This is a genomic window from Peribacillus sp. P4_D6 (assembly GCF_056401795.1).
Map to the genome: position 1 here is coordinate 1 of NZ_JBFUIQ010000035.1, position 41,760 is coordinate 41,760.

The window sequence follows — 41,760 nt, forward strand, 5'->3', positions numbered from 1 at the left end:
GGATGATATTTTCATGCAATTAGGAAACTCGCCCGAGACAGCACAATATGGCGAAGTCGCATCACCTACAGAAGCGATTTTCGGCATCCTGGTAAAGGATAAAGCAAATGTAGATGCAATCCTGAAAAAAATGGAAAAGGAACAAGAAAACTATCCTGATGCGAAGCTTACTGCCCAAGCCTCTTCCTTTATGATGGGAGCATCAAAGACGAACATTACGATAGATGTGATCGGCAGTAATGTTGAAGATTTGGAACGGACGGCCAATAATGTCAAAGAAAGAATTCAGGACATTAAAGGAATCGAAGAGGTTACAACGAACCAGGATGAAAAGAAAACCATTTATTCATTCACGGTAGATCCAGCTAAAGGCAATACAGAACAAATCGGCCAACAATTAGGTATCATGCTTAATAAAACGCCTATCGGCCATATAACTTTACAGGATAAGCAAACTCCTGTCGTCCTTGAACCAATCTTGGATCCTAAAAAACCAGAGGATTTAAAAAGCATTCCGATCATGACAGACGGGGGTCTAGCCCCAGTGTCAAAAGTTGCTTCTTTAAAGAGCGAAGAGAGCGCAACAATGCAGTTCCATAAAGATGGAGAAACATATCTCCAATTAACGGCAACGGTCGATCCGGCTAAGCTGTCCGATATTGCAAGTAAAATAAATCTCGAGATCTTTGGAGATAAAGAGAACAAAGGCCTTAGTATTCCGGATGATGTAGAGATTTTAGTCGGCGGAGCCAGTGCTCAGCAGACAGATGATTTTTCCGATTTATTCCTTACGATGTTAATATCGATCGGCATTGTCTTTTTAATCATGGTTATAACCTTTAAATCGATCAAAGCACCGATTGCCATTCTATTCTCCTTGCCATTCGCTGCCATTGGAGCGGTATTAGGATTGGTCATCAGTCGAATTCCAGTTGATGTTACAGCACTGCTGGGTGCTCTCATGTTAATTGGAATTGTTGTGACAAACGCGATTGTGCTTCTGGATCGAGTCAAACAAAACGAAGAAAAAATGATCATCCGTGAAGCGATCGTCGAAGCGACAGCCACAAGATTCCGTCCAATCATAATGACGGCTGTAGCAACGATTTGTGCCATGCTGCCGCTTTTATATAAAAAGGCGGAAACAGGAAGCTTGGTTTCACAAAGCTTGGCGATCGTTGTCATTGGCGGGCTAGCTGTTTCCACACTGCTCACACTGATCGTCATTCCATGTATATACGAATTGCTGTACTATAAAAAATCGAAAAAACAGAGAAGGAAAAAGAGAGAACCCGTTAACGAACAAATCGAGATGTAAGGATATGATATAAAAAAGTTTGTAGAGAAAGCGACATTTTCTTTACAAACTTTTTTTCTTTAAAAAATAATGGTTGACTTTCCTCCAACCTGTAACTAAAATGATTACAGCAGGTGGTAAACAATCGCAGGAAGCAATCGATTGTACAGTTACTGAATGCCATGTAATTATATTGATTTTTTTTGCTCTGTGTTGTAACTGGTTTGGTTACAAGTTTAACTGATATTGAAAAGTGAGGGAATATATGATGACAGTGAAAATTAAAGCATATTCTGATTTTATTTGTCCTTTTTGTTTTTTAGGTAAAGGGCCTTTGGACGAAATCGTGAAGGAAAAGGATGTAGAAGTGGAATGGATGCCATTTGAATTGCGTCCGAGTCCATATACGAAAATTGATCCATGGAAGGAACCCGATAAGTTGAATTCATGGGACTCTTACATTCTTCCTGTTGCGAAAAAGCTAGGGGTTGATATGCGTTTACCCCGTGTCTCCCCGCATCCATATACACATTTGGCATTCGAAGGCTGCCATTTTGCAAAGGAGCACGGAAAAGGGAACGAATTCCACAACAGAGTATTTACCGCGTTTTTTCAAGAGGAACAAAATATTGAAGATATTGAAGTATTGACAAAATTAGCGGGTGAAGTTGAGCTTCCTATAGATGCCTTTAGAGAAGCGTTAGTGTCCCGAAAGTATCGGGAAGTGCACCAGCAAGCACTCAAACATGCTTATGAAGAAGCAGATATCAGGGCTGTCCCGACTTTTATTATTGGTGATGAAGTCATTCAAGGACTAGCCAGCAAAGAAAGGCTAGCGCAAGTCATTGAGAAGGAAGAAGCAAAAAATAAACGGAATGAATTTGATGGCTTGCAATGTGATGGTAAGGTGAATTGCTAATAAAGTTTTTACTGTCAGGGAAATGAGAATTTACAACAGTAAGGTCATTTCAAGCTACGTAATATAGGGCTTGATTAGAATACTTACAGAAGAACCCCTTTTATAAAACCTTTTCTTTTACTGTTTTATAAAAGGGGTATTTTAATGTACTTCTAGTTGAATTGTAGAAACAATATTAGAATCATCAACCCATATATAAGCATTTTTACACTTATGCGTGAAATATCTAATGGCAAAAGTATCTTTTAAGCAAGCTTTTAAAGTCCAATTGTATAAGGAGAGCGAGATTATTGGCCCCTTTGATGTGTTTTTTAAATAAGCTAACACCTTATCGAACTCCATATCTTCGTATTTCTCTATAAATTCTGGTATTATCTTGTATGATTTTTGTGGTTTCCATTCATATTGTGATTTGCTAATTGTCCCATATAGATTTTTTATTATTGGATTTATGTGACTCGACCTGATCAAGGAGAGAGATTCTTGATTCGGCTTATTTAACATTATTTCTGATGGTACTTCGTTTTCTAATAAAATCTTGGTGTTGTCAAAATGCATAATAATTTCTTCGATGACTTGATTATCAATTCTATCGACAAATAACGAAGTAACACTACTTTCATCTTGGCAACCCAACAGTAAAAAGAATTGAGTTAATAGTGAATATTTTTTTTCGGAATTTGAATTAGGGGTAAATTCCCTGATCTTGAAATCTGAAAAACCGTCTGTATTGTTTTCGAACTGATTATTAGCTTCACAAGGTTTCAACCATTCCATTAGTAGCCCACCTAGTATGTTTTTTATTGGCTCTTTTCGTAAAGATTGTTGTTTTTAAAACGACTCTATTTAAGGTTGATTGGAGCGGAAGTGCGAGACTCCTGCGGGAGCAGCGGGACAGGTGAGACCCMACAGGCGTTTACGCCGAGGAGGCTCACCGCCCGCCCCGCGGAAAGCGAGCATCTGGAGGGGAAATCAACCACACCGCACTACTTGGTAAATAGCAACAAAGTATGYGAAAACAGCCTTTTTATTTAACCTCAAAATAACTAAAACCTTGTTAAATTATTACATAGTGTATCATGATTTTTTGTGAAAATATAGGTTTTTTCACCTAGACATTTTTGTTTTTTTACTTAATTTTTAGGACATTTATATTATTTTTAAGATGAAGAAGGACTGCTTAATATAATTAACGGAGGTAAATAATTGACAATGAGAATCATTTTCATTTATAGTGAAGTGTGTAATGAAATTGATTCTCAATTAGGAAGGTGATATAGGTGAAGGTATTCATTGGTTATGTCAGTTTATCCGATAATACCGAGAAAATGGCTATAAACATAAAGAATAGAATGAAGGCTGTCGGCTGTGAAGTATATATGGAAAGATTGGATACTGTTGAAGTTGATGCTTTAAAGGATTTTGATTTGGCCTTTATTGGTTTATATACATGGAATCTTGAAGATGTACCGTATGAAGCAAACGAGTTTTATGAAGAAATTGACCAAGTGGACTTTGCTGGAGTGAAAGTTGCATACTTTGGTGCTGGCGACCTTACCCATTCGAAGCCCTGCGCCGCGATAGATATCCTTTCCGATAAAATGAAGCGATTTGGATTTGACGTATATGATCGAGTATTGAAAATACACCAAGAAAGCAGTACATACGAACAATGTAGGAAATGCGAAGACTTTGCAGAGCATGCCCTTATATGGGGAAGCAATAGGAAAAAGTGGAGATTCTTCATGTGGGATCGGATGCTAGGCAGCCCCAAATACCAAAAGTCTGTATTTTTGTTAAGGAGGGTCCTTGATGATTACCCAATCAAGTACAAAGGGAGAAGCAAAAAAAGAAGAACTTATACAAGAACTTCTGAAATTCGGGATTTTTAAAAAATATAATAAACAACTATACGAGCTTCCAATCGTAGTTTTACAGAAGGAATTCAATCACTTGAGAGGTGAATAAAAAAATGTCTAGGAGAAGGAAATCTTATACTCAACTGCTAAAAGAAAACCGCGAGCTTCTGTTGCATGACAAAATCGAAGTGGAACGCATCTATACAAAAATCGATCAAAAAGCCATCAATGAAAAAAAGGGCAGTAAGCAAGTACAATCATGATTGGTCAAAATTTGAACKTTGCCTCCAGTCACTAGCTTTCCAAGGGTGATCTGCCCTCGGAGCTCTTTGCGCCTGTGGGTCACAGCTTGGATACGCATTCCCCGCTGGAGTCTCGAACATCGTTCCAATTAACTTTGTTTAAAAAGATAGAAATCAATTTGCCCACAGTTTTTTTTTGCGGTGTAAAATTTAGATTTCCACTTCAGTCACTAGCTTTCCGCGGGCGGTCAGGGAGCCTCCTCGGCGCGCCTCCGGGGTCTCCCTTGCCACGCTTTTCCCGCAGGAGTCTCGTACCTTTCGTTCCAATCAACTTTGTGTTTTAAAAGAAAAAACTGCTGGCTCGTCTTATTCCAAACCCTATTTAAGACAAGGATATCCTTCATATTTTTTTCCTGTCATCCTTAATAGATGGAAGAAATATGCGACACTCCTGCCGAAAAACTGGCTAGCCGAGACCCCGGAGACGCTTGCGTCGAGGAGGCTTGGCAGGCAGTCGGCGGAAAGGGAGCGGATTTCTGRAATCAACTGGAACGTTTGTTAAGAAGAAACTGTAGGCTGGACACMTTCCAAMCCMTRTTTAAGACAAGGTTATCCTTCATGTTTTTTTCCTGTCATCCTTAATGGATGGAAGAAATATGCGACACTCCTGCCGAAAAACTGGCTAGCCGAGACCCCGGAGACGCTTGCGTCGAGGAGGCTTGGCAGGCAGTCGGCGGAAAGGGAGCGGATTTCTGAAATCAACTGGCATGTCTGTTAGAAAAAAACTGCATGTAAAACTCTATAGTCTGAACCGAAATCCTTTTGTTGATTTCGGTTTTTTCTTTTGGTTCTGTTATTGAACGATGTTGATTATATTCAACAAAAGAAGGAGGTATTATCCGGTTGGTTGCCGAATAAAAATCCTTTAGGTAAAACTTAGGGGGAGTGCAAATTGAAAAATGTAATAGATGGAATCAATCATTGGATTGGTTTTATACCAGAAGAGTTCAACCGGATGACAGAAAAAGAATTAAATCATCGGCCAATGCCACACAAATGGTCCAAAAAAGAGATTTTAGGACATCTATGCGATGCTGCATTGAACAATATGAATAGGTTCATCAAGATTCAGTACGAAGAACACCCATATGTTATACAATCATATAATCAAGACCAATGGGTATTAGTCCAGAATTACCAAGAGCGACCATTGGATGAGATCGTTAACCTTTTTTGTACTTTAAATAAGCAAATCATTCATATAATAACGAATACACCAAATGATAGATTATCTAATCTTTGTGATATAGGAAATAATCAACTAAAATCAATGGAGTGGCTAATAAAAGACTATCTCGAACATATGGAACATCATATTAACAATCAAATCCTGATTAAAAAAGAGTGATCTATATAGGTAACTCTTTTTTAATTCAATTTTTCAATTTTCGCAACAGCTTGTCATGAAGTTTGGACAAGGTGAACAATACGATAATAGAGCCGATCAAGGTTAACGCCATATCCCATTGGGCGTCCCAAATATCACCTTGTGTTCCTAAAAAGTCCTTTGAAGCTTTTCTTCCTTTTGAAATGATGGCAGCTATCCATTCGATGATTTCATAGAGTGCTCCAATGGCAAGCGCAAAACTTACTGTGACAGCAAATAACCACGGTCCTTTTGTTAGGGGAGTTTTACGTATTACTATTTCTCTAATCACAATTGCAAGTAAACCTTTTAGAAAATGACCAAACCGATCATAATGGTTCCGGTTTAGATCGTAATGATCTTTTATCCAATTAAATAGGGGAACTTTTGTGTACGTATAATGGGCACCGATGAACATGGTAATTGAAAGAACGGCAATAACGAAATAGGATAATGTAGTGAGGCGGAATTTATTATATGTAGCGATTACATAAATCAGAAACACAACTGCAGGAAGGACTTCCATTGTCCATATCAAGTATCCTTCAGGCTTAATCACTGACCAAATAAACACTGCAGTGACTAGCAATAGAAATAATAAATGAATCAGTCTACTTTTATCTCTTCCCAATTTTTTCACTCCATAAATTTATGATATGTACATAGCAAAAGATTGAAATTCACAATCGGAAAAATCAATCGGATTGTGAATGGATAAAGTGCTTAATACTTTCATTTAAATGATTAGCCGCTTTTGTAGGGATTTGATGCTTTACATGATCAATGAATCTTAATTCCGTATAGGGCAATTTTTCATGCAATAAATGGGCATAGCGATACATTGGTTTATCTTGTTTGCCATAGATCAGCAAAGTGGGAAGATTGATTTTCTCAAGCTGATGGGTACAGTTATAATGCAAACTATAATGGTAATACTGCTCGATATTTCGGGCATCTCCTTTTAGGGCTTCATTAAACATTTTGTTGAACAGCTTAATGGTATTTGAATTGCTCCATGAGATGGAAAGCGCAAGAATGGGAACTGCGTCTTTCTGGGCAAGTGATATGCCTAAAGAAATCTTTTGCTTTAAAGATGTATCCCTCACTTCAGACATTCCGCCTATTACAATGCCACCCAGAGCCCTATCGGCACAGCTCAGCAAGAATTCCAAAACGATGGAGCCGCCTGTCGAGTATCCGCATATCATTGCTTTTTTGATTTTCAAATGATCCAACAGATGTTTGATATCTTCTATAATCAGGGGATAAGTTACTGGCTGTCTTGAATACTGACTTCTTCCATGACCCCTAATATCAAAAGTGATAACTTTGAATTCTTCGGATAATTTCTCCAATTGGTATTCGAAATTCACACTGGTCAGTACAGGAGGATGGATAAAAACAATAGGAACCCCTTTACCCCTAACAGAATAATGCAAGCTGATACCGTCCGCATCTAACATTGGCATGAATATTCACCTCATTCGAAGAATACTTTCATATTGGCCCTCCTGAGTGAATTTTCCCTACATAACATGTTTTTATTACTAATTGTTTTGGTAACAAACATCTTGAATTTTTTGGTTTTTTTTGAACAAGATATAATAGTTCAGGCAATGAACAAAAATATATAAAATAAGGTGATGTAAATGAGAGCAAACATGGATAAAATTTTACCAGTTGTCGCTTCGGTCGGAGTAGGTATAGCCACTTATCAAATGTTGAGTGGAAATGGCGGGAAAATGAAAAATATGGTGCCGCTTGCCACGAACTTGATGGGGATGGGGACTGGGATGCCAGGGCAGAATCAACAACAGCCAGAAAATCAATAAAAACAAAATCATCTCCTATAGGGGATGATTTTGTTTTTATTCAAGTGTCACTTCCTGCCTGTGAACAACATATGTAATTCTATTTGGGGTACGCCAACATTTCGAAATCATGACATTATCCAATCTGATTGAACTTTAACTCTGATTCAAATGTACACTTATGAATTTCTGCTAGCCTATTTTTCATCTAGTTTAGGCAGGGAGAATGATTCGAACGGTTGTGCCTCTTTGCGGAGAACTTTTTACATTAATCGATCCTCCATGAAGGTGAACCAATTGTTTCGTTATGGCCATCCCAAGACCAGTTCCACGCCCGGAATCACTTGTATTGGTACCTCGGTAATAGCGCTGGAAGAGCCTATCTAGAGTTTCATTGTCCATACCTATGCCGTCATCTTCAATCGTAATAATGAGAAGGTGCTGCTCAATAGGCGAAATAGATACTGTGATCGTAGTACTAGCAGGATTATAATGGATTGCATTCGCAATTAGGTTATCAATAATCCGTTGAAACCATTTGGTATCGATGGATGCTATAGCTGTTTCGTTTTTCGGCTGGAAGACGAATTTCATATCGTTGTTAGCCGGATCATTTATGAAATGGATCATGGTTCTGCGTATGAATTCAATGATATCCACTTCTTCTTTCACAATGGGCAGAGCTTGATTTCTTAAACGGTATGTTAATGTTAGGTCTTCAAGTAATTCCATCATATATCCTGACTTTTCGGCAATGATTAAGGCGAATTCTCTTGTCTCTCTTTCTGTCCACGAGTAATCTTCAGATTCTAGCATTTGAGCATAACCTGATATGGAAGCAAGAGGCGTTTTTAAATCATGAGAAAGACCGCTTATCCATTCATCCCTGGTTTGAGTCATTTTTCTTCGTTGTTTTTCATTTTGATGCAGGGTCTCGGTTAACTGTAAAAGTGTTGTAATCAGATCCTTATATAACCGATATTTCCTTTTTAACTTTCCTTTTTTATTTAACAAGATAGGGCGTTGATGAAGATCGAGCGGCTGTTCATATAAACCACTTCCAAGATTTTGAATCCATTTCATCATCGTAATCAAAGGAACCCCAAATTTACGTGCATACCAGAAAGTACCCGTTAACAATAGAAGAAATAACGCTATAAAAATGATTAAAATACTTTTACTGATCCTTTTGAACAAGTTTTCTTCTAGAGAGGTCGAACCTGAATGGTTTATACCCACAATTATTGTCTGTTCTGTCTCTGCATCAAAGAAAGCATCAACTGAATCTTGTTCACTCCCTGATAAGGCTTGAAGGTCCTGATTCGTGTATGAGGTCCCTTCCTTTTCGCTGCCATAACCATCTAATACCTTACCGGTCGAATTGATTAATTGAACCCAGCCCCCCTCCTCATCCATTTGCTTAAGAGTGGCAGCGGAAAGATTAAGCTGATGATTTTTCCAATCGACACTTGTCTTAACCTCGTTTAACAGACTAGTCTCAGAACTTTTTCTACCGAATATAAGTAACTGGGGCTTCGGATACGCTTCATCTAATTTCCAATGGAAGTATTCCACAGGGTCAGAGCTATTTTGTAGCATTAAACCAGCAAGTTCGCCCTTATTAAAATGTGAAGGTACATTTTCTGAAGTATTGTAAGCTCCAATGACATCGCCTTTTGTTGTCAGGACTAGGAGCCAGCCATTCTGATTCTTTGCCAGCTGTTTTAATTCGTCATCGAATGTCACTTTTTTACCTTGTATCGTAATCCTATCAGAAAAGAAAGTGCTATCTGCCTTTGATAAGTCTTGTGTAACCTCGTCATTCATGATGGAAAAGCCAATGATCGCCCAAATGGACAATAGAATAAAGAAAAATATGATGAAAACAAGTATTAATTGGATAAAAAACTGTACAATAAAGCGTTTATGAATGTTCATGTTTACTACCATCAGAAATAAATTTATAGCCAAGTCCTCTTACAGTAATAAGATGACGTGGTTTACTTGGATTGTCCTCAATCTTTTCCCGAAGTTTACTAATATGGACCATAACGGTATTATCCTCACCTAAAAATTCTTCGCCCCACACTTTTTCATAAATCTGGCTTTTACTAAAAAGCTGATTGGGATATTTACAGAAGAATAGCAGTAGCAGGTAAACCTGTGCAGGCAATTCTACTGTCCTGCCATTCACGGTCACTTCTCCAGATAGAGTGTTTACTTGGATTTGTCCGTATTGGTAAAACGTTTGGGGAGTGTGTGAAACCTTTCCTGAATGACGCCGTAAATGTGCTTTTACCCTTGCGACAACCTCAAGTGGATTAAAGGGTTTTGTAATATAATCGTCTGCGCCTAATGCAAATCCAGAAAGTTTATCCAAATCTGTTGAACGTGCCGTAAGAAAGAAAATGGGGGCATCGGTGGTTTCTCTAATGAGCGGACAAATTTCAAAACCACTGCGATCTGGGAGCATAACATCCAAAAGGATTAAGTCATATCGTTTTGTTTGACATAAGGACAAAGCATCCGCAGCAGTATATGCTGAATCTATATATTTGAATTCTTCTCTTCTTAGAATCGTTGTTAACATATGTAATATTGCTTTTTCATCATCTACAATTAATATTTGTGTCTCTTGCATATGGATACTCCCATTCTATTATGATATATAAATTATCATATCATTCGTTTACCAATTATTTAATAATTAAGGAAAAATTAAGGTGGAGTTTCTGATAGCTTAAGAAAGAACGCCTATAATAGTCCTTAAGTGATGAACAGGAAGGAAGAGACTTAGTATGTATATTATTGGAAAAAGAGAATTTATCAGCTTATTTAAAGGAATTAAATCAGTTATTATTGTAATGATGTTATTAGCTACCTCCTATTATTCGGCCAAGTTTTCCGATTTATTAACGTCTGGGATTGAACTTACAGCGAGGGAAGCTGAAAATATACACACAGTTGGTCTTTTGATCCTTATATTATTTTTTGGTCAATTATTTGTTATGGGCCTTTCACACGATAGCCTAAACAGAGAAACACACGAACGCACTATACGATTTTTAGTGACAAGAACTTCAAGAACCTCCATTATACTGGGGAAGTTTTTAGGTATTTGGCTATTTTGGCTTATTTGCCTAACGACCTCCTTCTTGCTTACCAGCATCTTTTCCCAGAAGATTGATGTTTTTATCTTTACTCAGACAATGAGTTTATTAACCTACCAAATAGGCTTAACAATCTTACTTTCCGTTCTCATTCCTAAGCCTGGATTTACCATGTTCCTTGGAATCATGGTTGGGGTAGCTTTTCCTATCATTGGATTATGGGTTTCCTTTACGTCGAATGTTTGGGTGAGTTGGATAAAATTCATAACCCCCTATTATTATCTGATTAGGGAAGACTATACCTTTTTGGTGATTATTATATTAGCAGGTATCATGCTCGTTATCGCCAATCTGATTTTCAAAAGGAGGGAATGCTGATGAACGCCATAGAAACAACTCAGTTAAAGAAATCGTATGGAGCGGTACCAATCGTAAAAGGAATTGATCTTATCGTGGAAAAAGGAGAAATCTTTGGATTTCTAGGCCGTAACGGAGCTGGTAAATCAACCTTCATCAATATGTTAACCGGCATTATTCAACCCAACTCTGGAACATACTCACTCTTAGGTGTAAAAGGTTCAAATGATCAAGTAAAGAAGAGGATTGGGGTAATGCCTGATTACTCCACATTATATGGCTCGTTAACGGCAGTGGAGCATTTGAAATTTTTATCAGCTCTTTCAGGAAATCCAGCAGGAAAAGATAGGTGTATGGAAGTCCTGCAGTTAGTTGGTCTTGAATCTCATGCTCATAAAAAAGCCGCTAAATTTTCATTCGGTATGAAAAAGAAGCTTGGAATTGCACAGGCCATCATCCATGAACCTGAGCTGATCTTTCTTGATGAACCAACTTCAGGTTTGGATGCGGAATCCGCAATCCATATTCAAAAGCTGATCAAGGATCTGCAAAAAAAAGGTGCGACTATTTTCATGACTTCCCACAATCTTTATGAAGTAGAGAAAATATGCACCCGAATAGCGATTATGAAAGAAGGTCAGATTGTTAATATTGGCACAATGGAAGAACTCAGGAAAATATATAGGTCGACGATAACGGTCAAGCTTAAGCATTCTTCGGTGCCGAAATCAGAACAAGTGAAATTACATCAGTGGCTGGAGTCAGTAGGTACAGACCTGGAAATGAAAGATCCTTACATGACTATCAATATTGATGATGAGAAAAAGATTGCTGACATGATCCGAGCTTTCAATCAGTGTAAGGTTGATATCTTGCGTGTAAAAGTAAAAGAACCATCACTAGAAGAAATCTTCTTGGCCGAATAGGTTAAATGAATATAAGTTTTTTATAAAGCACATTGATTTAAAAATACAGGCGGTGATTTTATTAATTCTATAATAAGCTTACCTCAGAAAAGATTATCCAAGGATGCGATAAAAGTGTGGATGTTAAGTGAAACGATTACGAATCTAATCGCATTCATCATTCTTGGAGTCTTACTTTACCTAGATTGTCGTTTTTCTTGGAAAGAGTGGATCGGTTGGATTCTGATTGGGATTACAGTTATCTCTGTTTTAGGTGCAGCCTGGTCATTGATCAGTCCTTTTCTTCTTTATAAAAACTGGCGCTTTGATGTAGATGAAGAGTTTTTACAATTGAAATCTGGTGTACTAAATGAAGTACATGAACTTGTCCCAATGACAAAAATTCAATCGGTTGCAACCAAACAAGGACCGTTACTTAGAAAATACAGACTCTGTTCAGTTTCAATTGAAACGATGGGTTCCTCTCACTCGATACCAGCTCTACCAAAAGAGGTTGCTATCAAGTTAAGGAATCAGATTGCCCAATATGCAAAAATTAAGGAAGTGGAGCAATGATGACAGCAAAACGGTACAATCCACTTCTTATGCTTTTTAATTTCTGTAAATTAGTCAGGAATTCCATTTTCTTTGTCATTTATTTCTTTGTGATCAAAGCTGGTTCTGAATCCACCTTCATCATATATGGCAGGGTTGTTTTTTTTATAGTTTTCGGAGTAACACTTATTTCAATTATTTTAAAATGGTTCACCCATAAATACGAACTTGATTATCGTTCCTTTCATCTATACAAAGGTATTTTCAGTAAATCTGAACGAACCATTCCTTTTTCTAAAATTCAAAACGTCAACCGTCATACGTCTTTATTCCATCGGATTTTTAAAGTGACTTCCGTTAATTTTGAAACAGGTATAACAGGTGAGGATGCTGCTGTTAGATTCGAAGTCATTTCTCAAAAGGAAGCAAATCGAATGGAAATGCATATGAAAAGTACTGTTAAGGAAGAATTAGTAACCATTCATGCTAACGAATGTAAATATATTCCTTCTGTTGAAGAGGAAGTTAAAAAAGAGATCTCAAATCGGACCAATCATTATAAGCCGACAAAAAAGGATATTATAAAAGCGTCCTTTACATCTCTTAGTTTTCTGGTCCTTATTCCTTTTATTAGTTCTTTTTATTTCAAAATCAATGAAATCTTTCATGTGGAAAATAAAGCAGTGGGAATTTTTGAAAAGCTAATAGGCTCTTGGTGGATGATGACGATCATCATCATTGTTTTCGTCATTGCTTCTATCACTTTCGGAATAGTGAGGACATTTTTAAAATATGGGAATTATCAAATTTCCTCAGACCATGATCGAATTTACATTACGAAAGGTCTTATCGATGAAACTGCCTTTTCTATAGCCAAAGAAAAAGTGCAGGCAATTGAAATTAAACAGTCCTTCATGAAACGGTTGCTCGGACTTGCCGAAGTGAAACTGACAAGTGCAGGTGGTTTGAGTTCTGACGAAGATATGCTTGAAATAAACTCACTCTATCCCTATCTACCTGTTAAACGGGCATATGAAATAGTCTCGGAAATATTGCCATTTTATGAAATATCACAGAAGATGACTCCCCTTCCGATAAAATCCTTTTGGGTGCGCGTACTGTGGCCAAGCTGGTTCTGGATCATAGCAACAATTCTCTTATTTTATTTCAAGCCAACTGTTCTGAAAGTGGAGGAAGCTTGGTGGATTCTATCTGCTATCCTGTTAATAATTATTGTTGTTTCAAGGTTATTAGATTTCTTCAATACCTGCTACATTTTGAACAATGACTTCATTCAATTCAAAACCGGGAGTTTCACCACGTCTTTATTCGTGTCAAAACGAGATAAGATCATTGAAGTGAACGTAACCCGAAATCTCATTCAAAAAATGCTCGGCCTTGCCTCCATTGGGACAATCAACCGGGCTAAACCGGTGCAGCATGCTGGTATTGACCATGTATCTTTCGAGATGGCTGATTTGTTTTACAAATGGTATATGGAACGTAGAAATGAAATCAAAGTTGAATGAAAGAGTATAGCCTAAAGATAGGACCAACATCAGGATAGGTATTCGATCAGAGCATGATTACTAATATATATAAATATAGCCTATGAATGAGGATGGTGCATTGTCAATAATGGGATTCCATTTCGGCACTTCCTGTGAATCATATTTACCATTTTTTATAATTAAAGTAATAAAACACCAATAAAATAACTCCTTGCGTTATAATGAATGGGCTCCAAGGGAAGTGTCAGAAACCTGCAGGAGTGATCATTTGAATGGAGGTTATATGTGTTGAAGAAAAAATTATTGGTCATGATTCCAACAGTTGCCTTGATGTTGGCCCCTTTAGGAACGGGGACTTCAAATACCGAAGCGGCATCAAAGGGAAGTCAAATCCAGAAAATCGAAACGAAGGCGGAAACGCGCCCGACCCTCAAGAAAGGCTCACGTTCAAGTTATGTAAGAGACTTACAGCAAAGCCTTAAAGATGTTAAATATCATGTAGGTGTTGATGGGATTTTCGGTACCCAAACACAAAATGTGGTAAGGGAGTTCCAAGTGGATCATAACTTAGCTTCAGATGGTATCGTCGGACCGAAGACATGGGCTGCTTTAGATGAAAATAAGGTGGAAAGAAGACAGTTCACGGAGAAAGACGCGATCGCGTTAGGGAAGAAGAAGCTGGGCAGCAACATCGTATTCAGCGGTGATGGCAGATTGCTGAAAGATGGCAAGGGAAAATCATATTACAACTTTAAAGCAGCTAATAAAGATTGGATCGATCAAGGCGGCACAGGAACGATTGGGTGGTTCCACATTTATAAAGATGGCCGTGTAGTGGAACAATAAAGGAATACATGCTACATGCAAAAATGGTTCTCACTTTAAGTGGGATTTTTTTTATGTAAAGCATCAAGAAGACTAAATGCATCCATTTTTGGCTATAAATAACAAGTAAATACAGATATAATAGTAAATGGACAGCAATTTGGTATAGTGGGCAGCGGTCACTCCTTTTCAGAAAGGGGGTGTMGCTGGTGATTTCTATTATGGACGGACTGATGCTAATGATTTCATTTGCCTCTTTAATCGTCGCAGTAATCGCGGTTACATTAAAAAAGTAACCCCCTCCATACCATCCGGCCAGATGTATGTAGGAAAAGGGTTACTTTCATGATCGAGTAGCAACTGACTTACCACAGAAAGCCGCTGCTCTTTATGCAGTTTGCTGTTCATTGAGACGCTGGTTTAACCAGTGTCTTTTTTTATATTTATTATTATATCCTCATTTTCCCTATACATTCAACTAAAAAACCTGGATGTAATCTTGAATAAAAGTAAAATCAATTAGATTTTCGTTAAATTCTTGCCGTTTTCCAGTTTGAATGATTTCATCCCTTTATAAGAAACAATCGCAGGAATCATACAAAGCAAGGCCATCGGTAAACAATAAAGAAGATAGAGATGCCCTCCGTTATCGAGCAAGGGAATGAAGGCTAATGCAACAAAAAGTAAAGTGAAAAAAATGATTGTGAAAATCCCGAAAGATTGATGATAGAATGCATGTATTTCCCTTCTTCGTTCATCCTGGTTGGGTAAGGTCTTAACTGCTTTGTGCGTTCGAAGGAATAGGTACAAGGAGAACATTAGAAATAAAGCGGAAAATGGCAAAGCGATCGCAAATAATGAAACGTCAAGAATGGAAAGATAAAAGCTGGATAAAAAGAAAACCTCTGATACCCCTAATGCAAAACAATAATTGAAGATACTTATTCTATCAGGTTGTTTAAGCATGAAATCCCTCCTTCAATATCATATTATGCAACTGCTTTCATGTTCACCACTTTGTCACATTTAAAAGGAAAAAAATTCTTCCGGTTCCACTCATCGCCGCTCGCTGCCCCGTCGTGTGTATCAAACCTGCCGATGTTGAATAGAGTCTTTGCATTTTACGAATAGTAATAAAATATCGCTTAAAGGGGGGAGTGCTCAATGACTGTAAAAACGGCAATTAAGGGATTATTGCTTGTTCTTCTATTATATTTCCTTTATGTAGTTGTGACGGCTGTTGTTCTTTTCCCCAAAGCAGAAAAAGAAGAAAACAAGCCGATAAAACAGGTAAGTGAATACATGGGAGAGAAGGAAGCCACCGTGGATCGTGTCCTGCTTTTCGAAGACGGTTATGAGTCGGGACTCGCCAGAATGCGAATGATCCAGGAAGCAAAGCATTCAATCGATATCGCCTACTATGCTTTTGGAAAAGGTGAATCAACCGAGCTTTTTCTTGGAGCCTTGATCGATGCGGCTGACAGAGGTGTCAAAGTCCGAATCCTTCTGGATGGAATGGCTCATGGGCTTAGAGGTCAATTAAGCGGTGCCCGTTATGCATTGGCTTCACATGAAAACATTGAATTAAGATACTATGAAACCTTTAAGCCATTTAAGCCGTGGACCTGGCATAATCGCCTTCATGACAAGATCATCACGGTAGATGGAAAGCTAGGCATCATCGGAGGGAGGAATATTGCCGATAAGTACTTAGCAAGCAAGCCGCCGAGGAATTTTGTCTATGACAGGGATGTACTCATTTTCAATGCTAAAGAGGAGAAAGATAGTGTAATCGTTGAAATGAAGGACTATTTGAATGAATTATGGACCCATCCGTTTACGAGCGATGTTTTTTCGGACCTGTCAAAAAGGCAAACGGAAAAAGGAAAACGCGAAAGAAATGCATTAGTGAAAAAATACAGCAAAGCTTTGCGCACTGAAACCGATTTCGTGAAACCAGTCGTCGATTGGAGCAAGGCTACAACACCTACTAAAAAAGTGTCCTTCATTCATAATCCGATCGAACGGTTCAACAAATACCCTATAGTGTGGAGATCTTTATTGGGTATTGCTGCGAACGCCAATCAATCGGTATACATCCAAAGCCCCTATATTGTCCCTGCGGATGCCTTGAAGGAATATGTACCGAAGCAATTGGATTCAAAGGCTGATTGGACCATACTTACCAACTCGGCTGCCTCAACCCCGAACATGATCGCTTTTTCCGGTTACTTGGCTTTTAGGGATAGCGTCGTTGAGACGGGGGCAAGGGTATATGAATATTCAAAGCCTTATTCTTTGCATGGTAAATCGATTGTCTATGATCAACGATTAAGTGCAGTAGGTTCCTACAATTTGGATTCTCGATCTGCCTTTTTAAATACAGAATCGATGGTGGTCATCGATAGTGAAAGATTTGCATCACAGTTAATAGGAGCCATCGATTCAAAGATCAAAAATAGTACACTCATTGCGGACAATAAAAAATATATACAACCGCCGGAAGATCGGAAAAGGGAAGAGTCTTTTTTTAAGGCTACCTTTTTAAATGCCCTATCGAAAATTACGGTATATTTCAATAGGTTCATTTGAAACATGACTAAAAAGACAGCAATCACAGTGATTGTTGTCTTTTTATCCTTTTGCGGAGATTATCTTATGAATACATATGTAATTTGCTATACTTGAGCAAGCTAACTACAACAATTAAGGAGAACGGAAACATGCAAACATTACAACACCTATCGAAACATATTGCCTACCTGCCGCCGGTTCAGGAAACGGATCGCCCGGTTCTTGCCGCCGTGACGGGAAACAAGAAAACGCTCATCATCGATGCCGGTAACTCTGTCAGGCATGCACAGCTTTTTGAGGACGAATTGCGCCGGAATGATATAAGCGGGAATTTCCTCGTGCTTACCCATTCCCACTGGGACCATGTATTCGGACTGGAGAATATCGGGATTCCGGTGATTTGTCAGGAAAAAACATACACGGGCATTAAAGATATGCAGCAGCTTTCATGGGAAGATCGGGCCCTTGATCAACGTGTCGAAGAAGGGACGGAGATTGCCTTTTGTGCCGATGCAATCAAATTGGAACATGGGACGAATAGAGAGATTTCCCTTCCCCTGCCCGATATCATCTTTGAAAAAACGATGACGATCGATCTCGGCAATATAACCTGTGTCATCGAACATGTCGGCGGCGACCATGCCAATGATTCCTGCATCATTTATATACAGGAGGAAAAGACCTTATTTCTGGGAGACTGCCTGTATGCCAATCTTTATGCGGAAAAATGGAATTATACGGCTGAACAGGCTTTGCTGCTTCTTAAGAAAATAGAAGCCTATGATGCCGAAACCTATATACTTTCCCATCATGATCAGCCTCGCACGAAACTGGAGATGGAGGCGGAGCTTAAGCTAATGAAAGTATGTGCCAGAGCGGTGGTCGAACATCGGGGAAACCGGGCTTTAATGGAGCAGGAATTGGCTAAAGAATTAAAGCGGGGTTTAACTGAGGACGAGCTCGAAACGATTGGATTTTTCGTGAATGGGTATGTTGAGTGACTGAACTCTAAAGTGGGGTATGAGCCCGGCATTATTGAGCTCATACCCAGGCCGATAAAAAAGAGATAATAAACGTTATTAGTGCTGAAAGGGTGAGAACTGATAGGAAGCCTGATATGATTTTCCCTGCTTTTGCTCCTCTATTATCAGGATATATATGACCAATAATAAAGGAGGGGGTGAAAAATATAGCCGAATAGAACACAGTATAATGAATACCTGAATCTCCATTTGACCATGCGCTAAGTCCGATAGCATGTAAAATATGATCTCCCATGCAAGACTTATCGCCAAATTCAAACGTAAACAATATTCCCAATAAACATAGCACGAAAGAAAGTGAACCTAATCCGATATCTTTTGTTTTCTTAACTTCAATGGTTGTCATGTTCTTTTTCCTCCTTGCATTAAAAACCAAATTATGGTTTTGTAACATAACTCAGCAAGCACTTAAATCCCTACACCTGTACCAAAACCCCGATATATTAAAACTGCACCTCCAATGTCTAACAATTAGGGTGCAGTTCAAATTAATTATGAGCTTTTTCTAGAGCTAATTTTATCCCGAAACCAATCAAGACTGTCCCGGTTATTCCCTCGAATATCGCTTGGGTTCTAGGCTTTTTCATAAAAGCACTGATCTGGTTCAGCAGATAGATATAAAATACAAACCACAACGCAGTTAAAACGGTATACGTCATGCCCATGATCAGGAACGGTAAAAACGTATCATTCCCCGGATTCACGAACTGAGGCAGAAACGTTAAAAAGAAGACGGCCACTTTAGGGTTCAGCAGATTGGTAAGGAACCCTTGCTTAAAGCATGACTGGTTTTCGTACTTACTTTTGACCGTCGTTTCCGCCGCTGCGGCCACTTGCTTATTCCTTAATCCCCATAGTGTCTTGAAGCCTAGATATACCAAGTAAACGGCACCGGCATATTTGAAGATGGAAAATAATAAAGCGGATTTCACAATGATTGCTGAAAGTCCGAACACGGCAGCAGATGTATGAATGAGCAGGGCACAGCATGTGCCGAACATCGTTTTAAAACCTCCCGATGTCCCCACGGTAACGGTGTTCCTTGTGGCTATTGCTGTATCTGGACCGGGTAAGATGATGAGAAGGATGCACATGATGATGAAGAGATAAAAGTTTTCCATATTCGGACCTCCACTCTTAGTGATGAATTCTGAAAATTATAACATAGATGCACGTGATTTAGGGAGATAAATTTGATAGTTAATGATTACAAAAAAAACAAGCCAAATCAGTTTTTGATCTGGCTCGTTTTTTGAAAACATTTTGTCAGGGTGACTTTTTCAACACAGCACGTACCGGACTTCCATCTGCTTCAACCAAAGGAAGAGGGAGGGCTGCCAACTCATAATTACCCGGTCCGATGCCGTCTAATACAAGTCCTTCCAAAATGTGAATGCCATGATCGGCAAGTTCATGGTGGGCAGACAGCTCTTTACTATCCAGTGGATCTACTGATGGTAAATCAAGTCCAATAAGACGGACGCCGTGTTCTGAAAGATATGCCGCTAATTCTGGCTGGATATGTGGAATGGTTTGTGGAAACACACTTCGATCCTTCCATGCATCCGTGCGAATTAACAGACGGGTAACGCCTTGTAGATCTATATCGGCTAATTCATCGACTCCGATGCTTGTCTTGTTTGGTAAATGGATAACTCGGGCATTTCCCATATATAAGTCGAGATCCAAATCAATCACTCTTTTTCCATCATCATCAAAATGAAAAGGTGCATCAATATGGGTACCGGTATGGATACTCATATTGATTTGACCTACATTGACAGATCCGCTCTGTTCTTTACTCCAATTGACTTTATAAGAGAAAGTTGTATCTCCAGGCCAGACTGCAACGTTATCATCCAGACGTTGTGAAATATCAATCCATGTCCCCATGCATTTACCTCCGTCTCTACTGGCTGTTTCTTGAATATCTTATAGCTTCGTTCTTAGACTCCATAGCTCTGGGAAAAAGTGTTGATCCAGTGCTCTCTTTAAATACGTTACACCTGATGATCCGCCCGTTCCTTGTTTATTACCAATAATCCTTTCCACTGTGGTCATATGATTAAAACGCCATAATTGCTGTTGGTGGCCGATGTCCACTAACTTTTCGCCCAGCTCATATAAGTCCCAATATTGCTCAACATCGCGGTAAACTGTCAGCCATGCCTCTTCTACACTGGCATTTGGTTCATATCTTTGGGACCAATCCCTGCTGAGGGCTTCTTGATCAATAGGTAATCCGCGTGCCACAAGAGCATTGATCGCCGCGTCATATATACTTGGCTCATGAAGGGCCTGCTGCATTTGCTCGTATAAATCCGTTTGGTGCTGATAGACGGATAGCGTATGGACATTCTTGTTTCCTAATGCAAATTCAATCAAACGATTCTGGTAAGATTGGAATCCSGAAGATTGCCCCAGTTTATCCCTGAACTCCATGTATTCAGCCGGTGTTAAAGTTGAAAGGACATTCCATGACTGGATCAATTGCTGCTGAATCCTCGAAACGCGAGACAGCATTTTAAACGAAGGTTCCAACTTGTTTTGGCGGATGGACTCAGTTGCTGCTGTCAATTCATGTAAAATGAGCTTCATCCATAGCTCACTCGCTTGATGGATAACGATAAATAGCATTTCATCATGATGATCGGAGCATCTATGCTGACTGGTTAAAATCTTATCAAGGTGGAGGTAATCTCCATAGGACATCGATTTTTGAAAGTCGGTTTGAATTTCTTTCTCTAGACCCGTTATTGTTTGTTCATTTTTATCTGTATTCTTCATTCCGCAATCTCCTCACTTTTCGCAAAAAACTATTTATTCCGCCATTCTATTCTATCTTCTTTTCCAGAGATTCTTCCATTACATTATGGTTAATATTTCTTCCTTTTGAAATAAAATAAGCAACAGCTAAAAAAAGTAACCAAGGAATCCCGAATTGAAGCATGATTTTGAAATCCGTAAACCATGACGTAATCATCAAACTGAATAGAAGAACGGCTCCTAGTATCGTTAAATAGGGGAAACCGATCATCCTAACAGGTAATTTGCGTCCGCCGGTTTTCTCCCATTTCACCCTGAAAAACAAATGGGAAATGAAGATCATAAGCCATGTGAACATGGCACCGAACATGGAAATCCCCATCATGAAAGCATAGGATGAACCAGGAAGTAACGCATGAACGCCTGCAGCGATGAAAATCCCCGTTGAAGAGACAGCAAGGGCTTTCGTAGGAACACCGCTTTTGTTTAACTTTCCTAAAAAAGCAGGTGCATGTTTTCCGCGTGCCAATGAAAACATCATCCGTGTTGAAGCATAGAGCTGAGCGTTCATGGCAGATATGGCAGCCGTTAGAATAATAAAGTTCATGATCCCGGATGCACCTGGAATGTTCAGGATTTCCATCACTTTTACGAATGGGCTTACCTCGATCCCGGCCGTTTTCCAAGGAACGATCATCAGCATGATGCCGATTGTCAGCACATAGAAAGTGGATAAACGGAACACAGTCGCTTTTAATGCTTTTGGGACGGCGGCATCCGGATCTTTTGCCTCCCCTGATGTAACCGCTATCAATTCAGTTCCAAGAAAGCTGAATAAAGAAATAAATACGGCTATCCACATCCCCTTCAAACCAAATGGGAAAAAACCGCCTTCATTCACGAAGTTTTCCGGTCCTATATGCGGCTGTTCGGATGAACCGAACAGTACATAGGCTCCAAGTAGGATAAAACCAACAATGGCACTTATTTTAATAAAGGAGAACCAATACTCAAATGTCGCGAATGTATTCACGCTGGTAGCATTTACATAAATCAGGACACCTGCAAACAACAAAATCCATACGATTCCCGGCACGTTCGGAAACCAATAATTCATATATACGCTGACTGCACTTACTTCAACCCCAACAGCCAAAACATTGCCAATCCAATAGGAATAGCGGACAAGATAGCCTGCCATTGGACTCATGTACTTTTCCGCAATGGCCCCAAAAGATCCGGAAGTAGGGTGGGCAACCGTCATTTCGGCTAAACAGCCCATCAATAGTAAGACAATGAACGCCCCAAGAGCATAGCTGAGCAATACACTTGGCCCTGCCGCTTGAATCGCAAGTCCGCTGCCAAGAAATAGCCCCGTCCCGATGGCACAGCCCATCGCGATCATGGAGAGCTGACTTGTTTTCAGCTCTCGCTTTAATCCTTTTTCTGGCTCATCTTTAAAGTTCAATTGAGTATTGTTTTTCTCCATAGTTCATCTCCTTTTTATAAAAAAGATTTTATCCTGCCCTAATTAATTAACCATTTGAGGGATGAGCCCTCTCTGGCGGAACTCCGGGTTATGCGACTACTTCACGCTCATTCTTGTATTTTTCATATTGTTTTTCTGACATGATTTTCTTGAGTATTTGTACAACTTCCCAAACTTCCGCATAAGAAGTATAGAGTGCAACCGGGGCGAGGCGAATGATGTTAGGTGCACGGAAATCGGGAATGACACCGTTCTCTTTCAATGCCTTGCATATCCGTGCAGCTTCTTTATGCTCAAGGCTTACATGACCTCCGCGGCGGATGTCTTCTCTGGGAGTTCCAATGAAAAATCCCATGTCTTCCAATTCGAATTCGACTAAATCCATTAAATATTGATTGATTTTCAGTGATTTTTCACGAATATTTTCAATTCCAGCTTCTATGAAAATGTCCAAAGACCCAATCAAAGGTGCACAGCTTAACACATGCGGCGTGCCAATTTGATACGCTCCTGCTGATTCAGCTGGTGTTAAGGTATGTTCCATATCGAATTGTTTATCTTTTTTGGAGCCGAACCATCCAGCCAATCCAGGCATCGTCCCAAAATGTTTTCGATTTACATATAAACCGCCAACACCGCCAGGACCGCCATTTAAATGTTTATAATTACACCAATACGCAAAATCCACATCCCATTCGCTGAATGAATGCGGGATTGCACCGATGGAATGACATCCGTCAAATCCGATTACAATGCCTCTTTTATGAGCTTCATCAGTCAATCGTTTCATATCCAGTATTTGACCGCTGCGATACAGGACCGTTGGCAAGATGATCAAAGCGATGTCATCGGTCATTGCTTTGATGATGTCATCTTCTTCAAGAAATCGGCCATCACGGCTTTTCACGCGGATAAGATCGGTTTCCGGATCGTATCCATGTGTACGCAGCTGACTTTGAAGAGCATAAATATCAGTCGGGAAGGTTAATTCATCAGCCAAAATTTTTCTGCGCATTCCTTCAGGCTTATAAAAAGTAGCGACTAGCTGATGCAGATTTACAGTTGTGGAGCCGGTTACAATAACTTCCTCGGGAGAAGCTCCGACCAATTGGGACATCTTCGCGCCCAATTTCTCAGCCATGAAAAACCATGGGTGATTCCCTTGCGTCCATCCATCAATCCCATGCTCTTTCCAATCTTCCAAAGACTCCAGAAGTGTGCGTTCAGCCCTTTTCGAAAGAAGCCCCAATGAGTTTCCATCCATATAGATGGAATCCGGCTTTAAATAAAACTCTTCTCGAAAACCTTTAAGCGTATCATTCTCATCCATTTGTTTAGCGTGATCCAATGTATATTCAGAAACCATAATCATCCTCCTATATTAGTTTTTTTAAATTCTAGGAGAATCGTACCAAAGAATATGACACAGTGTCAATAAGTTAATTCAGAAAATTATAAACATTCAAGCTGACATTCCAACAAATGTTTTTTATTTTATGGAAATCCTTTATGCTAGAAGATAAAGGGAGGAATAAGCATGGAGAATAGCAAAACAGGGGATAAACGGCATTTACGCTCGATCATGACACGACAAAAGCTATTGGAAGCTGCAAAGGAAATATTTCTTGAAGAAGGTTATCAAGCTGCGCTTATTTCCCAAATGATCAAAAGAGCAAACATCGGATACGGGACGGCCTATGTTCATTTTAAAGGGAAAGAGGATCTGTTAATTGTATTAATGGAAAATGTAATGGAGCAATTCTATGAAATTGCCGAGACCTCTTTCTTTCCAAAATCAAAAGACGAGGCAAAACATATCATCAACAGACAAGCTAATGCATTTTTGAAAATGGCAGAAGCTGAACGTAACATGATGCAGGTCTTCGAACAGGCCATTGGGATATCAACCATTATTTCAGATAAATGGAAAGCGATCCGCATGAAGTTCATTCAGCGAATCTCAAAAGACGTGGCCTATGCACAGCAAAATGGTCTGGCTAGAGCTGAACTAAACCATGAGCTTGTCGCAAGAGGATGGTTTTTCACAAACGAAATGTATCTATGGGAAATCGTGCGAAACGAACATCAAAGTTCAGTAGAAGAAATCGCTCAAACCATCACCTCAGTCTACGTCGAAGGCTTATATGTGTAATGATGATGGCAGCTAACCAATCTTCCGATTATATACAATCGGAAGATTTTTTTATTTTCAAAACTCACGAGTAATCCGCAAACTCACGAGTAAAGCGCCCAAACTCACGAGTAAATAGCGCAAATTCACGAGTAAGTGCCCAATCTCACGAGTAAAGTGCCCAAACTCAGGAGTAAATGCAAATTCACGAGTAAACTGTCCAAACTCACGAGTAAATAGCGCAAATTTACGAGTAAACTGCCCAAACTCACGAGTAAATAGCACAAATTAACGAGTAAACTGTTCAAACTCACGAGTAAAGTGCCCAAACTCAGGAGTAAATGCAAATTCACGAGTAAATAGCGCAAATTCACGAGTAAACTGCCCAAACTCACGAGTAAATAGCGCAAATTCACGAGTAAACTGTTCAAACTTACGAGTAAATAGCGGAAACTCAGGAGTAGATCCTCAAACTCTGGTATATATCGCTCAAATTCACCTATATATCACTCAAACCCACGAATATATCGCTCAAACTTACAATTAGGTGCAAATTCCCGAGTAAACCGCCAAAATACCCTCCTCATTAGCATCGGACTTATAGCGTCTACGCCTTAAGTCTTACTAGAAAATATAGCTAAGGCTCATTATACGAACTTGTAAAAGTAGATAAGATATAAACATAGAAAGGAGGACGAAAACAATGAAGAAATTTGGTTTATTTATTGTAGGACTGATCGCACTTTTCCTGTTGCTGGCGAACGTTGGTCCACTGATCAGCCTGGCGATTTGCTTGGCGATCCTATACTTTGGGTTCAAGCAGTTCATGAAGTCCGAATCGACAGGGGCGAAGATTGCGTGGGGATCAGTCTCCATTATCGTGCTGATCGTTTCTATCTCCCATATCCCGGCAATATTGGGACTGGTGGCAGCTTATGTTCTTTACCTGGTTTATAAAAAATGGAATGAAAATGATGAAAGTGCTTCATCGAAAGAAAGTGACCCATTCTCTAATTTTGAAAGAGAGTGGAAAGAGTTGAATAAGAACTAATAGAAGGGATGTAATGGGAATGGGTAATTTATTTTCAAGAATGAAACAAACGATTTCGGCTGATTTTCACGATCTGTTGGATAAAAAGGAGCAAAAAAATCCAATTGGGATGTTAAATCAATATTTGCGTCAATGTGAGCAGGAGACGGAAAAGGTCGGTAAGTTGCTTGAACGTCAATATCTTCTGAAAGAAGAGTTTACGCGTGAATATAATCAAGCGCAAAATCTGGCTGAAAAACGTAAGCATCAGGCTGAGATTGCCAAGCAGTCGGGAGAGACCGATTTGATGGAGTTTGCTGTCAAGGAAAGCCTGCACTATGAAGAGCGGGCGCAAAGTTTGAAAGAGGCGCATAAAAGTGCAGAGGTTCAGTTGGCTGAGCTGGAGCGGAAATATGAAGAAATGAAACATAAGCTGAAGGATATGCATCTAAAGCGGTTGGAACTGATGGGCAGGGAAAATATTGCCCGGGCAAACAACCGGATCAATCGGGTTTTGGACGGAGGCAGTTCCGAAGCCAAACCGGTAGCGATGTTTGAAGAAATGGAGCATTATATCGATCGCATCGAGCACCAGGTCCATACAGATTATAATCGGCATACGATCGATGCCAGGATTGTTCAGCTTGAAAAAGAATTGGAACAGAAAGAAGCGTAAATTTTTTTAAGGCATCGCTGTCATCCCCTCGCCTTTTGGAATGGAGGGCGGGGGAAAACAGGCTGTCAGAACGTGACAATTTCATGGTATTCTTAAAAGGCACGGGTTTCTGTGCCTTTTAAGAATATCGTGATCATATAAAGGGGAGGCGAACCGATGTTGAACAAGATGAAGACGGACTATATGGGATGGATACTTCTCATCGGAGTCGTCCTGATTTTTTTAGAGATTGCATTTACGGGTGGAGGTCTCCTTTTTTCCCTCGCTTTTTCAATAGGATGCATCTATTTAGGCAGGAAATTCACAAAACGGACAATCGGGAAAATCCTATTTTTTATAGGGCTGATTTCGCTTATCATCAATGTCTTGAATATGTTCGTCTTTAAATTTTTCCTAATGGCGATCCTCATTTATCTTTTGTTTTTATATTATCAGTCCAAAAAGAATCCTGATTGGGTCAGTCCCATTTTAACCAATGATGATTCGGACGAAGAAAAGATCAATAAGGAACGACTGCTGAAAACCGATTATCTATTTAAAAATAAGTTGTTTGGTCATCAACAAACGACCGAACATGTATATGAATGGAATTCCGTGAATGTTCAGGGCGGGGTCGGCGATACGGTTATCGATTTAAGCAAAACGATTTTACCGAAAGGCGATGCTGTCATTTCCATCAGGAATATCATTGGCAATATCACCGTCCTTGTACCGTATGGCATCGAAATCAGGGTCCATCATTCTGTCATTGCGGGCAGGGCGCGGATTTTTGAAAATAAACCTGAATCCAGGGTCTTTAATCAAATTTATTCCTACCAAACGGAAGGGTTCAATGAAACGGATCACAAGGTTCATATTATCACTTCAATCTTAGTTGGCGATTTAGAGGTGAAGCGGATATGAGCATAATGACACGGCAGATATTGACTGCCCTTGGTGTTGCTTTCGTTCTTTCCCTTGCTTTGCCGGCGATGGTTTTCTTCATCTTTCCTTTATCCGATTGGAGTGTATTGTGGGAGAAAGTGGTCATGGGATTACCCTTCGTCATATTTTTGCCAAGCCTGGTCATGACGGTAGGGCTGATTTATGGAGTCGTTTCGGGGATGTTTTGGAAGAGACAGCTTGAAAGGGTGGATGAAGGTCTGCATTTCCTTGAACAGGGCCGCTTACCCTCGCAACAGGAAACGTATCCAATTCAAGAGATGGCTAAAATGGAGGAACGGATGCAACTGATCCATAAGCAAATCAATGAGCAGACTAAATTATCGCAAAAAATGGCGAATGAAAAGGCCATTGATCAAGAGAAACAGATCCAGGAAATCGTTTCCCAGGAACGAAACCGTTTAGCGCGGGAGCTGCATGATTCGGTGAGCCAGCAATTGTTTGCGGCTTCGATGTTCATGTCGGCCATCACCGAATCACAAACCGATATGGAAAAAACGGAAATGAAACAATTCAAGGTAGTGGAAGAAATGATCCATCAATCCCAGCTTGAGATGAGGGCGTTATTGCTTCACTTGAGGCCTGTTGCATTAAAGGGAAAATCTCTACATGAAGGAATGAAGGAGCTTCTTTTGGAATTGGCCCAAAAAGTGACGATGGATATAAATTGGAAGATGGAGCCTGTCACTCTGGATAAGGGGATTGAGGACCATCTGTTTCGGATTTTACAAGAATCGATTTCCAATACGCTGAGACATGCAAAAGCGAATTCGCTTGAAGTGTTATTGATCGTCCGTGATGGAATGATCATTTTACGAATAACGGATGACGGCATCGGTTTTAACGTCGAGGAGTCGAAAACGGGATCTTATGGTCTGCAAAATATGCATGAACGGGCTGTTGAATTAGGCGGGACGATGCAAATTGTAAGTGTTCCGAATAAAGGAACGAAACTTGAAGTGAAAATCCCATTATTAAATGCTGGAGGTGATCATGATGATTAAAGTATTATTTGTCGATGACCATGAAATGGTAAGGATAGGGGTATCGGCTTATTTATCCGCACAGTCGGATATCGAAGTGATCGGGGAAGCGGACAATGGTTTGAAAGCTGTAGAACTGGCAATGGAATTGCGTCCTGATATCATTTTGATGGATTTGGTGATGCCGGAAATGGATGGCATAGAAGCGACGAAACGAATTATTGAAAAATGGCCAGAAGCGAAAATCATCATTGTGACAAGCTTCCTGGATGATGAAAAAGTGTACCCGGCATTGGAAGCCGGAGCGACGAGCTATATGCTGAAAACATCAAAGGCCAGCGAGATTGCGAGAGCCGTCCGTTCCACTTTCCAGGGTCAAAGCGTACTTGAACCTGAAGTGACGGGAAAAATGATGGAAAAGCTGCGTCGCCCAAAAATCACCCAGCCTCATGATCAATTGACAAACCGTGAAATGGAAATTTTACTGCTGATGACACAAGGGAAAACGAATCAGGAAATTGCCGATGAACTATACATAGCCCTGAAAACCGCCAAAGTGCATGTCAGCAATATATTAAGCAAGCTTGCCGTGCAGGACCGCACGCAAGCAGTGATCTACGCATTTAAGCATTCGCTCGTTCAAGAAGAAGAGTAAAGAGCGTCTATTTACCAATAGAGGAAAGTTTGTTATATTTAGGGAAATATCCCATCCTGTAAAGTTCATTCAAGGTTGCTGATCGCAGCCTTTTTTACGGATTACAGGAAAAAGCAGGTGAAATGATGTTAAGAGTGATTTTAGAATTATTTCGTATAATCACCATTATTTTCGTTATTGGAATGATTATGGGGCTCATCATTCATTCAATCTATGCGATTTTTGGAATAACCGTAGAGAATACCACGGGCGGATGGATCGTTGGTATGGCAATTTTTCCATTACTTTATGTACTCTATAAAAACCGGCTTCAATTTTCAGGTTTCTATAAAAATGGCAAACAAGTAAAACTCTCAAACAGGACAACTGCTATACTGCTTTGCTCCTCTGTGTTAATGTTGACGGTTGCCCCTTTATTTCGCTAACGGAATGTAAAAAGAGCATGTTTTAATCAAAACATGCTCTTTTTTACATTCCGTTTTTTAGATTATACAGCTTCCTCTGCGGTATCGAGCCTCGTTCCGTATATCCGATAAAGAACCAAAGCGAATACCATTCCTACAAAGGAGATGGAGGAAATGAACAAGTAAAGGGTCTTCCCGCCATATGCTCCATATATGGCTCCGCCTATATAAGAAGCAATGATTCCCGAAACCCCGAAGAATAGCAGCGCCAGTACGGTCTGGCCTGTGGCACGCCATTCCACTGGAACAATCCGGTATAGATATTGGATGGCCGCCGAGTAGAAAATCGGGAAAGTCAATAGCTGCATGATTTGCAAATAAGCTAATAGCTGCGGATCGGTAATCCACGCAGAGACGAAATAACGGATAAAGAAAAATGCTGCTGCAAACGAAATGATGATGATTTCCTTACCTTTGCGCAGCCACCAAAAGCTTAGGGCGAATACAACGATTTCACTTCCCGCCGCCAAGAACCAGGTCAAGCCAACAAGCTTGGCACTTCCTCCAAGTTCCCGGATATATACTCCAAGGAAGGTATCGTTCATCCTTGCTGGAACAGCACAGATAAAGACCAATAATAGAAAGAGAAGCGTCTCTTTATTACTGAAAAAATGCTTAAGGCTGCTTAAGGTGACAGGTTTCCCTGAAACGGGAGCATCAGGCATCATCCAGCTGACGATGAAGCTGATCAAACCTATTCCTGCAAAAAGGAACGCAAGGCTGTTCGCTCCGAAATATGACATAACATAGCCGGTGATCAGCGATATGACCGCATATCCCAATGCACCATATGTCCGGATGGAGCCGTAGCTGATCCCGGATTTCTCTGCCATCGTAAAATTGAGGCTTTCCGTCAGGGGATCGATCGGCATCAGAAAGAAATATAGCAGCATGGCAAACAGGATGAGCTGAAGATAACTGCTTGAATCATAGAGGAAATAACCGATTACGCTCGAGAAAAAGATGAGTAACAACAGGACTTTTCGTATAGTCCTTGTTTTGTCGCTGATCATTCCCCATAAAGGCTGGGTTATGAGGGTGACAAAACCTCCTGTACCGATGATGAAACCGATTTGGGCTGGACGCAAACCTTGATCAGCCAGATAGACTGGGAGAAACGGAATGAAAATGGCAAGCAGTCCAAAATATAAAAAGTTAAAACTCTTTAATAATCGTATTGCTTTCATATAAAATATKATACCTCACGTGTTCTATAGAGTGGATTGATTTCAGACCATGTTATTGTAACATTGATGACAGAATTTGAAAAAAAAGTTTTAAGGTTTCGAGGGTAAATCTCACTTTTAAAAAATGGATGTAAATGATAGAATTAACACTTATTGTTAATTAAAGAGGGTGGTAATTCATGGACCAGGACACAAAAGTGATTCAAGAGTTGCAGCAATTGAAGCAAAAAGTCGGTCATCTTGAAGACTTATTAACGCAGCAACAGAATAAGAAGGAAAAAGCAGGACCATTTCGAATCTTCCTGGACGCAGTAGGCTCACTGCTATTTGGATTAATTGTTGTAGGACCGGTTATAGTGATTGTCGTTGGGATTTTGATGGTAGCTGCATCATGGTTAGGGATGGGGTTTTAAACGTTTAGGAGAATCTGGACTTTTATGAATATATTGATTTGATTAGGTGAACAGGAGAAGTGTTCGGTTATTCCAGTGGGAATTATTGATGATGGATAGGGAGAAGGTCATGGTTTGGCCTTTCCATCTAATTATAGATGGGGAAGGTATTGAACTTAAATATGGAAATGGTAAAGAGATATTTATGCAGTAGCAACCAGTCTCATCCTGTCTACGTTCGCCAAGAAACGGAAAAAGAACCACTCATCCTCACAAGATCGTAGTGGTTCTTCACTCTTGGAGTTGTCACCCTCATGTCTCCAGCATGGGGGTGTGCTGAAGCATGGTTGCTCAAACATTTTGTTAGCCTTGGAAAAGCTCCGTTGCATAAATTAAAGCCAAATCCAGGTGGTGTTTCATAAATAAAATAATCATCTTTTAAATATATAATGCAAAAAAAGGACGGTTACTGCAAGGCTGTATCTTTTCTCAATTGACAGAGAAGCATTTTCTTTCATGAATTCTTCGATATCTTCACATTCAAGATTAGAGAATAAGGAAATCGTCTCCACTGGTATACCAAATTCATCGGTCAGTGCTTGAGTTATGGCGGAGACCCTTTCATTTGCATCGGTTGAGGGCACCCCGATGACTAAAAGGCCCACTAAATCTATTAGGTCCATCATTTCTGTTTGAGTTATCGCGGGTTGAATATTTCCACCATTTGCAAAATCTAGTATGACTTGCTCAGATATTCCGGTAATTTTACTTAATGATGCTGCAGGCATTTTATAATCATTTAGCAGAGTTCTTAATAACTCTTTAGGTTCATGACCAATCATCTTGAATAACCCTCTTTCACTTTTAACTCTATTATATATGGAAGTAGACAATATAATAATATTGTCTACTTATTGTTTGAAAAATATCTCTTATTTAGAAACCCAAGTAATGTAATTTGGAACAGTATAAGAAACAACTTTACCGAGGAAAGTTGCTGAACCGGTTAATTGTGCACTATATCTATTATTATATAGCGCTCTATATGAAACAGACCCACTAAAACCTGAAACTGAAGTTCTCCCAGAGGATAATCCTGAAGTAAGATTTGTAATAAGCATAGTACCAGTAAAACTAGTAGCTGGTATAGACATAGTTATTTTGTATCTAACTTTACTTCCTTCGGCCCATAAATTTAGAATGCCTCCGGGGCCAGGAAAGGCTAATGTTGGTTGGATAAGGTTGTTATCTAAATTGGTGGGAACTAGAACTAAAGGGATAGAAGCTACTTCACCTTCGGCTAATTTAATTTCCGATAAATCAACTGAGAAAGTATAGTCATCACCTGAATTTTCACCTTCTACTGTATCGTTTGATACCAGGTCAGACGGACCAAATTTTTGTTGATCTTCTGCAAAAACTGATGATGTAGACATAATCATAAATGCGACTAAGATACTCATAAACCATTTGCTCATTCTATTACCTCCCTGTAGAATTTTCACTTCAACCACATAATAACATAGGTCTATATGACTAGTTAGGTTTTTTAAAAAAATTCTTAAAATTTAATAAATTTAGGAATTTAAAAATTAGAATATATGGTGAATTTTATATTTGAATTTCCGATGAATTTTTCTTATAGGATATAGAGATTTGATATAGGATTAATCTGTGATTTGTAAGTAACTTTAGAAGATTCATAAAAGTAAATGAGCAGTGAGTCACATTGGGGTGCATAATTAAACTGAAGAAAATAATTACCTAAGGTAGAAATGATCAAAATTCTAGTTAAGTTGCTGTGATAGAGCATCAACTTTATTTTATATAGTATTTTACAATTTTCATAATGCTGGCTCAACACGAACTCCCCTAATTGTTTCTTTGAAAATATTATCCTAAGAAAGTTATTGACAAATTTACCTTGAGTCCGTATAGTATGGGATATTATTAAAAATATTCAGATATAATTTTTCAAACGCAATGAACAGGAGTAGTAAAAGCTCATTATTCGGTGAAGAGAGCTGCGGGTTGGTGCAACGCAGTCCAATGATACTTTGAACTTGCCTGGGAGTGGTAAAGCGAAAGATAGGAATGATTCCATTCTTTTGTTTTAACGATTGACCTTCGTTACAAGGTTTGTAAAGCAGGGTTCTTTAAAGAGCCAATAAGAGTGGTACCGCGGTAAGCTTAAGGCATATCGTCTCTTTCTTCATTTGATTATGAAGGAAGAGACGATATGCTTTTTTTGATTTTTGGGAGGTAAGGATATGGAAACGGACAAACGGAATTTACAGAGGACAATGACTTCAAGGCATATTACGATGATGGCATTAGGCGGTGCCATCGGGGCAGGTTTATTTAAAGGAAGCAGTTCAGCCATTGATATGGCAGGCCCTTCCGTAATCATTGCGTACTTGATAGGAGGCATCATCCTACTATTCATTATGCAAGGTTTAGCTGAAATGGCGGTCCGCAACAGCGGTGCACGAACATTCAGGGATTTGGTCCAATCGATCTTAGGAAAGTATCCTGCCTATTTCCTGGATTGGATTTATTGGAAAATGTGGGTGTTGAATATCGCGGCCGAATCAGTGGTTGCGGCGATTTTCCTTCAATATTGGCTGCCCGGATATCCAATCTGGATATTGGCATTAGCTGTTTCGGTTTTGGTTACTGCGGTTAACTTGCTGTCGGTAAAGGTTTTTGCTGAAACGGAGTACTGGCTTGCTTTAATTAAGATTACGGTCATCATTGTGTTCATCATCGCTGGATTATTGTTGCTGCTCGTTACTTTTGGTGATCATACCGCGGTCGGTTTTTCTAACTTGACCGAACATGGCGGTTTCTTTCCGAATGGATCGACAGGTTTGATCACGGCGATGCTAGTGGTAATCTATTCATATGGCGGTACGGAAATCATCGGGGTCACATTAGCTGAAACGAAAAATCCTGAAAAGGTGGTTCCAAAGGCCGTTCGCAGTACATTGGTCAGGATCATTTCTTTCTATATCATTCCTTTTTTCATCATCGTTAGCTTAATTCCTTGGAACGAAGTAAACGGGGTGAAGGAAAGTCCGTTTGTAATGGTCTTTCAAATGATCGGGATTCCAGGTGCCGACCATATCATGAATGCCGTTGTTCTATTAGCGATCATATCATCGATGAACTCCGGGTTGTATGGTTCATCCCGCGTCCTGTATACACAAGCCGTGGATGGTCGCGTTCCGAAAATCTTTTCCCGTTTATCCAAGAGGAAAGTACCTGTTCCCGCAATCTTAATGTGTACTTCCGCTTTATATGGCGGTGTATTGATTTCCTTATTTGCTGGAAGCAAGACCTTCGATTTCCTAATGGGTTCGCTGGGATATACCGTATTATTCATCTGGTTGATCATTGCTTTCGCCCATTTGAAATCACGTAAACAACAGTCCGGAAAAACAAGTACCTATAGGGTAAAATGGTTCCCGTATACGACTTGGGCTGCGATCATCGCTTTAATAACGATCCTGATTGGAATCATTTTCACGACATCCATAGTCGTTACGATCATTACTCTTTGCATCTACATCTTCATTTCCTTAACGTATGTATGGAAAAAACGCCATAACAAAATCTAGAGATGGCGGAGTGATCACTTTTGCCTTCCCGCATATAAGTTTCATATCAAGCCGTGGTATATGCCATGGCTTTCGTTATGTATTCTTAGCCGGATTAAAAGTAAGAGATATCCATTTTACTAGTTCATGGGATTCATTAACTTTAGCGATTAAAGAGTTAATCCATTGAAAAATGTAGTATAATAATCTTTGGAAAAAAACTAATATATTGAAAGCCGGAGCGAGCTATGAAAAACAATTCCATACTATCCTTTCACCCGTTATATTATTTATTACTTTTGATGATTACTAGTTCCATCTATTCAATCATCAATCAATCTTCAGGTCATGCTGTCGATGTTACGACTATAATAGATAGGGAGATTCCCTTTATTAAAGAATTTGCCGTTCCTTATTTACTTTGGTATCCGTATATTTATGGATTGCTGATTTACTATTGCTTTGTTGACCGAAAGCACTATTTCGTCGGATTAGGCAGTTTGATATCGGGGAAACTTCTCTGTTTTCTTGTATATTGCCTTTGGCAAACGACAGTTCCGCGTCCAGAAGTCGTGGGCAACGATATCTTTGCCCAGTTAATGCGGCTCATCTATAGTCATGATCAACCTGTCAACTGCCTTCCCAGTATTCATGTACTGACCACATTCATCATGATGATCGTCGCCCATAAGCGGAAAGAAGAGCACAAATGGGAGTATGCCAGTGTCACTGCATTCGGAACACTGATCATCCTCTCCACGCTATTTACGAAACAGCATGCTATATTGGATGCACTCGCAGGAATCCTCCTAGCATGCGGTGTATATGCAGCCGTCCAGTATACCTTCCATGCGCTACCTGGTTTTCAGGCCAATAATTACGCAGCGAGGCAAATTAAAAAGTGACCACAGGAAAAAGCCACTGTAAGAATATTCGCTCTCATGAGTTGATATGTTACAGTGGCTTTTTGTTTTTTTTATTGAAAAAATTGGGCATTTATGTAAATCGTGTATGGTATTATGTTTTTAATTGAATGGAAACAGTGGAGGGAGGAAAAGAATGCCTCATCATCTTGATCGAATGGCTGAAGAATTGGTTAAAGCAAAGTTGGAAAATTATTGGCCGGGTTTTGAACTTGTTGCCTATGCCATATATGACAAGAGTAATGTTTAATGTACAGCCTATAAAAAAGCATCGAACCTTCCATGACAGGAAGTCCGATGCTTTTTTCTTTTACATTTCAGCTTCAATTTTCAAAGATGATTCTTCGCTGAACTGTTCTTTATCCAGGTCACCCGTTATTTTACTAGTCAGAATACCGGAAGTCATGCTTCCGCTGACATTCACGGCCGTTCTTCCCATATCGATCAATGGCTCGACGGAAATCAACAGGCCGGCCAAGGCGATTGGCAGGTTCATTGCAGATAATACAAGGATGGCAGCGAATGTTGCTCCTCCGCCTACACCTGCAACCCCGAAAGAACTAATGGCCACGATGGCAATCAACATGGCGATAAAGGAAGGGTCTAGCGGGTTGATCCCAACCGTTGGAGCGATCATGACCGCTAACATGGCCGGATAGATTCCGGCACAGCCGTTTTGACCGATCGACAAGCCGAAGGATCCGGCAAAGTTGGCAATACCTTCGGACACCCCTAGTTGTTTCTGTGTTTGGATGTTCAATGGCAGAGCGCCAGCACTTGTTCTTGAAGTGAAGGCAAACGATAATACTGGGAAAGCTTTTCTCAAATATACGATTGGATTCAATCCTGCAAGCATCAGCAATAGCAAATGGATAAGGAACATGACAATCAGGGCCACATATGAGGCACCTACGAATTTCCCTAATTTCAGGATGGCATCCAAATCACTCGTAGCTACCGTCTTCGTCATGATTGCCAAGATCCCGTAAGGTGTTAAACGCAGGATCAATGTTACTACGCGCATGATGATGCTGTGCAATGTATCTACTATTTTAGCAAAAAATTCAGCGTGTTCAGGCTGTTTCCTTTTGACTCCTAAATAGGCAATCCCAAGAAATGCAGCAAAAATTACAACGGAAATGGTTGATGTCGGACGTGCACCCGTTAAATCAAGGAACGGATTGGACGGAATCAATTCAAGAATTTGCTGCGGCATCGTTTTATCCTGAATCGTACCGTATGTTTCCGATATTTGATCCCCGCGGCTTAACTCCGCTTCCCCTTGCTCAATTTGAACGGCTTCCAAATTGAATACAGTTGCCGAGGTGATTCCGACAGCAGCTGCAATCGCAGTCGTTCCAAGCAGGATTCCGATGATCAGGACACTGATCTTTCCAATATTGCTAGTCAGTTTCAATCTTGTGAATGCAGATAAAATTGAAATGAAGACAAGCGGCATGACGATCATTTGCAGGAACTTGACATAGCCGGAACCTACAATGTTAAACCAATCGACCGATTTAACGATTGCCTCTGACTGAGGTTCATAGAAATACTGCAAAAGAAGTCCGAATACAATTCCTAAACCAAGTCCAGTAAAGACCCTTTTTGTAAAGGAAATATGCTTCTTATTCATGTAAAATAAAACGCCTAAAAGAACGAGCATTATGGCAAGATTTAAAAACACATAACCAATCATATATATTCCTCCTAATTCCGATTAACCAAATGAGAATAATAAATATCTGAAGCCTATGATACATCATCCGCTGATTTTTTACCAGAAGAAAATAATTTATTTTTGACTTTTCAAGTAATTCATGTATTTATCTTTATTCAGGAACTGGATTTGAGGGAACAATAAAGGGATGCTGGATCAAGCCAGGGGACAAATCTTCATCTATCTATTTATCAGGAAGGATAAGCCCTTTGTTTTCTTGAATGATATATGCCTAGCGTTTTTTTTTGAAAGGGTGAAAGAATGATGGATATATACATTGACAGGCTTAATGAACGGGATGCACAAGCGTTATTTGCATTTGAATGCACTAATAGAAGGTTTTTCGAACAAACGGTCCCGGGACGGGGTGATGATTATTATAGCTTTAGAACGTTTGGAATCAGGCATAAGGAATTATTAAAAGAACAAGAAGAGGCCATCTCCTCTTTTTATTTGATTAAGGATGGTTCAGGCATAATCGTCGGCAGGATTAATCTTGTGGATATCGACCCCATCAAGGGTACGGCTCATGTCGGTTATAGAATCGGTGAAGCGTTTACGCAAAAAGGGATTGCGAATGAAGCTTTAAAGCTTTTGATGAAGCTGGCGCCGGATTTGAATGTGATGCAAATACAGGCCAAAACGACAAGTGACAATATCGCCTCCCAAAAGGTTTTGGTGAAAAACGGTTTTGAACGGATTTCGATTAATGAGGAAATTGGTGCGGATTCGGGTCAAAAGCTAACATTCTTCCATTATAGTAGGAACCTTTAAATCCATTTCCTTCTATATAATAGAACGCATTCCGTTTTTTAATTGTGAAAAGAGGGGGAGGTAGGGGCTGTCACAGAAAGAACCTTCCCTTTAAACTAACCGAGCATAGATAATTGCGAGATATTTTCCCTGCAAAAGAGTTCCTTTACTAAAAAGAAGAAAGGAGAATCCAATATGATAGAAGGTTTATATGAAGCCCATTTACCAGTCAAGAACCTGGACATCTCCATGGATTTTTATAAGAAAATAGGCTTGAAGCTAGCTTGGAGGGATGAAGATACTGCCTTTTTTTGGATCGAGGAAAACAAAAGCTGGGTCGGCTTATGGGAAGGGAAGGAATATCAAACTCCATACCACCCTTCACTAAGGCATATCGCCTTTCGGGTAACTTATGATAATATGAAAAATGCATTAACTTGGCTCAAATTCTTGCAAATTGAAGTCGTCCCTTTTGGAAAAAGGACAACGATTGAACCATTTGTACGGCCGAACCAAGGAAACGCTTCCGTCTATTTCAATGATCCCGATGGCAATAGTCTCGAACTTATGTGTTCGATAAAAGTCCCTGATGCATATAAGCATATGACCGAAAAACTTTCGCTTGAAGAATGGGAAGAACTATTAACCAGGTGAACTTTGTAAAGGGAAATTTCCCCGGCCAGTTTCAATCATTAATTATTTATAGAAGTATGAGCAATCAATACGGAAAGGCTAAGGCAAATGTAGATGTTTAAAATTAGAGTGAACTTATTAACTCAAATGACATTGCTTATCATATTCGTTGTTTTCATCAGTACCTTACTTGTGAGCATTCTATTCTCTACACTGTTGGAAGACATCGTCGAAAACCATATGGGTAAGCAAGCAATGACGGTTGCCAAATTAGCGGCTCAAAATCCAACGATCATCCAGGGATTTAACGATGAACAGCCCTCAAAGGTGATTCAACCCGCATCAGAACTGATTCGTCAAACAACAGGGGCCGATTATGTAACCATTGCGAATCATAAAGGACTGCGATACTCTCATCCCAATCCAGAATATATCGGAAAGCCCACGGCTACTAGTAATGATGCTGTACTCAATGAACACAAAGCAATTATTTATCAAGGAAATGGGATATCGGGACCAGCGATTAAAGCTAAGGCGCCAATCTGGAATGATAAAGGGGAAGTTATCGGTGTTTCATCTGTAGGGTTTTTGGTAGAGAATGTGCAAGATCAGCTATCCAATTATAAAATGAAGATTATTCATTTGTCACTTATCCCAATCAGTGTAGGTATCGTGTGGGCAATATTTATAGCGCGACGCTTAAAAAAGCTTATTTTGGGTCTGGAGCCTGAGGAAATTTCTTTTCTTTTTCAAGAAAGGGAAGCGACACTTGATGCCATCCGATATGCTACCATTACGATTAATATAGAAAAACAGGTTACTTCCATGAATAAAAGAGCACGTGAATTGTTTCAGGATCATCAGCTTATGGTGGGAAAGCGGATTGTAAATGGACATTTAGAAAAACTCATCAAAATCGTAATCAGCACAAAAGAAGGACAGTTCAATCGTAAGTTACTCTTAGGCCAACAGCTATACATTTTGGATTTATCCCCTATCTTAAATCATAAGGACGTCAGGGGCATCGTTTTAACAATAAGGACAGTATCCGAAATTGAACAATTAACAGATGAATTTTCAGAAATCAAGGCCTTTTCAGAAAATATGCGGGCACAAAATCATGAGTTTTTAAATAAATTAAATACCATTTATGGATTACTTAGTTTAAAACAGTATGATAGGGCAATGAACATCATCTCTTCTGAAGTGAGAGAGAGGCAAGATATCATTTCGTTTCTTATGTCATCGGTAAAAGATCCTTTAATCGCTGCCTGTTTACTTGGAAAGATAAACCGTTCAAAAGAATTGCAGGTTATCTTAGAAATAGAGCAGGAAAGCAATTTAAACAGTTCATTAAAACCTGAGGATTCCCATCACTTGGTTTCCGTTATTGGTAATATCATCGATAATGCGATGGAGGCAGCAAGGCAAAAGAACAAAAATAAGGGAAAGGTCAAAGTTTCGTTTACGGATTTAGGAAACGAAATCATATTTGATATCGAGGATAACGGTCCTGGTATCCCTCATGCAATGGAGGATATTATTTTTACAGATGGTTATACGACTAAAAATGGGGGAAATCATGGAATCGGTTTGGCCATTGTGAAAAACTCCATTGGTCTTTTAAGCGGTGAGATTTATATTGATCGCAGTTATTTGGGGGGAGCAAGATTTACACTCGTCTTCCCGAAGGATATAAAAGGAGAAAAGGAGGCGTGAGAATGTCCAAAGGACCGATTACAGTTGTCATTGTTGAAGATGACGAGAATGCAGTGAATATATATAAACAATTTACGAATCAACTAGATCAATTTACTGTCATTGCTACAGCTAGCACAGGCAAGCAAGCGCTGAATATACTGCATGCCGCACAACCTGACTTAATTTTATTGGATATCTTTTTACCTGATATGAATGGAATTGACCTTCTTCGGGAAATTAGGAGGGAATACAGGGGGATTGATGTAATTCTGATCACCGCCGCGAATGATACCGAAACAGTCAGTGAAGCGATTAGGGGAGGGGCTTTTGGTTACCTTATAAAACCGATCATTATCGATAAGCTTCTTGCGACGCTCAACCAATACGACATGACGAGACGGCAGCTGCATAATGGCAATTTAGTAAATCAAGATAAAGTGGATACTCTTTTTCGGACCATAAGTAATTCAAATACAGCAAATGATGTCCAAATGAATTCTCTTCCCAAGGGGATAGACAAACATACCCTGAAAATGGTCAGAAGCAAGATTCAAAACGTCAATGGCAGTTTAAACGCGGATGAACTAGGTCAACTTGTTGGAATAAGTTATTCAACCATGCGCAGATACCTGGAGTATTTAGTTTCCTGCAATGAAATGGAAGTTGAGGTTTTGTATGGAAGTGTTGGAAGGCCTGAAAGAAAATATAAAATAAAACACATGTAAATCCCGTTGATGAAATTCGTTTTCATCAATGGGGTTTTTTCTTTTGGCTCTTTTCGTAAAGATTGTTGTTTTTAAAACGAAACTATTTTAGGTTGATTGGAGCGGAAGTGCGAGACTCCTGCGGGAGCTGCGGGACAGGTGAGACCCCACAGGCGTTTACGCCGAGGAGGCTCACCGCCCGCACCAAGGAAAGCGAGCACCTGGAGGGGAAATCAACCACACTGCACTACTTCGTAAATAGCAACAAAGTATGCGAAAACAGCCTTTCTTTTTCAGGCGTGAAAAAAATGAAAAAAACTCTTATTACTTTCTTTATATGTGAATAAGGCTTAATGGATGATAGTCTCTAAAGAAAGCGCTATCAAAACAAGATGGTGATAAACAGAAGGGGGCTTGAAGATGTTATCCATTTTAGGATTTTCGATGATTGCAGTATTCATGTATTTAATTATGTCGAAGCGACTATCGGCACTAGTGGCCATTATGCTCGTTCCCATCATATTTGGAGTGATTGGAGGATTTTTTACAGAGCTGGGACCCATGATGCAGGAGGGTGT

Annotated in this window: 44 protein-coding genes, 1 pseudogene and 1 other annotated feature; of the genes and pseudogenes, 29 read left to right on the plus strand and 16 right to left on the minus strand. The window is 39.7% G+C overall.

Annotation, left to right across the window (positions count from 1 at the left end):
* Both AC1DVB_RS13045 and AC1DVB_RS13050 read left to right on the plus strand, forming a co-directional pair.
* Positions 1-1,318 (plus strand): efflux RND transporter permease subunit (locus AC1DVB_RS13045; protein WP_477589526.1); only part of this gene is annotated, 1,318 nt, incomplete at its 5' end.
* Positions 1,319-1,565: 247 nt separating this feature from the next.
* Positions 1,566-2,216 carry a DsbA family oxidoreductase gene (locus AC1DVB_RS13050; protein ID WP_323602907.1) on the plus strand — a complete coding sequence of 217 codons (651 nt, stop codon included), beginning with the start codon at positions 1,566-1,568 and terminating at the stop codon, positions 2,214-2,216.
* A gap of 141 nt (positions 2,217-2,357) precedes the next feature.
* Here AC1DVB_RS13050 and AC1DVB_RS13055 read toward each other — a convergent pair whose 3' ends face one another.
* Positions 2,358-2,993, minus strand: a complete 636-nt coding sequence (locus AC1DVB_RS13055) for a hypothetical protein (protein ID WP_477589528.1) — start codon at positions 2,991-2,993, stop codon at positions 2,358-2,360.
* A gap of 503 nt (positions 2,994-3,496) precedes the next feature.
* On the opposite strand from AC1DVB_RS13055, the gene AC1DVB_RS13060 reads away from it, so the two are divergent.
* The 4 genes from AC1DVB_RS13060 to AC1DVB_RS13075 all read left to right on the plus strand — a co-directional run bounded on the left by AC1DVB_RS13060 (position 3,497) and on the right by AC1DVB_RS13075 (position 5,725).
* Entirely contained in the window at positions 3,497-4,108 is a 612-nt protein-coding gene (locus AC1DVB_RS13060; protein ID WP_477589530.1) for a flavodoxin domain-containing protein, read from the plus strand.
* Positions 4,101-4,184 (plus strand): hypothetical protein, encoded by an 84-nt coding sequence (locus tag AC1DVB_RS13065; protein WP_230135499.1) that lies wholly within the window; start codon positions 4,101-4,103, stop codon positions 4,182-4,184. Before AC1DVB_RS13060 ends, AC1DVB_RS13065 begins: the two co-directional genes overlap by 8 nt.
* A gap of 4 nt (positions 4,185-4,188) precedes the next feature.
* Positions 4,189-4,338, plus strand: coding sequence for an FbpB family small basic protein (locus tag AC1DVB_RS13070; protein ID WP_095679135.1), 150 nt, complete (start codon positions 4,189-4,191; stop codon positions 4,336-4,338).
* 931 nt (positions 4,339-5,269) lie between these two features.
* The gene (locus AC1DVB_RS13075; RefSeq protein WP_057276882.1) at positions 5,270-5,725 is read left to right on the plus strand and encodes a DinB family protein; all 456 of its coding nucleotides are present in this window, start codon (positions 5,270-5,272) and stop codon (positions 5,723-5,725) included.
* Between the two features lie 25 nt (positions 5,726-5,750).
* On the opposite strand, the gene AC1DVB_RS13080 is transcribed toward AC1DVB_RS13075, so the two are convergent.
* Together AC1DVB_RS13080 and AC1DVB_RS13085 are read right to left on the minus strand one after the other, a co-directional pair.
* A complete protein-coding gene (locus AC1DVB_RS13080) occupies positions 5,751-6,383 on the minus strand; it encodes a DUF2238 domain-containing protein (RefSeq protein ID WP_372464642.1) in 633 nt (210 codons plus the stop codon).
* A 55-nt stretch (positions 6,384-6,438) separates the two neighbouring features.
* Entirely contained in the window at positions 6,439-7,212 is a 774-nt protein-coding gene (locus AC1DVB_RS13085) for an alpha/beta fold hydrolase (protein ID WP_057276880.1), read from the minus strand.
* A 180-nt stretch (positions 7,213-7,392) separates the two neighbouring features.
* On the opposite strand from AC1DVB_RS13085, the gene AC1DVB_RS13090 reads away from it, so the two are divergent.
* Positions 7,393-7,575, plus strand: a complete 183-nt coding sequence (locus AC1DVB_RS13090) for a hypothetical protein (RefSeq protein ID WP_034309625.1) — start codon at positions 7,393-7,395, stop codon at positions 7,573-7,575.
* Positions 7,576-7,767: 192 nt separating this feature from the next.
* Here the strand turns inward: AC1DVB_RS13090 and AC1DVB_RS13095 are convergent, their stop codons facing one another.
* Complete coding sequence (locus tag AC1DVB_RS13095) at positions 7,768-9,492, minus strand: sensor histidine kinase (RefSeq protein WP_477589532.1); 1,725 nt, start codon at positions 9,490-9,492, stop codon at positions 7,768-7,770.
* Positions 9,479-10,195 carry a response regulator transcription factor gene (locus tag AC1DVB_RS13100; RefSeq protein WP_454861641.1) on the minus strand — a complete coding sequence of 239 codons (717 nt, stop codon included), beginning with the start codon at positions 10,193-10,195 and terminating at the stop codon, positions 9,479-9,481. The genes AC1DVB_RS13095 and AC1DVB_RS13100 overlap by 14 nt, the downstream gene beginning before the upstream one ends.
* A gap of 157 nt (positions 10,196-10,352) precedes the next feature.
* Here AC1DVB_RS13100 and AC1DVB_RS13105 point away from each other — a divergent pair, with 157 nt between their 5' ends.
* The 5 genes from AC1DVB_RS13105 to AC1DVB_RS13125 all read left to right on the plus strand — a co-directional run bounded on the left by AC1DVB_RS13105 (position 10,353) and on the right by AC1DVB_RS13125 (position 14,838).
* A complete protein-coding gene (locus tag AC1DVB_RS13105; RefSeq protein WP_034309620.1) occupies positions 10,353-11,042 on the plus strand; it encodes an ABC-2 transporter permease in 690 nt (229 codons plus the stop codon).
* A complete protein-coding gene (locus tag AC1DVB_RS13110) occupies positions 11,042-11,947 on the plus strand; it encodes an ABC transporter ATP-binding protein (RefSeq protein ID WP_034309616.1) in 906 nt (301 codons plus the stop codon). The genes AC1DVB_RS13105 and AC1DVB_RS13110 overlap by 1 nt, the downstream gene beginning before the upstream one ends.
* A 120-nt stretch (positions 11,948-12,067) precedes the next feature.
* Positions 12,068-12,502, plus strand: coding sequence for a PH domain-containing protein (locus AC1DVB_RS13115; protein ID WP_082201224.1), 435 nt, complete (start codon positions 12,068-12,070; stop codon positions 12,500-12,502).
* Entirely contained in the window at positions 12,499-14,010 is a 1,512-nt protein-coding gene (locus AC1DVB_RS13120) for a PH domain-containing protein (protein ID WP_477589535.1), read from the plus strand. The genes AC1DVB_RS13115 and AC1DVB_RS13120 overlap by 4 nt, the downstream gene beginning before the upstream one ends.
* 267 nt (positions 14,011-14,277) lie before the next feature.
* Entirely contained in the window at positions 14,278-14,838 is a 561-nt protein-coding gene (locus AC1DVB_RS13125) for a peptidoglycan-binding domain-containing protein (RefSeq protein ID WP_057276876.1), read from the plus strand.
* Between the two features lie 498 nt (positions 14,839-15,336).
* Here the strand turns inward: AC1DVB_RS13125 and AC1DVB_RS13130 are convergent, their stop codons facing one another.
* Positions 15,337-15,783, minus strand: coding sequence for a hypothetical protein (locus AC1DVB_RS13130; RefSeq protein WP_063575349.1), 447 nt, complete (start codon positions 15,781-15,783; stop codon positions 15,337-15,339).
* 198 nt (positions 15,784-15,981) lie between these two features.
* On the opposite strand from AC1DVB_RS13130, the gene AC1DVB_RS13135 reads away from it, so the two are divergent.
* Both AC1DVB_RS13135 and AC1DVB_RS13140 read left to right on the plus strand, forming a co-directional pair.
* On the plus strand, positions 15,982-17,409 hold the full coding sequence (locus tag AC1DVB_RS13135) for a phospholipase D-like domain-containing protein (RefSeq protein ID WP_477589538.1): 1,428 nt from the start codon (positions 15,982-15,984) through the stop codon (positions 17,407-17,409).
* A gap of 131 nt (positions 17,410-17,540) precedes the next feature.
* A complete protein-coding gene (locus tag AC1DVB_RS13140; RefSeq protein ID WP_477589540.1) occupies positions 17,541-18,392 on the plus strand; it encodes an MBL fold metallo-hydrolase in 852 nt (283 codons plus the stop codon).
* Positions 18,393-18,432: 40 nt separating this feature from the next.
* Here AC1DVB_RS13140 and AC1DVB_RS13145 read toward each other — a convergent pair whose 3' ends face one another.
* From AC1DVB_RS13145 to kynU, 6 genes are all read right to left on the minus strand, one after another.
* Positions 18,433-18,780 (minus strand): hypothetical protein, encoded by a 348-nt coding sequence (locus AC1DVB_RS13145; RefSeq protein WP_477589542.1) that lies wholly within the window; start codon positions 18,778-18,780, stop codon positions 18,433-18,435.
* A gap of 142 nt (positions 18,781-18,922) precedes the next feature.
* Positions 18,923-19,555, minus strand: coding sequence for a LysE family translocator (locus AC1DVB_RS13150; RefSeq protein WP_098866059.1), 633 nt, complete (start codon positions 19,553-19,555; stop codon positions 18,923-18,925).
* Between the two features lie 145 nt (positions 19,556-19,700).
* The gene (gene kynB / locus AC1DVB_RS13155) at positions 19,701-20,327 is read right to left on the minus strand and encodes an arylformamidase (protein ID WP_477589545.1); all 627 of its coding nucleotides are present in this window, start codon (positions 20,325-20,327) and stop codon (positions 19,701-19,703) included.
* Between the two features lie 39 nt (positions 20,328-20,366).
* Positions 20,367-21,221, minus strand: coding sequence for a tryptophan 2,3-dioxygenase (kynA, locus tag AC1DVB_RS13160; RefSeq protein WP_063575355.1), 855 nt, complete (start codon positions 21,219-21,221; stop codon positions 20,367-20,369).
* Between the two features lie 46 nt (positions 21,222-21,267).
* Complete coding sequence (locus AC1DVB_RS13165; RefSeq protein ID WP_063575356.1) at positions 21,268-22,689, minus strand: amino acid permease; 1,422 nt, start codon at positions 22,687-22,689, stop codon at positions 21,268-21,270.
* An 88-nt stretch (positions 22,690-22,777) separates the two neighbouring features.
* Complete coding sequence (gene kynU, locus AC1DVB_RS13170) at positions 22,778-24,055, minus strand: kynureninase (RefSeq protein WP_106026112.1); 1,278 nt, start codon at positions 24,053-24,055, stop codon at positions 22,778-22,780.
* A gap of 171 nt (positions 24,056-24,226) precedes the next feature.
* Between kynU and AC1DVB_RS13175 the strand changes: the two genes are divergently transcribed.
* The 7 genes from AC1DVB_RS13175 (at position 24,227) to AC1DVB_RS13205 (ending at position 29,531) form a co-directional block, all read left to right on the plus strand.
* A complete protein-coding gene (locus tag AC1DVB_RS13175; protein ID WP_063575357.1) occupies positions 24,227-24,841 on the plus strand; it encodes a TetR/AcrR family transcriptional regulator in 615 nt (204 codons plus the stop codon).
* A gap of 682 nt (positions 24,842-25,523) precedes the next feature.
* Positions 25,524-25,871 (plus strand): lmo0954 family membrane protein, encoded by a 348-nt coding sequence (locus AC1DVB_RS13180; RefSeq protein WP_034309581.1) that lies wholly within the window; start codon positions 25,524-25,526, stop codon positions 25,869-25,871.
* A 19-nt stretch (positions 25,872-25,890) separates the two neighbouring features.
* A complete protein-coding gene (locus AC1DVB_RS13185; protein ID WP_034309579.1) occupies positions 25,891-26,526 on the plus strand; it encodes a PspA/IM30 family protein in 636 nt (211 codons plus the stop codon).
* 156 nt (positions 26,527-26,682) lie between these two features.
* A complete protein-coding gene (gene liaF, locus AC1DVB_RS13190; RefSeq protein ID WP_057276865.1) occupies positions 26,683-27,429 on the plus strand; it encodes a cell wall-active antibiotics response protein LiaF in 747 nt (248 codons plus the stop codon).
* Entirely contained in the window at positions 27,426-28,472 is a 1,047-nt protein-coding gene (locus AC1DVB_RS13195; protein WP_057276864.1) for a sensor histidine kinase, read from the plus strand. The genes liaF and AC1DVB_RS13195 overlap by 4 nt, the downstream gene beginning before the upstream one ends.
* Positions 28,465-29,106, plus strand: coding sequence for a response regulator transcription factor (locus AC1DVB_RS13200; protein ID WP_057276863.1), 642 nt, complete (start codon positions 28,465-28,467; stop codon positions 29,104-29,106). The genes AC1DVB_RS13195 and AC1DVB_RS13200 overlap by 8 nt, the downstream gene beginning before the upstream one ends.
* 125 nt (positions 29,107-29,231) lie before the next feature.
* Entirely contained in the window at positions 29,232-29,531 is a 300-nt protein-coding gene (locus tag AC1DVB_RS13205; RefSeq protein ID WP_318269855.1) for a hypothetical protein, read from the plus strand.
* 62 nt (positions 29,532-29,593) lie between these two features.
* Here the strand turns inward: AC1DVB_RS13205 and AC1DVB_RS13210 are convergent, their stop codons facing one another.
* Positions 29,594-30,757, minus strand: coding sequence for an MFS transporter (locus tag AC1DVB_RS13210; protein ID WP_063575362.1), 1,164 nt, complete (start codon positions 30,755-30,757; stop codon positions 29,594-29,596).
* Between the two features lie 179 nt (positions 30,758-30,936).
* Between AC1DVB_RS13210 and AC1DVB_RS13215 the strand changes: the two genes are divergently transcribed.
* Positions 30,937-31,170 carry a hypothetical protein gene (locus tag AC1DVB_RS13215; RefSeq protein ID WP_454861636.1) on the plus strand — a complete coding sequence of 78 codons (234 nt, stop codon included), beginning with the start codon at positions 30,937-30,939 and terminating at the stop codon, positions 31,168-31,170.
* Positions 31,171-31,580: 410 nt separating this feature from the next.
* On the opposite strand, the gene AC1DVB_RS13220 is transcribed toward AC1DVB_RS13215, so the two are convergent.
* Together AC1DVB_RS13220 and AC1DVB_RS13225 are read right to left on the minus strand one after the other, a co-directional pair.
* Positions 31,581-31,991: an HTH domain-containing protein gene (locus AC1DVB_RS13220; RefSeq protein WP_454861635.1), complete on the minus strand. Its 411-nt coding sequence runs from the start codon at positions 31,989-31,991 to the stop codon at positions 31,581-31,583.
* Positions 31,992-32,081: 90 nt separating this feature from the next.
* Positions 32,082-32,627 carry a hypothetical protein gene (locus AC1DVB_RS13225; RefSeq protein WP_137018636.1) on the minus strand — a complete coding sequence of 182 codons (546 nt, stop codon included), beginning with the start codon at positions 32,625-32,627 and terminating at the stop codon, positions 32,082-32,084.
* Positions 32,628-33,123: 496 nt separating this feature from the next.
* Positions 33,124-33,360 (plus strand) — a binding site (T-box leader).
* Positions 33,361-33,419: 59 nt separating this feature from the next.
* On the opposite strand from AC1DVB_RS13225, the gene AC1DVB_RS13230 reads away from it, so the two are divergent.
* Together AC1DVB_RS13230 and AC1DVB_RS13235 are read left to right on the plus strand one after the other, a co-directional pair.
* Positions 33,420-34,769: an amino acid permease gene (locus tag AC1DVB_RS13230; RefSeq protein WP_095679144.1), complete on the plus strand. Its 1,350-nt coding sequence runs from the start codon at positions 33,420-33,422 to the stop codon at positions 34,767-34,769.
* A gap of 227 nt (positions 34,770-34,996) precedes the next feature.
* Positions 34,997-35,653 carry a phosphatase PAP2 family protein gene (locus tag AC1DVB_RS13235; protein ID WP_430755992.1) on the plus strand — a complete coding sequence of 219 codons (657 nt, stop codon included), beginning with the start codon at positions 34,997-34,999 and terminating at the stop codon, positions 35,651-35,653.
* A 328-nt stretch (positions 35,654-35,981) separates the two neighbouring features.
* On the opposite strand, the gene AC1DVB_RS13240 is transcribed toward AC1DVB_RS13235, so the two are convergent.
* Positions 35,982-37,370, minus strand: coding sequence for an L-cystine transporter (locus AC1DVB_RS13240; RefSeq protein WP_072273439.1), 1,389 nt, complete (start codon positions 37,368-37,370; stop codon positions 35,982-35,984).
* Between the two features lie 285 nt (positions 37,371-37,655).
* Between AC1DVB_RS13240 and AC1DVB_RS13245 the strand changes: the two genes are divergently transcribed.
* From AC1DVB_RS13245 to AC1DVB_RS13265, 5 genes and pseudogenes are all read left to right on the plus strand, one after another.
* Positions 37,656-38,165 carry a GNAT family N-acetyltransferase gene (locus AC1DVB_RS13245; protein WP_057276853.1) on the plus strand — a complete coding sequence of 170 codons (510 nt, stop codon included), beginning with the start codon at positions 37,656-37,658 and terminating at the stop codon, positions 38,163-38,165.
* Positions 38,166-38,339: 174 nt separating this feature from the next.
* Positions 38,340-38,798, plus strand: coding sequence for a VOC family protein (locus tag AC1DVB_RS13250; protein WP_057276852.1), 459 nt, complete (start codon positions 38,340-38,342; stop codon positions 38,796-38,798).
* Between the two features lie 93 nt (positions 38,799-38,891).
* Positions 38,892-40,496: an ATP-binding protein gene (locus AC1DVB_RS13255; protein ID WP_095679148.1), complete on the plus strand. Its 1,605-nt coding sequence runs from the start codon at positions 38,892-38,894 to the stop codon at positions 40,494-40,496.
* Between the two features lie 2 nt (positions 40,497-40,498).
* Positions 40,499-41,203 carry a response regulator gene (locus tag AC1DVB_RS13260; RefSeq protein ID WP_057276850.1) on the plus strand — a complete coding sequence of 235 codons (705 nt, stop codon included), beginning with the start codon at positions 40,499-40,501 and terminating at the stop codon, positions 41,201-41,203.
* Between the two features lie 399 nt (positions 41,204-41,602).
* Positions 41,603-41,760 (plus strand): annotated as a pseudogene (locus tag AC1DVB_RS13265) (citrate transporter); the annotation flags it as partial.

Bases quoted from the DNA above. Each gene is read 5' to 3' on its own strand.
- AC1DVB_RS13145 (WP_477589542.1), bottom strand. From the start codon at position 18,780: ATGACAACCATTGAAGTTAAGAAAACAAAAGATATCGGATTAGGTTCA.
- AC1DVB_RS13095 (WP_477589532.1), bottom strand. From the start codon at position 9,492: ATGAACATTCATAAACGCTTTATTGTACAGTTTTTTATCCAATTAATA.
- AC1DVB_RS13085 (WP_057276880.1), bottom strand. From the start codon at position 7,212: ATGCCAATGTTAGATGCGGACGGTATCAGCTTGCATTATTCTGTTAGG.
- AC1DVB_RS13220 (WP_454861635.1), bottom strand. From the start codon at position 31,991: ATGATTGGTCATGAACCTAAAGAGTTATTAAGAACTCTGCTAAATGAT.
- AC1DVB_RS13120 (WP_477589535.1), top strand. From the start codon at position 12,499: ATGATGACAGCAAAACGGTACAATCCACTTCTTATGCTTTTTAATTTC.
- AC1DVB_RS13235 (WP_430755992.1), top strand. From the start codon at position 34,997: ATGAAAAACAATTCCATACTATCCTTTCACCCGTTATATTATTTATTA.
- AC1DVB_RS13105 (WP_034309620.1), top strand. From the start codon at position 10,353: ATGTATATTATTGGAAAAAGAGAATTTATCAGCTTATTTAAAGGAATT.
- AC1DVB_RS13090 (WP_034309625.1), top strand. From the start codon at position 7,393: ATGAGAGCAAACATGGATAAAATTTTACCAGTTGTCGCTTCGGTCGGA.
- AC1DVB_RS13185 (WP_034309579.1), top strand. From the start codon at position 25,891: ATGGGTAATTTATTTTCAAGAATGAAACAAACGATTTCGGCTGATTTT.
- AC1DVB_RS13255 (WP_095679148.1), top strand. From the start codon at position 38,892: ATGTTTAAAATTAGAGTGAACTTATTAACTCAAATGACATTGCTTATC.
- AC1DVB_RS13070 (WP_095679135.1), top strand. From the start codon at position 4,189: ATGTCTAGGAGAAGGAAATCTTATACTCAACTGCTAAAAGAAAACCGC.
- AC1DVB_RS13245 (WP_057276853.1), top strand. From the start codon at position 37,656: ATGGATATATACATTGACAGGCTTAATGAACGGGATGCACAAGCGTTA.
- AC1DVB_RS13195 (WP_057276864.1), top strand. From the start codon at position 27,426: ATGAGCATAATGACACGGCAGATATTGACTGCCCTTGGTGTTGCTTTC.
- AC1DVB_RS13055 (WP_477589528.1), bottom strand. From the start codon at position 2,993: ATGGAATGGTTGAAACCTTGTGAAGCTAATAATCAGTTCGAAAACAAT.
- AC1DVB_RS13115 (WP_082201224.1), top strand. From the start codon at position 12,068: ATGTTAAGTGAAACGATTACGAATCTAATCGCATTCATCATTCTTGGA.
- AC1DVB_RS13260 (WP_057276850.1), top strand. From the start codon at position 40,499: ATGTCCAAAGGACCGATTACAGTTGTCATTGTTGAAGATGACGAGAAT.
- kynU (WP_106026112.1), bottom strand. From the start codon at position 24,055: ATGGTTTCTGAATATACATTGGATCACGCTAAACAAATGGATGAGAAT.
- AC1DVB_RS13150 (WP_098866059.1), bottom strand. From the start codon at position 19,555: ATGGAAAACTTTTATCTCTTCATCATCATGTGCATCCTTCTCATCATC.
- AC1DVB_RS13140 (WP_477589540.1), top strand. From the start codon at position 17,541: ATGCAAACATTACAACACCTATCGAAACATATTGCCTACCTGCCGCCG.
- AC1DVB_RS13135 (WP_477589538.1), top strand. From the start codon at position 15,982: ATGACTGTAAAAACGGCAATTAAGGGATTATTGCTTGTTCTTCTATTA.
- kynB (WP_477589545.1), bottom strand. From the start codon at position 20,327: ATGGGGACATGGATTGATATTTCACAACGTCTGGATGATAACGTTGCA.
- AC1DVB_RS13210 (WP_063575362.1), bottom strand. From the start codon at position 30,757: ATGAAAGCAATACGATTATTAAAGAGTTTTAACTTTTTATATTTTGGA.
- AC1DVB_RS13230 (WP_095679144.1), top strand. From the start codon at position 33,420: ATGGAAACGGACAAACGGAATTTACAGAGGACAATGACTTCAAGGCAT.
- AC1DVB_RS13180 (WP_034309581.1), top strand. From the start codon at position 25,524: ATGAAGAAATTTGGTTTATTTATTGTAGGACTGATCGCACTTTTCCTG.
- AC1DVB_RS13110 (WP_034309616.1), top strand. From the start codon at position 11,042: ATGAACGCCATAGAAACAACTCAGTTAAAGAAATCGTATGGAGCGGTA.
- AC1DVB_RS13050 (WP_323602907.1), top strand. From the start codon at position 1,566: ATGACAGTGAAAATTAAAGCATATTCTGATTTTATTTGTCCTTTTTGT.
- AC1DVB_RS13100 (WP_454861641.1), bottom strand. From the start codon at position 10,195: ATGCAAGAGACACAAATATTAATTGTAGATGATGAAAAAGCAATATTA.
- AC1DVB_RS13240 (WP_072273439.1), bottom strand. From the start codon at position 37,370: ATGATTGGTTATGTGTTTTTAAATCTTGCCATAATGCTCGTTCTTTTA.
- AC1DVB_RS13215 (WP_454861636.1), top strand. From the start codon at position 30,937: ATGGACCAGGACACAAAAGTGATTCAAGAGTTGCAGCAATTGAAGCAA.
- AC1DVB_RS13130 (WP_063575349.1), bottom strand. From the start codon at position 15,783: ATGCTTAAACAACCTGATAGAATAAGTATCTTCAATTATTGTTTTGCA.
- liaF (WP_057276865.1), top strand. From the start codon at position 26,683: ATGTTGAACAAGATGAAGACGGACTATATGGGATGGATACTTCTCATC.
- AC1DVB_RS13200 (WP_057276863.1), top strand. From the start codon at position 28,465: ATGATTAAAGTATTATTTGTCGATGACCATGAAATGGTAAGGATAGGG.
- AC1DVB_RS13165 (WP_063575356.1), bottom strand. From the start codon at position 22,689: ATGGAGAAAAACAATACTCAATTGAACTTTAAAGATGAGCCAGAAAAA.
- AC1DVB_RS13175 (WP_063575357.1), top strand. From the start codon at position 24,227: ATGGAGAATAGCAAAACAGGGGATAAACGGCATTTACGCTCGATCATG.
- AC1DVB_RS13250 (WP_057276852.1), top strand. From the start codon at position 38,340: ATGATAGAAGGTTTATATGAAGCCCATTTACCAGTCAAGAACCTGGAC.
- AC1DVB_RS13205 (WP_318269855.1), top strand. From the start codon at position 29,232: ATGTTAAGAGTGATTTTAGAATTATTTCGTATAATCACCATTATTTTC.
- AC1DVB_RS13225 (WP_137018636.1), bottom strand. From the start codon at position 32,627: ATGAGCAAATGGTTTATGAGTATCTTAGTCGCATTTATGATTATGTCT.